Origin of the sequence: Streptomyces sp. NPDC059092 (assembly GCF_042756365.1) — a bacterium.
Classification (GTDB): domain Bacteria; phylum Actinomycetota; class Actinomycetes; order Streptomycetales; family Streptomycetaceae; genus Streptomyces.
Genome location: NZ_JBHZEJ010000033.1, coordinates 1 through 57671, shown reverse-complemented (window position 1 = coordinate 57671; position 57671 = coordinate 1). Strand labels below are relative to the sequence as shown.

General features: G+C 72.2%; 37 protein-coding genes and 1 pseudogene (1 of these 38 running past the window's edge). 10 read left to right on the top strand and 28 right to left on the bottom strand.

The window, feature by feature from the left end:
- Positions 1-15, bottom strand: partial view of a hypothetical protein gene (locus ACFXPL_RS20300; RefSeq protein WP_384921056.1) — the 5' portion only. Its footprint begins 534 nt before the window's first position; 15 of the gene's 549 nt are visible here — the first part of the coding sequence; its start codon is at positions 13-15; its stop codon lies off the left edge, out of view.
- A 156-nt stretch (positions 16-171) separates the two neighbouring features.
- Here ACFXPL_RS20300 and ACFXPL_RS20295 point away from each other — a divergent pair, with 156 nt between their 5' ends.
- Positions 172-327 (top strand): hypothetical protein, encoded by a 156-nt coding sequence (locus tag ACFXPL_RS20295; protein ID WP_384921053.1) that lies wholly within the window; start codon positions 172-174, stop codon positions 325-327.
- Positions 328-457: 130 nt separating this feature from the next.
- On the opposite strand, the gene ACFXPL_RS20290 is transcribed toward ACFXPL_RS20295, so the two are convergent.
- Positions 458-1183 (bottom strand): DUF3159 domain-containing protein, encoded by a 726-nt coding sequence (locus ACFXPL_RS20290; RefSeq protein ID WP_384921050.1) that lies wholly within the window; start codon positions 1181-1183, stop codon positions 458-460.
- 852 nt (positions 1184-2035) lie between these two features.
- Here ACFXPL_RS20290 and ACFXPL_RS20285 point away from each other — a divergent pair.
- The 3 genes from ACFXPL_RS20285 to ACFXPL_RS20275 all read left to right on the top strand — a co-directional run bounded on the left by ACFXPL_RS20285 (position 2036) and on the right by ACFXPL_RS20275 (position 6318).
- A complete protein-coding gene (locus tag ACFXPL_RS20285) occupies positions 2036-2995 on the top strand; it encodes a glycoside hydrolase family 43 protein (RefSeq protein ID WP_384921133.1) in 960 nt (319 codons plus the stop codon).
- A gap of 466 nt (positions 2996-3461) precedes the next feature.
- Positions 3462-4541: a cellulose binding domain-containing protein gene (locus tag ACFXPL_RS20280; protein WP_384921047.1), complete on the top strand. Its 1080-nt coding sequence runs from the start codon at positions 3462-3464 to the stop codon at positions 4539-4541.
- Positions 4542-4662: 121 nt separating this feature from the next.
- Positions 4663-6318: a cellulase family glycosylhydrolase gene (locus ACFXPL_RS20275; RefSeq protein ID WP_384921044.1), complete on the top strand. Its 1656-nt coding sequence runs from the start codon at positions 4663-4665 to the stop codon at positions 6316-6318.
- On the opposite strand, the gene ACFXPL_RS20270 is transcribed toward ACFXPL_RS20275, so the two are convergent.
- Together ACFXPL_RS20270 and ACFXPL_RS20265 are read right to left on the bottom strand one after the other, a co-directional pair.
- Positions 6250-7707, bottom strand: coding sequence for an acyltransferase (locus ACFXPL_RS20270; RefSeq protein WP_384921041.1), 1458 nt, complete (start codon positions 7705-7707; stop codon positions 6250-6252). The genes ACFXPL_RS20275 and ACFXPL_RS20270 overlap by 69 nt on opposite strands.
- A gap of 178 nt (positions 7708-7885) precedes the next feature.
- On the bottom strand, positions 7886-11239 hold the full coding sequence (locus ACFXPL_RS20265) for a S8 family peptidase (RefSeq protein ID WP_384921038.1): 3354 nt from the start codon (positions 11237-11239) through the stop codon (positions 7886-7888).
- 364 nt (positions 11240-11603) lie between these two features.
- On the opposite strand from ACFXPL_RS20265, the gene ACFXPL_RS20260 reads away from it, so the two are divergent.
- Positions 11604-13445 (top strand): hypothetical protein, encoded by a 1842-nt coding sequence (locus ACFXPL_RS20260; RefSeq protein ID WP_384921035.1) that lies wholly within the window; start codon positions 11604-11606, stop codon positions 13443-13445.
- Positions 13446-13556: 111 nt separating this feature from the next.
- On the opposite strand, the gene ACFXPL_RS20255 is transcribed toward ACFXPL_RS20260, so the two are convergent.
- Together ACFXPL_RS20255 and ACFXPL_RS20250 are read right to left on the bottom strand one after the other, a co-directional pair.
- Positions 13557-13955: a RidA family protein gene (locus ACFXPL_RS20255; RefSeq protein ID WP_384921032.1), complete on the bottom strand. Its 399-nt coding sequence runs from the start codon at positions 13953-13955 to the stop codon at positions 13557-13559.
- Entirely contained in the window at positions 13952-15133 is a 1182-nt protein-coding gene (locus ACFXPL_RS20250) for an acyl-CoA dehydrogenase family protein (RefSeq protein WP_384921029.1), read from the bottom strand. The genes ACFXPL_RS20255 and ACFXPL_RS20250 overlap by 4 nt, the downstream gene beginning before the upstream one ends.
- 98 nt (positions 15134-15231) lie before the next feature.
- On the opposite strand from ACFXPL_RS20250, the gene ACFXPL_RS20245 reads away from it, so the two are divergent.
- Entirely contained in the window at positions 15232-16908 is a 1677-nt protein-coding gene (locus ACFXPL_RS20245; protein WP_384921026.1) for an AMP-binding protein, read from the top strand.
- A 4-nt stretch (positions 16909-16912) separates the two neighbouring features.
- On the top strand, positions 16913-17749 hold the full coding sequence (locus tag ACFXPL_RS20240) for a PaaX family transcriptional regulator C-terminal domain-containing protein (protein WP_384921023.1): 837 nt from the start codon (positions 16913-16915) through the stop codon (positions 17747-17749).
- Here ACFXPL_RS20240 and ACFXPL_RS20235 read toward each other — a convergent pair.
- Both ACFXPL_RS20235 and ACFXPL_RS20230 read right to left on the bottom strand, forming a co-directional pair.
- Positions 17736-20006: a bifunctional salicylyl-CoA 5-hydroxylase/oxidoreductase gene (locus ACFXPL_RS20235; protein ID WP_384921021.1), complete on the bottom strand. Its 2271-nt coding sequence runs from the start codon at positions 20004-20006 to the stop codon at positions 17736-17738. The genes ACFXPL_RS20240 and ACFXPL_RS20235 overlap by 14 nt on opposite strands.
- A gap of 318 nt (positions 20007-20324) precedes the next feature.
- Positions 20325-21155: an enoyl-CoA hydratase family protein gene (locus ACFXPL_RS20230; protein WP_384921018.1), complete on the bottom strand. Its 831-nt coding sequence runs from the start codon at positions 21153-21155 to the stop codon at positions 20325-20327.
- Between the two features lie 319 nt (positions 21156-21474).
- Here ACFXPL_RS20230 and ACFXPL_RS20225 point away from each other — a divergent pair, with 319 nt between their 5' ends.
- On the top strand, positions 21475-21885 hold the full coding sequence (locus tag ACFXPL_RS20225; protein ID WP_384921015.1) for an ATP-binding protein: 411 nt from the start codon (positions 21475-21477) through the stop codon (positions 21883-21885).
- Between the two features lie 46 nt (positions 21886-21931).
- On the opposite strand, the gene argF is transcribed toward ACFXPL_RS20225, so the two are convergent.
- The 20 genes and pseudogenes from argF to ACFXPL_RS20125 all read right to left on the bottom strand — a co-directional run bounded on the left by argF (position 21932) and on the right by ACFXPL_RS20125 (position 54767).
- Positions 21932-22942, bottom strand: coding sequence for an ornithine carbamoyltransferase (gene argF, locus ACFXPL_RS20220; RefSeq protein ID WP_384921012.1), 1011 nt, complete (start codon positions 22940-22942; stop codon positions 21932-21934).
- A gap of 152 nt (positions 22943-23094) precedes the next feature.
- A complete protein-coding gene (locus ACFXPL_RS20215; RefSeq protein ID WP_384921009.1) occupies positions 23095-24327 on the bottom strand; it encodes an arginine deiminase in 1233 nt (410 codons plus the stop codon).
- Between the two features lie 18 nt (positions 24328-24345).
- Complete coding sequence (locus tag ACFXPL_RS20210; RefSeq protein WP_384921006.1) at positions 24346-26802, bottom strand: hypothetical protein; 2457 nt, start codon at positions 26800-26802, stop codon at positions 24346-24348.
- Positions 26802-29033 carry a hypothetical protein gene (locus tag ACFXPL_RS20205; protein WP_384921003.1) on the bottom strand — a complete coding sequence of 744 codons (2232 nt, stop codon included), beginning with the start codon at positions 29031-29033 and terminating at the stop codon, positions 26802-26804. Before ACFXPL_RS20205 ends, ACFXPL_RS20210 begins: the two co-directional genes overlap by 1 nt.
- A complete protein-coding gene (locus ACFXPL_RS20200; RefSeq protein WP_384921001.1) occupies positions 29030-31624 on the bottom strand; it encodes a hypothetical protein in 2595 nt (864 codons plus the stop codon). The genes ACFXPL_RS20205 and ACFXPL_RS20200 overlap by 4 nt, the downstream gene beginning before the upstream one ends.
- Entirely contained in the window at positions 31621-35478 is a 3858-nt protein-coding gene (locus ACFXPL_RS20195; protein ID WP_384920998.1) for a tubulin-like doman-containing protein, read from the bottom strand. Before ACFXPL_RS20195 ends, ACFXPL_RS20200 begins: the two co-directional genes overlap by 4 nt.
- Positions 35479-35542: 64 nt before the next feature.
- Positions 35543-38035 carry a VWA domain-containing protein gene (locus ACFXPL_RS20190; protein ID WP_384920995.1) on the bottom strand — a complete coding sequence of 831 codons (2493 nt, stop codon included), beginning with the start codon at positions 38033-38035 and terminating at the stop codon, positions 35543-35545.
- A gap of 12 nt (positions 38036-38047) precedes the next feature.
- On the bottom strand, positions 38048-38554 hold the full coding sequence (locus ACFXPL_RS20185; protein ID WP_384920992.1) for a Pycsar system effector family protein: 507 nt from the start codon (positions 38552-38554) through the stop codon (positions 38048-38050).
- Positions 38551-39939 (bottom strand): hypothetical protein, encoded by a 1389-nt coding sequence (locus tag ACFXPL_RS20180; protein WP_384920989.1) that lies wholly within the window; start codon positions 39937-39939, stop codon positions 38551-38553. Before ACFXPL_RS20180 ends, ACFXPL_RS20185 begins: the two co-directional genes overlap by 4 nt.
- Positions 39936-42281 carry a hypothetical protein gene (locus ACFXPL_RS20175; protein ID WP_384920987.1) on the bottom strand — a complete coding sequence of 782 codons (2346 nt, stop codon included), beginning with the start codon at positions 42279-42281 and terminating at the stop codon, positions 39936-39938. The genes ACFXPL_RS20180 and ACFXPL_RS20175 overlap by 4 nt, the downstream gene beginning before the upstream one ends.
- Positions 42278-43105: a hypothetical protein gene (locus ACFXPL_RS20170; protein WP_384920984.1), complete on the bottom strand. Its 828-nt coding sequence runs from the start codon at positions 43103-43105 to the stop codon at positions 42278-42280. The genes ACFXPL_RS20175 and ACFXPL_RS20170 overlap by 4 nt, the downstream gene beginning before the upstream one ends.
- A gap of 65 nt (positions 43106-43170) precedes the next feature.
- On the bottom strand, positions 43171-43902 hold the full coding sequence (locus tag ACFXPL_RS20165) for a Crp/Fnr family transcriptional regulator (protein ID WP_384920981.1): 732 nt from the start codon (positions 43900-43902) through the stop codon (positions 43171-43173).
- Between the two features lie 343 nt (positions 43903-44245).
- Positions 44246-46792 (bottom strand): polynucleotide kinase-phosphatase, encoded by a 2547-nt coding sequence (locus ACFXPL_RS20160; RefSeq protein ID WP_384921129.1) that lies wholly within the window; start codon positions 46790-46792, stop codon positions 44246-44248.
- An 83-nt stretch (positions 46793-46875) separates the two neighbouring features.
- Positions 46876-48399, bottom strand: coding sequence for a 3' terminal RNA ribose 2'-O-methyltransferase Hen1 (locus ACFXPL_RS20155; RefSeq protein ID WP_384920979.1), 1524 nt, complete (start codon positions 48397-48399; stop codon positions 46876-46878).
- A 144-nt stretch (positions 48400-48543) separates the two neighbouring features.
- Complete coding sequence (gene mmuM / locus ACFXPL_RS20150) at positions 48544-49446, bottom strand: homocysteine S-methyltransferase (RefSeq protein WP_384920976.1); 903 nt, start codon at positions 49444-49446, stop codon at positions 48544-48546.
- Positions 49447-49624: 178 nt separating this feature from the next.
- Positions 49625-50548, bottom strand: coding sequence for an LLM class F420-dependent oxidoreductase (locus tag ACFXPL_RS20145; RefSeq protein ID WP_384920973.1), 924 nt, complete (start codon positions 50546-50548; stop codon positions 49625-49627).
- Between the two features lie 330 nt (positions 50549-50878).
- A pseudogene (locus ACFXPL_RS20140) lies at positions 50879-51376 on the bottom strand (DUF6099 family protein); the annotation flags it as partial.
- Between the two features lie 150 nt (positions 51377-51526).
- A complete protein-coding gene (locus tag ACFXPL_RS20135; protein ID WP_384920969.1) occupies positions 51527-51871 on the bottom strand; it encodes a nucleotide pyrophosphohydrolase in 345 nt (114 codons plus the stop codon).
- A gap of 69 nt (positions 51872-51940) precedes the next feature.
- Entirely contained in the window at positions 51941-52345 is a 405-nt protein-coding gene (locus tag ACFXPL_RS20130) for a cell division protein SepF (protein ID WP_384920966.1), read from the bottom strand.
- Between the two features lie 274 nt (positions 52346-52619).
- Entirely contained in the window at positions 52620-54767 is a 2148-nt protein-coding gene (locus ACFXPL_RS20125; protein ID WP_384920964.1) for a glycogen debranching N-terminal domain-containing protein, read from the bottom strand.
- Between the two features lie 286 nt (positions 54768-55053).
- Between ACFXPL_RS20125 and ACFXPL_RS20120 the strand changes: the two genes are divergently transcribed.
- Together ACFXPL_RS20120 and ACFXPL_RS20115 are read left to right on the top strand one after the other, a co-directional pair.
- Positions 55054-56103 (top strand): LacI family DNA-binding transcriptional regulator, encoded by a 1050-nt coding sequence (locus ACFXPL_RS20120; protein ID WP_384920962.1) that lies wholly within the window; start codon positions 55054-55056, stop codon positions 56101-56103.
- Positions 56104-56301: 198 nt separating this feature from the next.
- The gene (locus ACFXPL_RS20115; protein WP_384920959.1) at positions 56302-57546 is read left to right on the top strand and encodes an extracellular solute-binding protein; all 1245 of its coding nucleotides are present in this window, start codon (positions 56302-56304) and stop codon (positions 57544-57546) included.
- Positions 57547-57671 lie beyond the last annotated feature (125 nt).

Here is a 57671-nt window from a genome sequence, read left to right as displayed (position 1 = left end):
CACACGCTGTCTCATGGGGTACATCATGGGGCGCTTCACGGGCGTGGCCGGTTCACGCCGTGCGATTTCACCAACGCCGCCGAATGTTGTCCTTGACGGCGTCCCGGATCGGGGTGGATCCGGGACGAGCGACGTTCCGGTCCTCAGGCGCGAAGTCCCAGGCGCCCGCGCGTGCCTGTGCGAGTACCGGCAGCCGGTCGTCACAGCGGCCTGACCGACACCCCGGCGCACGGGACGGCTCGGTGGCCCGGCATCAGGTGGAGCGCGGCCTTCCCCGGCCAGGTCATCGCGGGCAGCTTCGTCGTCGACACGAAGCTGCCCGCCTGAGCTCGCGTACGGCGTACGGCCCGCGGCGCACCACTTGAGCGGCGCGTTCGTGGTCCCAGGTGGGTGACATCGGCTCGATGATCCCCTCGGAGTCGATGGGCGAGGTGCTCGACCGGCCGCCGGCCGCCGGTCAGTGCTGGTCGAGCAGTCGCTTGGAGCTGTGCCGGAAGGCCCGGATGATGACCAGCGCGGCCAGCACCGTCAGCGGAGTACCCATCGCGATCTTCGCGAACGCCAGCCAGCCGGTGAAGTCATGCATGTAGAGCCACTGCTTGACGACGAACCGCGCGCCGAACACAATCGCCGCGAAGAACGTGGCGATGTCGTGTGCCCGCAGCACCGATCGGTCCTCCCGCCAGGCGTGCGTACCGTGGTGCATGGCGTTCCACACGACCCCGGTCAGTGGCCGACGCGCAAGGACCGAGCCGAACGTGACGACGAAACAGGCCAGAGCGACCCAGATGCCGAGTACGAAGAAGTCTTTCGCCGACCCGGTCCAGGCGGTGATGCCCGCGGCGATCGCGATGCCGGACAGTCCGCCGACCGCGGACGCGAAGCGTTCCCCGCGCAGCATCCGGAACGCGGTGATCGCCAGCCCGGTGACGACCGCAAGCGTGATGGTCACCGACAGCGACAGGAAGGTGTTGGCCATGACGAAGATCACGACCGGAATGGTCGAGTAGACGAATCCCATCGGACCACCCATGGCGTCGAGCACCGTGGGCTTCGGATCGGCCTTCGGGTCGACGGTCGGCGGTGTCGAGGGCAGCGCCGTGTCCGGGGCCGCGGTCGCGGTGGCGTTTGCGTGGTATTCGTGGGTTCCGTCGCGGTCCCGGTCCTCATTGGCGGCTGTCATTGCGTTCTCCTGAGCAGTTGATCTCATCGGTGGTTTCCCGGTTTTCGTCCGACCGTGCGGTCCACTTCGTACCCGCCGGAGGCTTCATCAGGCAAACGAAGTTGCCGTCACGTCCAGTTGTGCGGGTCGTACGAATCGCTGAGGGCGACAGCGAGGGTGCGTCAAAGGGGTTCGGCGGATTCGGCACCGCCGGGAGCGTCGGGGCAGTCGGTCCTGACCACGCTCCGCCGTGCCCCCGCCGGAGCCCCGGGGCAGCTGACGTGCTCGAACCGCTCCAGGACCTCGCCGACGCCGTGGCCGACCGACCGCTACCCCCTCGTCGTCGACGGCCTGGGGCGCGTGGTGACCGCACTGAGCCTGGACCTTCCCGCCCGTCCGTACCCTGGCCACCGCTCCGGCCCTCGGTATGCCCCACGGCCCCGCTGTCCGCGGCTCCTACGACCGGCCACCCGCGCCGGAGTCCTTCACCGGTGGATGCCGTCGTCCTCGTACCGTCGACCACGCGGGGTGGCGATCGCGTCGAGCGCCGCCAGGCAGGCGGACACGAGGCCCTTCGGCTTCCGCTCCTACGGCGACGGTCCGCTTCACCATGGCGAAACCGCTCACTTCACCGCTGCCGACGGAGAGGGCCGTACCGTTCCCCCTCTTGACAGCCGCTCACCTCGGGGTGATTAGCTGTGAACTCCCTGTCGTGGACATGCTCAGGAGGACCTGATGCGCCCCACCCGTTGGCTCGCAGGCATCGTTCCCCTCGGGCTCCTCGGCACACTGATCCTCGGGCAGGCCGCGACCGCCGCCGAGGGCGTCACCGGGGTGACGGCCGATCAACCGTCCACGCTCGGCCGCCCCCTCATCGGCGGCGCCGACCCCAGCATCATCAAGGTCGGTGACCTCCATGTCTCCGTCAAGTCCGTGGACGGCGGCATCGCGGTGCGGTCGGCGCCCACCCTGGAGGGCGTCGCCACCGCGCCCAAGCACCAGGTGTGGCGGGACACCGGCAACCTCGGCGAGGTCTGGGCCCCGGAGATCGTGCACCACGACGGTCAGTACCACATCTACTTCGGCGCCGGCAGCGGTGCGGCCCACCGGATGTACCACATCAGCTCAGCCGCCCCGGACACCGGCTACTCCGCCGCCACCAAGGTCGCCCTGCCCGCTGACAAGTGGGCCATCGACGGAGCTCCCTTCACCTTCGGCGGCCAGCGCTGGTTCGTGTGGTCCGGCTGGTCCGGCGACACCAACGTCGAGCAGAACCTGTACATCGCCCGGATGAGCAGCCCCACCACGACCACCGGCGGCCGTTACGTCCTGTCGCAGCCGCGCGAGCCATGGGAACGGGTCGTGGGCAACCCCTACATCAACGAGGCACCCCAGCCGATCGTCGACCCCAACGGACAGTTGCACATCACGTACTCCGCGAACGGCAGTTGGAGCAGCCAGTACTGCATCGCCGACCTGCGGCTGCGGGCCGGCGGCGATCCCACGTACATCTGGGACTGGTACAAGAGCAACGGCTGCCTGTTCGGCTCGCACGCCTCGACCATGATGCCGGGCTGGGACCCCACACTGAACGTCGACGGCCCCGGCCACCACACATTCGTCCTGCCGCGCGGCGACGTCAACGCCGGGCCGCCGTCCGGCAACCGGTTCCCGACCATGTTCCACGCGGTCGCCAAAGGCACACCGTATGCGTGGTCCAACCGCTACTGGTACACCGGCACGGCCGTCTGGTGGGGCAACACCACATACCGCCGGGCCAACGTCCCCGGCGCCACCACCAACGTCGGGTACAGCCTCAAGTTCTTCGAGTGAGAACCGTCCCCGAACTCGTCGCGACCGCCACCGCGAGCCGCCGGCACGCCGCCACACAGCCACGCCTCCCGCCGCCTCGCAATTCGACCGGCGACCAACCGCGGTTGACGTGAGACCGAGCCACGGTGGAGGTGAGAAGTCGCCGTGGCGCTCGCCCGGTCGCTCCGTGCCCGTCGCTCCAGAGGTACACGCCCGGAACGCCACACGGGGGTCGCCGCCACCTGGCCAGGCGCACAGGCCGACCCCGGGACAGGCCTCGCGGGCCGGAGTCGACCCGGGCGCCGGAGCCGGGCCCGGTGACGGCCACGCGCGCCCAAACTCTTGACGTGCATCCGACAACGGTGCATTGATGTGGCCAGGCCCCCGGAATCGACGCGCACCAGTCCGGCCACGAATGGGAGCGCTCCCATGATTTTTGGAGGGCCGCCGTCCGCTCGCTCCGCATGCACGGGAAGGGACCTTGGATATGCGGAACAGCACAGCTCTACGGGCGCTCCTCGCCGTTCTCGCACTCACCGCCGCCCTGCTCACCGCGCTGGTCGCGCACCCGGGCACCACCGCGTCCGCGGCGGCCGATCCCGTACGGATCATGCCGCTCGGGGACTCGATCACCGGGTCGCCCGGCTGCTGGCGGTCCGTGCTCTGGAACCGCCTTCAGGATTCCGGTTACTCCTCGATCGACTTCGTCGGCACGCTCGGCCCGCAGGGGTGCGGGCAGCCGTACGACGGGGACAACGAGGGGCACGGCGGCTTCCTCGCGACCAATGTGGCCGCGCAGAACCAGCTTCCCGGCTGGCTCGACGCGACTCACCCGGACGTCGTTGTCATGCACTTCGGCACCAATGACATATGGAGCAACATCGCGCCCGACCGGATCCTGGCGGCGTTCGACACGCTCGTCGGCCAGATGCGGGCGAGCAACCCCGACATGAAGATCCTCGTCGCCCAGCTCATCCCGATGAATCCGAGTTCCTGCGCCGAGTGCGCCCAGCGGGTGGTCGACCTCAACAGCCGTATCCCCGCCTGGGCGGCCGGGCGGACCACCGCGCGGTCGCCGGTGGCCGTCGTGGACCAGTGGACCGGTTTCAGTACCGCCGCCGACACCAATGACGGCGTCCATCCCAACAGCTCCGGCGACGCCAAGATCGCCGCCCGCTGGTATCCGGCGCTGACCCCGCTGCTGACGCCCGGCACCTCGACACCGACGCCCACTCCGACCCCGACCGGTCCGGGTGGAGCCGGGTGCGGCGCGTCGGTCAAGACCGTCTCCGCCTGGCAGGGCGGCTACCAGGCGGAGGTGACCGTGGTGAACAACGGCGCCGCCGCGCTGCGAAGTTGGTCCGTCGGGCTCACGCTGCCGGGCGGCGAGGCCGTCACCCAGATATGGAACGGGGTCCTGACCGCGACCAACGGTGGCGCGACGGTCGGCAATGTGTCCTGGAACGGCGCGCTCGGCTCCGGTGCCTCCACGGCCTTCGGATTCATCGCCAGCCGGCCGGGGACCGCCACCCCTGCCGCGCAGGTCACCGGCTGCACCGCCGGCTGAGGCGCCGCCGTGCGCGGAACGTGCTCGGTTCCGCAGCGGCGTGGCCCCTCAACCCCGGCCTGACGCATCAGCACGCCCGCACCGTCCACGTATCCAGGAGACCCGTATGCGTTCACGATCCATGAATCCGCGACCCCCCACCCGGACTTCCCGGGCCACGCTCCTCGGCCTGCTGCTCTCCGTCCTCCCACTCCTCGCTCTGGGACTGACCGCCCCGCCCGCCCAGGCGGCCGTCCGGGCCACCGGTCTGCACATCAGCGGCGGACGGCTACTGGAGGGCAACGGCAACGACTTCGTCATGCGGGGGGTCAACCACGCCCACACCTGGTATCCGGGCCGGACCACGTCCTCGCTGAGCGACATCAAGGCCCTCGGCGCCAACACCGTCCGGGTGGTGCTGAGCACCGGCGATCAGTGGACCAGGAACGATGCCACCGACGTGGCGAACATCGTCGCGCAGTGCAAGCAGAACAAGCTGATCTGTGTGCTGGAGGCACATGACACCACTGGTTACGGCGAGCAGAGCGCCGCGGTCTCCCTCTCCCGCGCCGCCGACTACTGGATCAGTGTGCAGAGCGCGCTGACCGGCCAGGAGAACTACGTCGTCGTCAACATCGGCAACGAGCCCTACGGCAACACCAACTACGCGGGCTGGACGGCCGACACCAAAGCGGCGATCCAACGGCTGCGGAGCGCCGGTTTCGCTCACACCCTGATGGTCGACGGGCCGAACTGGGGCCAGGACTGGTCCTTCACCATGCGGGACAACGCGGCGTCGGTCTTCGCCGCCGACCCCGACCGCAACACCATGTTCTCGATCCACATGTACGGCGTCTTCGACACGGCGGCCGAGATCTCCTCGTATCTGAACAGTTTCGTCAGCGCCAAACTACCCATTCTGGTGGGTGAGTTCGGCCATCTGCACTCGGACGGCGACCCGGACGAGGACGCCATCATGTCCACCACCCAGTCGCTCGGTCTCGGCTACCTCGGCTGGTCGTGGAGTGGCAACGGTGGTGGTGTGGAGTATCTCGACATGGCCATCGGCTTCGACCCGAACGCGCTGAGCACCTGGGGCCGGCGCATCTTCCGGGGTGCCGACGGGATCGCCGCCACCGCCAAGCAGGCGACCGTGTACGGCGGTTCGTCCGGCGGGGACACCACGGCGCCCACCACCCCGGGGACTCCGGGCGCCTCCGACGTGACCGCCTCCTCGGTCACCCTGTCCTGGGCCGCCTCCAGCGACGCGGTGGGGGTGACGGCGTACGACGTGGTCCGCGTCAGCGGGGCGGCCGAGACGAGCGTGGCGTCCTCGGCCACCGCGTCGGTGACCGTCACCGGGCTGTCGGCCGCCACGGCCTACGACTTCGCCGTCTACGCGCGGGACGCGGCGGGCAACCGGTCGGCGCGGTCGGCGACCGTACGGGTGACCACCGCGCCGGGCGGCGGGTCGACGGCCTCGTGCGCGGTCGCCTACACGGTCAGCGGTCAGTGGAGCGGTGGGTTCCAGGGGGAGATCGTGATCCGCAACACCGGCAGCTCCACCGTCAACGGCTGGACGCTCGGCTGGACCTTCCCGAACGGGCAGCGGATCACCAATCTGTGGGGCGGTACCGCGTCCCAGAGCGGGTCCGCGGTCAGTGTGGCCGCCGCCTCCTACACGGCGGTGATCGCACCGAACGCCACGGTCGCCGTGGGGTTCACCGCCTCATGGACGGGGACCAACGGGAAGCCCGCGGCCTTCACGCTGAACGGCGCTTCCTGCGGCGTCGGTTGACGGGTGTCCGGGTGACGGCTGCCGGCCGGCCGCCTCGACCAGCAGCCAGCCCACGGCCGTCATGGCCACGGTGATCGGAGCGGTGACCGGAACCGCGACCAGTACCGCCGAGTGTCCCTCCAGCAGTCCGGCGAAGCCGACGACCGACAGCCCGAGCACACCGAACAGGGTGAGTGTGACACCGAGGGCCGCGCCAGGGCCGCCCCACCGGACGGTCCGGGCGGGCTCCGCGGTGGTTCGGGCGGAAGCCGCGGCCGTACGGGGGCCCGCCGGGCCCGGCGGGCGTTCCGCCGCGCGGAAGACGGCGACCAGCAGCGCGGTGAGCAGGGCCGCCGCGGCCACCCGGACCGGGGTCTGGGCCCACCAGGCCCCGGTCCCCGGCGCCGGGAAGGGCGCGCCGAGACCGAGGGCGAGCGCGTACACCCCGAGCATCGCCGTGAGATGCCAGAGGAAGGCGGTCATCGCGATGCCGTTGGCGGCGACGACCCCACGCCACACCCGGGGGCGGGCCAGCAGCCGGGCGGCGGGGGCACGGAGCAGTTCGACGGCGCCGACCAGCCAGATGCCGTGGCAGAGCAGGGCGAACGTCGGCGGGGCCATGTTGCTGATCTTCTCCCCCGGCATGCCCACCATGGAGAGCGGATACGGTCCGAGGGCGACCAGTGCGGTGGCGGCGACCAGTCCGGTCGCGGCCAGCGCGGCCGGCAGCCGGGGCGTACGCAGCCGGCCGTCCGCCCTGAGGAAGCCGAGTTGGTGGACGGCGAGCCATACGAACGCGAAGTTCAGGAAGGGGACATAGGGCACGGCGAGCGCGAAGCGCAGCAGGTCGACGGTGGCGGCGGCGAGGGTGAGCGCGCCGAACGCGGCCCATCCGTACCGCTCGTGAAGTCTCAGCAGGGGTGGGGTGAGCGCGACCATCGCCAGATAGATCCCGATGAACCAGAGCGGCTGGGCGACCAGCCGTGCCGCGATGTTCGCCAACTGATTTCGCGGAGCCAGTAGTTGCAGCGTGAAGGCCGTGGCGCCCCAGACGGCGGTGAACAGCATGACCGGCCGGAGCAGTCGGCGGAGCCGGGCCCGCAGAAAGGCCGCGTACACGCCCTGTCCGTCGAGCCGGCGGTGCAGTGAGCGGTAGGAGAGGGCGTGCGAGAAGCCGCCCACGAAGAAGAACACGGGCATGATCTGGAGCAGCCAGGTCAGGAGCTGCAGCGAGGGTTCGACCGCCAGCAGATTGCCGACCCCCGCGCGGCCGTCCGGGTCGACGGTCACGGCCGCCATCAGCCAGTGGCCGAGTACGACGGTGCCCAGTGAGGCCACGCGCAGCAGATCGATGTACCGGTCCCGCCCCGCTGGTGTCGCGGCGGCGAGGGCACGTGTGTTCAACTCCATGGCGTCAGCTTCGCGGCGCGGGCGGCCGGGCGGCACGGCCCCCGTACTCAACTCCGTTACCAGGCAACTGAGTACGCGTACTCAGCTCGGGGCCACGACGCGGGAAACGGGCCGCGCCCGGGGAACGGTGTGCGTTCCCCGGGCGCGGCTCGACGCGTGTTTTTCCTTGCCTGCGTGCCTACTTGAGCAGGTACGCCTTCAGGACGGTCACGTCGTAGGTGTTGCCGTTCTTGTCCGTCAGCTTCGCCTTGAAGGAGACCGAGGTGGCCTTCTTCGGGTGGGTCAGCGACAGGCTCTTCTTGCCGTCCTTCGCGGTGGTGACCGGCGCCTTGGTCCACTTGGCGCCGCCGTCGTAGGAGACCTGAACGGCGAGCGACTTGAAGCCCTTGCCGGCGGCGGGGCCCTGGATCGACAGCGGGACGGTGAGCTTCTTACCGGCGGCCGCGGTGCTCGTCAGGTCCAGCTTCGGGGCGAAGCGGACGGTGGAGAGCGGCAGGTCCACGACCGTGTCGGCGGCGGGCTTCTTCGAGGTGAATCCCCAGGCGGCGGTGAGCCGGCTCGTGACGCCCGCGACCTTGCTGGAGCGCGAGGCGTCCGTGCTGATCACGTAGCGGGAGGACTTCGAGGGCAGCGCGTCGGTGTACTGGCAGAGCGGCTCCTTCACGTCGACGAGCTTCTTGCCGTCGGCGCTGATAACGGTCTGCTGCTTGGTCACCGGCGAGGATCCGGTGTGCCCGGCGCCGTCGGTGAACTCCTCGACACAGACCTGCATCTCGTTGTTGAAACGCTGGGCGAGGTTCAACTCGTCCACCTTGGGGCTGAACACACCGACGTTGTACGTCTTCTCGTACGTCTTCTTCGGGGTGTACGTCCTGGCCGGGTCCGAGCCGAGGAACGCTTCGCCGCCGTCGTCCGTGCGGCCCTCCTGGCTGACGAGGAACTCCCAGGTGATGCCCTTGGGCGCGGTGACATACGTCTTCGCCGTGGTGGGCAGCGCGATCGGGGCGCCGCCCGTGCCGATGCCGTACGTCGAGGTGGACCAGAAGGGGTTGACGACGCCGTAGCGGTTCTTGGCGGAGGCGCCGATCTTCAGGTTGAGCAGGGCCAGTTCACTCATGGCCGTCTTGTGGGTGAAGCCGGTGTACATCGAACCGGCGCGCGTGTAGAGCAGGTTGTAGCTGGTGCTGCCCTTCTGCCATACGCCGCCGATCTGGGCGTCGAACTGCTGCTCGGGCAGCGCCGGGCCGACCTGAGCGCTCCTGATGCCCTTGAAGCTGTCCAGGAAGAAGGTGTAACCGACGCTGGTGTCGGGGGTGTTCAGGGAGTAGTTGACGGAGGCGCCACCGACCTTGGCGGACTCCGGGGCGGTGATGGAGACCGGCTTCGCCTTGCGGGCGTCGAAGGTCACCGTCCCGTTCTTGGTGACGGAGTACTTCGGCTGCGTCATCAGTGCCAGGTCCGGGTCGCCGCCGCCCGCCTTCGGGGTCTCGACCGGGGCGTCGATCAGGTACGTGCCCTTCGGCACCCGGATCTTGGCGGTGCCGACGCCGGGCGCGTCCTTCCAGAAATTGCCGTCGTGGCCGTAGACGGAAGCCGTCGATGCGGCGGGCTTGCCCTTGGTGTCGATGAACTTCAGGGTGAGGTCGTAGGCCTCGACCTCACGGTTCACACCGAAGGAGGTACGGACACTCTGGCCGCCCTCGGTGGCCTTGGCGACGAGGGCGCCGGAGTACATGCCGTCCAGGCTGCCGATCCGGGTGTTCGTGGTGAGGCCGACCTTCGCGGTGCCGCCCGCGGGCACGGTGACACGGTCGGCGCCCGCCGTGAAGAAGCCGGCCGGGGCGGGCTTGCCCTTGGGGCCGACGGTCTCCAGCGCGAGATCGAGGGTGACCGGCGTCTTGCCGCTGTTGCGGTAGGTGATCTGCTTGGTCACGGCCTTGTCGTCGGTGTGCGGCCACTGCTGGACGCCGAAGTTCACCGAGGTCTGCTCGCTGACCACGCTCTGGGTGATCGCCTTGGCCACGTCGGCGCGGCCGGTGCCCTGCTGGAACGCGGTCAGGCCGCTGCCGGGCTTCGCGGAGGCGGTCAGCGTCTGCTTGATCCGCTGCCCGCTCCAGTCCGGGTGCTGCTGCGCGAGGAGCGCGGCGGCGCCGGCCACATGCGGGGTCGCCATCGACGTGCCGGACATCGATACGTAGCCGTCGCCGGCCGGGTCACCGATCCGGCCCTGGGCGGCCTTCGCGGCGACGATGTCCACGCCGGGGGCGGTGATGTCGGGCTTGAGGGAGCCGTCGGCCGTCGGGCCGACGCTGGAGAAGTCCGCGATCGCGTCCTTGCGGTCGACCGCGCCGACGGTGAGCGCGGAGGCCGCGCTGCCGGGCGAGCCGATGGTCTCCGCGTCGGGGCCCTCGTTGCCCGCGGCGATGACGAACAGGATGTTCTTCTCCGCGGAGAGCCGGTCGACGGCCGCCTCCAGCGGGTCGACCTCCGCCGTGTCGCCGCCGCCGAGGCTGAGGTTGGCCACCTGCGCACCCTGGTCGGCGGCCCACTGCATGCCCGCGATGATGCCGGAGTCGTCGCCGAAGCCGCTGTCGTCGAGGACCTTCCCGTCGAGGATCTTCGCGCCGGGCGCGACCCCCTTGTACCTCCCGCCGGACTTGGCACCGGAACCGGCGGCGGTCGACGCGACATGCGTGCCGTGGCCGAAGTGGTCGACGGTGTTGCCCGAGCCGGAGAAGTCCTTCTCCGCGATCTCGACGCCCTTGAGGTCCGGGTGCGTCTGGTCGACGCCGGTGTCCAGGACGGCGATCTTCACGCCCTTGCCGTCGTAGCCGGCCTTCCAGGCGGTGGGCGCGCCGATCTGCGGGACGCTCTTGTCCAGGCTCGCGCGGCGCTTGCCGTCCAGCCACACCCGCTCGATACCGGTCGCCGCCGCACGGTCGGCGCCGCGACGCGCGCCGGGGGCCGTGAGCGCGTGCCACACGTCGCCCGAGTCCGTCTTCGGCGCGGTCACCGCCTCGCCCTTGACGGCGGGCAGGTCGCGGCGGACCGAGACGTCCGCGGCCGCGATCGCCGACTTCGCCCGCGCCTTGTCCTTCGTGTACGAGACGATCAGCGGCAGTGTGGAGCGGTGCGCGTCGTCGTACTTGTTCTTGATGAGCCCCGTGACGTCGAACAGCCGCCGGTCCAGGGTGCCCTGGGCGATCAGCGCGCTCGCGTCGGACGGTATGACGTAGGTGGAACCGTCGACCCGCCTGACGGATGTACGTATGCCCTCGCGCCCCTGCGCGGGCTCGACACGGGTCACCCGGCCCTTGCCGTCCACATGCACGCGGTCCCCGGTGATCAGGGTGACCACGGACGAACCGCCCTGTGCCTGGCGGGCCTTCGCCCCGAATGCCTGGGTGGCGGCGGCGTCCCCCGCGGTGTTCCCCGCCGCGCCCTGGCCGGCCGCGGCCGCCCCCGTCGTGAGTCCCGCGGTGAGCAGTGCGGCGACCATGGCCGCGCCGGCCCTGCGTGTGCTTCTGTGCAACTCTCCCCCAATGGCGAAGTAAAGATTCGACAAACCCCGGATCGGTTCAGAAGACGGGAGTTGGGCCTGCCGGGTTCACTCACCCGGTGCGCGGATCCGAGTTTTTCTCCGGTACCGGCGCGCACCACTGGCCCGCCCCGCCCCGTGCCCCTCCGCACCGGAACGCGCGGTCCCGTACCGTCCCCGTGCCCCTCCGGCACCGCCCCCGGCCCGTCCCCGTGCTGCTCAGGGCCTATGCCACACCCCGTCATAGGTCTGCACCCTGGGCCCTGAAGTGGGCCCTCGGACCCTGCCGTTGGGCCCGTGTTCATCTTTAGGCTACCGGCGCTCGGGGGAACGGCGACCGCATGGGTGAGGAGTACGGATGAGGCGCTCCCAAGGGGTGCGCGAGGGGCACGCGCAGGGCAGGCATCCGAGTTATGCCGCCTGTTCCCCCTGTCGCGACAGCAGAGGCCAGACCGGGATCGAGTATCTCGCCCTGCTCGGTGTGATGGTGCTGCTCATCGGCGGGATCTCGGTGGCGACGCTCTCCAGGGCGGAGAACGCGGGTCTGCAGTACGCCGCCTGCCGCGCCATGAACCCGTGGGGTGGGGCCGAGTCCTGCGCCAAGGTCGATGTCTCGGACGGAAAAGACGGGAAGGACGGCAAGGACGGCAAGGACGGCAAGGACGGGGACGGCGAGGACGGGGACGGTGGTGACGGCAAGGGCGACGATCCGGTCGTCCCCGTGGACGACCCCTTCCAGCCCGCCAAGTGCCTGCTCTCCGCCGACCAGACCAAGACCACGGTCGTGGTGCAGATCCTCTTCATCAAGATCAGCAGCTCGGAGCAGATCAAGGTCAGCCAGTGGTCGGACGGCACCGTCACCCTGGAACGTGTCACCGAGACCGGGGGCGGTGTCACCGCGAGCATCTCGGCGGGCATCCCGGGGCTGAAGGACTGGGGCGGCAGCGCCTCGCTGAGCGGCAGCTACATGAAGAGCAGCGGCGGCGGCGGACAGTGGCTGTTCAACGGGAACAAGAGCGACGACCCGCAGGCGGACCTGGAGGCGAACCTTGAGGACGCCAAGCAGTTCGCCGAGTTCCTCAAGGCGGCGGAGAAGTGCCAGAGCCGTCCCGCCGGGGCCCGTTCCGCCGAGCTGGGGATGATATGCAACGCCGGCGCGCAGAAGAAGAGGCCGGACATCGACCCGGAGAAGGCGCCGGACGTCGACATCACCAAGTCCTCCACTGAGCTGTCCGGCGGGGTGAGCTTCGGCAAGTCGTACGCCAAGGACGACAAGGGGGTCAAGGCGCTCAAGGACACCATCGCCAAGGAGGTCACCAAGAACAACCCGAAGGTCAAGGGTGAGGCGCTGGAGAAGCTCATCAAGGAGTCCCAGGGCAAGAGCGTCATCGGTTCGGCCAAGGACACCAAGGACGTCGGCAATGTCTCCGCCGACGGGCTGGCCGGGGCGATGAGCAACGATGTGGTGGTGATGCGCACCAAGACCGGACCCGACGCCGGGAAGATCACCTTCATCTACACGTTCTCCCTCAACGGTACGGTCGGTGCGGTCGCGCAGGCCAAGGGAAGCCGGATGCAGCAGATAGCCGTCACGTACGACGCCGCCGCCTACGACCAGGAGGAGGAGGACGATCAGCCGCACCACCCGGAGAAGCTGGTCATCACCTCCAGCCAGGAGAGCGGCGACGGCCCCGGCGTCCAGGTCGGCGCCGGCGCCAACGCCGGTCCGGTGACGATCGACGTCGGCGGCGGGGGCGGCACCATCAAGTCGCAGGTCCACACCGAGTCGGCCGAGGTCAAGCTCGACAACGACGGGGACAGCCAGGCCGTGGAGGACTGGCTGCGCGGGCGCGGGGACAACCCGGCCGGCAGGCCCATCCCCTCCCCCAGCTCGGCCGCCGAGCCGCTGACCGACGACGCGGGGCCGATCGACCGGCTGCTGCACGACAAGGGGAAGCTGACCCGGCTGGACTACGAGGCCAACACCGACTGGTGGAACGCCTCGCTCGGCATCGGATTCGGCGTCTCCGCAGGGCAGTTCACCCTCGGATTCAAGCTCTTCGGCATCGACATCACGCACGAGGAGCGCAACCAGAAGATCACCGGGAACCCGACCTACGCGACCGGTCCGCAGAGCGGCGGCGGACGTCCCTGGGTCCCGTTCACCAACTGCACGAAGACCACACCGATCGACTCGTGACGGCCGGTGACACGCCCCGACCGGGACCGAGGCCCGGTCCGGTACGGGGCGTTCGGGGCGGGCGGCGGTCCCGTCGCACGTGAAGGAGCCGGTGCCGGCCGGCGGCGGGTCTCAGGGCAGGACCGCGAGGCCGTCCAACTCCACCAGCGCCTGCTCGTCCCACAGGCGTACGACGCCGATCACCGCCATCGCCGGGTAGTCACGGCCCGCCAGTCCGTGCCAGATCCGGCCGAGTTGGGGCGTGTGCGCGCGGTACTCGGCGACATCGGTGGTATAGACGGTGACCCGGGCCAGGTCGCCCGGCGCGCCGCCGGCCGCCGCGAGCGCGGTCAGCAGGTTGCCGAGGGCGGTGGCGAACTGGGCGGGCAGGTCCGCTCCGACGATCCTCCCGTACGCGTCGAGCGCGGTCTGGCCGGCCAGCAGGACGATCCGGCCGCCGGTGGCGACAACGGCGTGCGAGAAGCCGGTGGCGGGCGCGAGGCCGGCGGGGTTGACGCGTTCCGGGCTCATCCGTACAGCTCCTTGGCGATGATCGTGCGCTGCACCTCGGTCGCACCCTCGTAGATCCGTGGCGCGCGGACCTCGCGGTAGAGGTGTTCCAGGGGGTGGCCGCGCTGGAGGGCGCGGGCGCCGTGGAGCTGGACGGCCGCGTCGACGACGTACTGCGCGGTCTCGGTGGCGTACAGCTTCGCCATGGCCGAGCGCGCGGGCACGTCCGGGGCGCCGGTGTCGTACGCACAGGCAGCCGCGTACACCAGCAGCCGCGCCGCCTCGGTCCTGGTCGCCATCTCCGCGACCTGGTGCGCGACGCTCTGGAGGTCCTTGAGAGGGCCGCCGAACGCGGTACGGGTGGCCGTGTGCTCCAGCGTCGCGTCCAGTGCCGCCTGCGCCATGCCGACGGCGAACGCGCCGACGCTGGGGCGGAACAGGTTCAGGGTGGTCATCGCGGTCCGGAAGCCCCGGCCCACCTCGCCGAGGACGTCCTCACGGGTCACGGGTACGGCGTCGAGGGCGAGGGCGCCGATGGGGTGCGGGGAGAGCATCTCGATGGGCGATCCGGTCAGCCCCTGGCGGTCGGCGGGGACGAGGAACGCGGTCACGCCCCGGGACCCCGGGCGCGGAGCCGGGTCCGTGCCGGGGGCGGAACCCACCGGGTCCGTGCCGGGGCCGGGACCCGCCGGGTCCTTGCCGGGGGCCGTTCGGGCGAAGACCGTGTAGAAGTCCGCCTCGGGCGCGTTGGAGATCCAGCGCTTCTCCCCGGTCAACCGCCATCCCTGGCCGTCCGGTTCGGCCCGCAGCGCGAGCGCCGCCGCGTCCGAGCCCACGCCCGGCTCGCTCAGCGCGAACGCGGCGACCGCGCGCCCCGCGCACACCTCCGGCAGCCACCGGGCGCGCTGCCGTTCCGTACCGGCCAGGACGACGGGGTACGTACCGAGCCCCTGGAGCGCGAGCGCGGTCTCGGCCTCCGCGCACCCCTGGGCGAGGGATTCCCTGAGCAGGCAGAGGTCCAGCGCCGAGGACCTGAACACCCGCTCCAAGAGGCCGAGTCGGCCGAGTTCGCCCACCAGGGGGCGGTTCACCCGGCCCGGTTCGCCCCGGTCCGCGAGCGGGCGCAGCCGCCGCGCGGCCAGGGCGCGCAGCTCCGCACACCACGCGGTCTGTACCGGATCGAGCGAGAAAACAGGCATCCGGACCCACCTCCAGCACGCCTATGACGCGCCGTTGACTGTCGTCAACTTCACGATACGCTCGATGGGCGACCCCACACATCACCAGGGGGCGAACCATGGAGCTGACACCGTCCGCCCACACCGACACCTTCTCCCGCGGCCAACTGCCCCCGGCGGAGCAGTGGCCCAGGATCCTCCCTCTCCCGCAGGGGGCACACGCTCCCGAACGCCTCAACGCCGCAGTCGAGTTGCTGGACCGTACGGCCGACCGGTTCGGCCAGGACCGCCCCGTCTTCCGTACCGGGGCGGGCGAGGTCTGGTCGTACGGCGAACTGCGCGGCCACGTCGACCGGATCGCTCACGTGCTCCACGACGACCTGGGCGTGGTGCCCGGCAACCGGGTGCTGCTGCGCGGTCCGACGACGCCCTGGCTGGCGGCTTGCTGGCTCGCGGTACTGAAGGCGGGCGCGGTGGCCGTGACGGTGCTCGCCCAGCAGCGCGCGCCGGAACTCGCGGCCGTCTGCGAGATCGCCCGGATCGGCCACGCCCTGTGTGACGTGAGGTCGTTGGACGATCTGACCGGCGCGGGGGTGCCGGGCCTGCGGATCACGCCGTACGGCGGGGACGCCCCGGAGGACCTGCTGCGGCGGGCGCGCGCCAAGCCGGGGCGGTACGCGGCGGTGGAGACCGCGGCGGACGATGTGGCGCTGGTCGCGTTCACCTCGGGGACGACGGGACGCCCCAAGGGATGCGCCCACTTCCACCGCGATGTACTGGCGGTGGCGGACACCTTCTCGCGCGAGGTGCTGCGCCCCGAGCCCGGCGATCTCTTCGCGGGCAGCCCACCGCTCGGTTTCACCTTCGGCCTCGGCGGCCTGGTGATCTTCCCCATGCGGGCGGGCGCGTGCGCGCTGCTCCTCGAACAGGCCCAGCCCAAGCCCCTGTTGGCGGCGATCGGGGAGCACCGGGTGTCGGTCCTGTTCACCGCGCCGACCGCCTACCGGGTGATGCTCGACGTACTCGACGCGGCCGGGACGGCGCGGGGGGCCGGTGCGCGGCCGTACGACGTGTCCAGTCTGCGGCGGTGTGTCTCGGCCGGGGAGAATCTGCCCGCCGCGACCTGGCACGCCTGGCACCGGCGCACCGGGGTGCGGATCATCAACGGCATCGGGGCGACCGAACTGCTCCACATCTTCATCTCGGCGGCGGACGAGGCGATCAGACCGGGCACGACGGGGGTGCCGGTGCCCGGATGGCAGGCGCGCGTGGTGGACGGGGCGGGGGCGCCGGTGCCCGACGGGCAGCCGGGGCTGCTGGCCGTGCGGGGCCCGGTGGGGTGCCGGTATCTCGCCGATCCGCGCCAGTCGGAGTACGTACGGGACGGCTGGAATCTGACCGGCGACACGTATGTGCGCGAGGCCGACGGCTACTTCCGCTATGTCGCCCGCGCCGACGACATGATCATCTCGGCGGGGTACAACATCCCGGGACCTGAGGTCGAGGACGCTCTGCTGGCCCATCCCGAGGTGCTGGAGGCGGCGGTCGTCGGCCGCCCGGACGACCTGCGCGGCCAGATCGTCGCCGCGTACGTGGTGCTGCGGGACGGTGCGGCGCGCGACGAGGGGACGGCGGCGGCGCTGCGGGAGTTCGTCACGGCGCGGCTCGTGCCGTACAAGTGCCCGCGCGCCTTCGTCTTCCTGGACGCGCTCCCCCGTACCGCCACCGGCAAACTCCAGCGTTACCTGTTGCGCACCCCGGGGCCGGTCGCGCCGCCGGCCCCTGGCCTAAAGTGATCACGTGGCCGAACAGCACACCCCCCGATCCCTGATCGTCACCCTGTACGGCGCGTACGGCCGGGCGCCGGACGACACGCCGCTCCCCGTCGCGGAGCTGATCCGGCTGCTGGACGCGGTCGGGGTGGACGCGCCCTCGGCGCGCTCGGCGGTCTCCCGGCTCAAGCGGCGCGGTCTGCTGGTCCCGGAGCGTACGGCGGCGGGTGCGGCCGGCTATGTCCTGTCCGGCGAGGCGCGCCAGCTCCTCGACGACGGGGACCGCAGGATCTACGCACATCCCGCGCCGCGGCTCGCCGACGGCTGGGTGCTCGCCGTCTTCACCGTCCCGGAGGCCGAGCGCCACAAGCGTCATCTGCTCCGCTCCCGGCTGGGCAGGCTCGGTTTCGGGACGGCCGCGCCCGGGGTCTGGATCGCCCCCGGGCGGCTCCACGAGGAGACGCGCCACACTCTCGAACGACTCCAACTCGATCCGTACGTCGCCCTGTTCAGCGGCCGGCATCTGGGCTTCGAGGCGACGGCCGAGGCCGTGGCGCGCTGGTGGGACCTGAGGGCGATCGCCGCACTGCACGAGGAGTTCCTCGCGGCGCACGAGCCGGTGCTGCGCCGCTGGGAGAGCGGGGGCCCCTGGCCGGCCGAGAACGCGTCCCGGGACGCCTACCGGGACTATCTGATGGCCCTGGACTCCTGGCGGCGCCTGCCGTACGCGGACCCGGGCCTGCCGGCCGAACTCCTGCCGGAGGACTGGCCGGGGGAGCGTTCCGCCGAGGTCTTCACCCGGCTGCACGCACGGCTGCGGGACGCGGGGCTCGCGTTCGTACGGCCCCCGGTCAGCGCGGGGTGAGACGCGGCTTCGGAGTGTCGGTGCGGCCGGCCGGGGGCGGACGGCTGCCCGCCAGGTACGGGAGCGGCCAGGGCGCGCCGGGGCCTGTGTACCCCTGGGCCGCCGCCGCGTGCAGGGTCCACTGCGGGTCGTGGAGATGGGGCCGGCCGAGGGCGCACAGGTCCGTACGGCCCGCCAGGAGAAGGGAGTTGACATCGTCCCAGGAGGAGATCGCGCCGACTGCGACCACCGGGACGTTCAGGGTGTTTCGGATCAGGTCGGCGTACGGCGTCTGGTAGGAGCGGCCGAACTCCGGGCGTTCGTCCGCGACGACCTGGCCGGTCGAGACGTCGATCGCGTCGGCGCCGTGCGTGGCGAAGGCGCGGGCGATCTCGACGGCCTCCTCGGCGGTGGTGCCGCCCGGCGCCCAGTCAGTGGCGGAGATGCGTACGGTCATGGGCAGTTCGTCGGGCCAGTCCGCGCGGATCGCGTCGAAGACTTCGAGGGGGAAGCGCAGCCGGCCCGCCAGCGAACCACCGTACGCGTCGGTCCGCCGGTTGGTCAGCGGGGAGAGGAACTCTGACAGCAAGTAGCCGTGCGCACAGTGGAGTTCGAGGAGGTCGAAGCCACTGCGCCGGGCCCGGCGGGCGGCGGAGGCGAACTGCTCGCGCACGGTGTCGAGTTGGCGGATGCTCAACTCCTTGGGGAGCTGGCTGACTCCGGGGCGGTACGGCAGCGGTGAGGGGGCCCACACCTGCCAGTTACCCGTCGCCAGCGGCTCGTCCATGCCGTCCCACATCGGCCGGGTGGAACCCTTGCGGCCCGCGTGGCCGAGCTGGATACCGATGGCGGTGCCCGGGGAGGATTCGTGGACGAAGTCGGTGACGCGGCGCCAGCCGTCGCCCTGTTCCCGGGTGTAGATCCCGGTACAGCCCGGGGTGATCCGGCCCACGGGGCTGACGCACACCATCTCGGTCATGACGAGGCCCGCGCCGCCGAGCGCGCGGGCGCCGAGGTGGACGAGGTGGAAGTCGCCGGGCATGCCGTCGCATGCCGCGTACATGTCCATGGGCGAGACGACGATCCGGTTGCGCAGGGTCAGTCCGCGCAGCCGGAAGGGCGTGAACATGGGCGGGGTGCCGGGCGGGCAGCCGAAGTCCTCCTCCACGTCACGGGTGAAGCCGGGATCGCGCAGCCGCAGATTGTCGTGGGTGACGCGGCGGCTGCGGGTGAGCAGCCCGAAGGCGAACCGGCGGGGCGGCTGGCCGGTGTAGGTGGCCAGCTCCTCGAACCAGCGCAGGCTGGCCGCCGCCGCACGCTGGGTGGACTCCACGACGGGACGGCGTCGGCTCTCGTACGCGGCGAGCGCGGCCGGGAGGTCGGGCCGCTCCTCGATGGCGGCGGCGAGCGCCAGGGCGTCCTCGACGGCCAGCTTGGTGCCGGAGCCGATGGAGAAGTGGGCGGTGTGCGCGGCGTCACCGATCAGGACCGTACGACCGTTGCTCCAGCGGGCGTTGGCCACCGTACGGAACGCGGTCCAGGCGGAGGCGTGGGAGCGCAGCGGGCGTCCGCCGAGGGCCTCGGCGAAGATTTCGCCGCACCGTTCGGTGGACTGCCGCTCGTCGAGTCCGGCGAAGCCGGCGGCCCGCCAGACCTCCTCGCGCATCTCGACGATGACGGTGCTGTGGTGCGGGGAGTACGGGTAGCCGTGGAGCTGCATCACCCCGTGCGCGGTCTCGGCGATCTCGAAGCGGAACGCGTCGAAGGCGAAGTCGGCGGCGAGCCAGATGTAGCGGCAGCGATGGGTGGTGACGGTGGGGGCGAAGACCTCGGCGTGGGTCTCACGGGTGCGGCTGTGCACCCCGTCCGCGGCGATCACCAGATCGTGGGTCGCGGCCAGTTGGCCGGCGGGCGGGGCCTCCTCACGGAAGCGGAGCCGTACGCCGAGCGATGTGCACCGCTCGTGCAGGATCTCCAGCAGCCGGCGCCGGCCGAGGGCCGCGAAGCCGTGGCCGTGGGAGGTGAGCGTACGGCCGCGGTGCACGATGTCGATGGTGTCCCAGCGGACGAACTCGGCCTGGAGCGCCCGGTGGACGACGGGGTCGGCGTCCTCGATACCGCCCAGGGTCTCGTCGGAGAGGACCACTCCGAAGCCGAAGGTGTCGTCGGGGGCGCTCCGTTCCCAGACGGTGATCTCGCGGGCGGGGTCGAGCCGTTTGAGCAGGGCCGCCGCGTAGAGGCCGCCGGGCCCGCCGCCTATGACGGCGACACTCGTCACGCTTCGGGCGCCGGCCCGTGGGTCGGCGTTCCGGGTGCCGCAGGTCTCTGCGTTCGGCGTATCGGCATTCGTCGTGTCGCCGATCCCGCTGTCAGCGCTCGGTGTGTCGCCGTGCCGTGGGTCGTCGGCCCGCGTGTCGCCGTGCCGTGGGTCGCCAGCCCGTGTGTCGCCGTGCCGTGGGTCGCCAGCCCGTGTGTCGCCGTGCCGTGGGTCGCCAGCCCGTGTGTCGCCGACCCGCGTGTCGCCGTTCCGTCCTGGTGCCGGACGCGGCCCTCCGGAGCCCGTGCTCCCCTCCATGGCCAGCTCTCCCCTCCCTGGTCAGCGCCCCTGCCACCGCGGGGGCCGCTTCTCGGTGAACGCGGCGTGGAATTCGGCGTAGTCCTCGCCGTGCATCAGCAACGCCTGGGTGACGGCGTCGAGTTCGACGGCCGCGGCGAGCGGCATGTCCAGTTCGGCGGTGAGCAGCGCCTTGGTCTGCGCGTACGCCAGCGCCGGGCCCGAGGCGAGCCGTCCCGCCAGTTCGGCGGCGCGTGTGCCGGCCTGCCCCTCTTCGGTCAACTCGCCGATCAGGCCGATGCGTTCGGCCTCGGAGGCGCCGACGGGTTCGCCGAGCATCAGCAGCCGGGTCGCGTGGCCGAGGCCGACGACGCGGGGCAGCAGATAGGCCGCGCCCATGTCGCCGCCGGAGAGCCCGACCCGGGTGAAGAGGAAGGCGAAGCGGGCCGAGGGGTCCGCGATCCGGAAGTCGGCGGCGAGCGCGAGGACGGCGCCCGCACCGGCCGCCACCCCGTGCACGGCGGCGATCACCGGGAAGGGGCACGTGCGGATCGCCTGGACGACCTGCCCGGTCATCCGGTTGAAGTCGAGGAGCCGGGCGGTGTCCATGCCGAGCGTCGCGCCGATGATCTCGTCGACGTCGCCGCCCGAGCAGAAGCCGCGCCCTTCGCCGGCCAGCACCAGGGCCCGTACCGAACGCTCCCGGGCCAGCTCGGCCAGCAGGTCGCGCAGATCCGCGTAGGCGCCGAAGGTCAGCGCGTTCAGCTTGGCCGGGCGGGCGAGGGTGACGGTGGCGACCCCGCCGTCACCGCGCGTGAGCCGTATGTGGCGCCAGTCCTGGGTGCGGGGCGCGGAACCGGAGAACGGGCTCATGGAGCGGCCTCCCTCGGCGAGCGCTGTGGGCGCGCGCGGCGGCGGGACACCACCGGTGTACGGCCCCTGTCACAGCCTCGCCACGGAACGGTATCACTCGTACGTGACTGCCGTCACGAGTACGCGATAGACCTGTGACGTGATCGCGACATGCCTCACGTAGGCTGCCAAAGGTCCCGGGCGACACAGGACATAGGTCCCCAAGTCCGGCAGGCCGCCGCCCCTTGTTAACCTGCTCACGCTCCGTATGGTTGAACGCGATAGCACATACCCTCATCCCCACCCCGGCCCCCGCCGTGCCCCGATCGGACCGCCCCCCATGCCAGAAGCCGCCGGCTCCTCCCCCTGGAGAGTCACGCTGCCGCACAGCGTCGAAGCTGTGCCGCTCGCGCGCGCCCTGGTCCGTTCCGCGCTGGCGCATCTGGCCGAGCCCACCCACAGCGACACGGCGGAGCTGCTCACGGCGGAGCTGGTCGCCAACGCCATCCAGCACACCGACGGCAACGAGCCCATCGAGCTGGTCGTGGAGCTGCTGCCGACCGGCTGCCAGGTCGAGGTGCACGACTGCGACCCGGCGCCGCCGGGCAATCTGACGCGCCCCGGATCCATGCCGGACCCCTGGCAGGAGGACGGCCGCGGCCTGCTGCTGATCAGTACGCTCAGCGCGGCCTGCGGCCACCGCGCCACGGACCAGGGCAAGGCGGTCTGGTTCACGCTGCCCGCCGTCTGAGCCGGCGGGCGGCGCCCGGGGCGCCGCGTCCCCGGCCGATGTCCCTCTAGCCCTCGGCCTCGGCCAGCGTCGCGACCAGGACCGCCTTGATCGTGTGCATCCGGTTCTCGGCCTCGTCGAAGACGACCGAGTGCGGCGACTCGAAGACCTCGTCGGTGACCTCCAGCTCCGTCAAGCCGTGCCGCGCGTGGATCTCGCGGCCGACCGTCGTGCCCAGGTCGTGGAAGGCCGGCAGGCAGTGCAGGAACTTCACGTCCGGGTTGCCGGTCGCGCGCAGCACGTCCATGGTCACGGCGTACGGGCCGAGCGCGGCGATCCGCTCGTCCCAGACCTCCTTGGCCTCACCCATCGACACCCACACGTCCGTGACCACGAAGTCCGCGCCGGCCACGCCCTCCGTGACGTTCTCGGTGAGGGTGAGCCGCGCGCCGCTGGCCTCGGCGGCCTCACGGGCCAGGGTCAGGATGTCGTCCGCGGGCCAGTAGGCGCGCGGCGCGACGATCCGTACGTCCATGCCGAGGAGGGCGCCGGTGACGAGATACGAGTTGCCCATGTTGAAACGGGCGTCGCCCAGATAGGCGAAGGCGATCTCCGGCAGCGGCTTGGCGCTGTGCTCCGTCATCGTGAGCACATCGGCCAGCATCTGCGTGGGATGCCAGTCGTCCGTCAGACCGTTGAAGACAGGGACGCCCGCGTACGCGGCCAGCTCCTCGACCGTCGCCTGCTCGGCCCCGCGGAACTCGATGCCGTCGAACATCCGGCCGAGGACGCGGGCCGTGTCCTTCGCGGACTCCTTCGAGCCGATGTGCGAGCCCGCCGGGTCGAGGTACGTGGTCGACGCGCCCTGATCGGCCGCCGCCACCTCGAAGGAGCAGCGCGTACGCGTCGACGCCTTCTCGAAGATCAGCGCGATGTTCCGGCCACGGAGCCGCTGCACCTCGGTGCCCGCCTTCTTCGCGGCCTTCAGCTCGGCGGCCAGGTCGATGAGGCCGCGGAACTCCTCGGCCGTGAAGTCCAGCTCCTTGAGGAAGTGGCGGCCTTCGAGGTGTATGGCCATGGTGGCTGCTCCTGGGCGCGAGTCGTGAGTGGCGTATGCGTGGACAACGAGGGGGAACGCCGGGAACGCCCCCTGCCGGACATTCCGGAGACTGGAACTCTATACGATGACCCGTATTGCTATACAGGCTGCCGTGCGGGCAACCCGCTCCGCTACACCGCGTCACGCTCGACCGGGCAACTCATGCAGCGGGGACCGCCCCGGCCCCGGCCCAGCTCACTGCCGGGGATCTCGATCACCTCGATGCCCTGTTCGCGGAGATGGGTGTTGGTCGTGACGTTGCGCTCGTAGGCCACGACGACACCGGGCTCGACGGCCAGCACGTTGCAGCCGTCGTCCCACTGCTCCCGGGCCGCCGAGTGCACGTCCTGGGTCGCGGCCAGCACCCGGATCTCCGGCAGCCCCAGCGCCGCCGCGATCGCCCGGTGCATGTGCTCCGGCGGATGGTCGGTGACCTTCAGCTCCGTACCGTCACCGCCCGGTTCGATGGTGTACGAGCGGAGCATGCCGAGCCCCGCGTACTGGGTGAAGGTCTCTCCGTCGACCATCGTCATCACCGTGTCGAGATGCATGAACGCCCGCCGCTTGGGCATGTCCAGCGCCACGATCGTGGTGGCGGAACCGGCCGCGAACAGCCCGCGGGCCAGCATCTCGACCGCCTGTGGGGTGGTGCGCTCACTCATCCCGATCAGTACGGCGCCCGCGCCGAGGACCAGGACATCGCCGCCCTCGATGGTGGAGGGGTAGTCGTCCTGCCCTTCCGACCAGTGGTGGAAGGATCCGGCGGACGGCGCGGCGAAGAGCGGGTGGTGCCGGTAGATCGCCTCGAAGTGCACGGTCTCGCGCTGCCGGGCCGGCCAGCGCATCGCGTTGATGGAGACGCCGTCGTAGATCCAGGCGGAGGTGTCACGGGTGAAGAGGTGGTTGGGCAGCGGGTCGAGCAGGAAGTCGTCCAGCGCCATCACATGGAACCGGACCGAGGTCGGCTCCTCGTGCCGCTCCAGGAACTCCCGCTTCGTCACCCCGCCGACCAGCGCCTCCACCAGCTCGGCCGTCGGCAGCCCCTCGAAGATCTCCCGCAGGTGGTCGGTGGCGAGCGGACCGTACTCCTTCTCGTCGAAGACCCGGTCCAGTACGAGGCCGCGCGCCTCGGGCAGGTCGAGACAGTCGCCGAGGAGATCCCCGAAGAGATGGACCTGAACCCCCCGGTCCCGCAGGACCGCGGCGAACGCGTCGTGCTCCTCCTGGGCGCGGCGCACCCAGAGCACGTCGTCGAAGAGCAGCGTGTCCTTGTTTCCGGGGGTGAGGCGCTTCAGCTCCAGATCGGGGCGGTGCAGGATGACGCGGCGCAGCCGCCCGGTCTCGGAGTCGACATGGAATCCCATGGCTCCATCGTCGCCCGGTCAGTGGAACAGCGCTATCAGCAGAATCACCACAACCGCAACAAAGAGGACGACCATGCCGGCGAAGATGTTCCGGCCGTCCGGCGGTCGCCGCTCCGGCTCGCGCCGCTCCTCGCGCCCGCTCCCGCGCTCGCCCTCGGTACCGGCGGTGTGGTCGGCCCCGAAGTAGCCGGCGAGGCGGCGGAGGGGAGAGCCGGACGGCCGGCCCGGGGGCCGGCCGGGACGGGGCGGCTCGTACGGCGGCCGGGGCGCGCCGGGGCCGGCGGTGGCACCCGGGTAGGTCTCCTGCCGGGGCGGAAGCGGGGGGAGTGACGGCGGCGGTGGCGATGACGGTGGTGGCGGTGGCGGTGGTGCGTACGACGGAGCCGAGAGGACCGGATCGGGTGCGGTTTCCGCGGCTTCCTCGGCTTCGACCACGTGCCCGTACGACGGCGCCCGGGGCCCGGACAACGCGGGCCTGCCGGGTGTAGTGGATGTGCCGAGCCGCGTGGGCGGTAAGGGCGCGGCAGGAGTGGCACCGCTGTCGCGCCATCCGGCCCTGACGATCGCCAGCCAGACCTCCTTGCCCAGCCCCGGGGCCTTCTCCCCCTCCAGGATCTGTTCGACCGCGGCCCGGCCCGCGCCGATCGCGTCGCGGCTCAGCCTCGGCAGCAGTTCGAGCAGCCGGGCCTTGACCGGCTCGGCGCCGGCCAGTGGTCGCACCGTCCAGCCGTACAGCGCGGCGGCGTTGGCGGCGCGGGTCTCGCGGGACGGCAGTCCCACGGAGGCCGGCCATGGCCGGTCCCCCACGAACAGCTCCCTCTTGAGGACGGCCTCGCACAGCTCCTGGCGACGGCCCCGGGGCCACTCGGCGTACCGCGTGGCGATCTCCCCCACCAGGGCCGTGACCGCCGCGTAGTGCAGCCCGTCCTCCCCCACCGCCGCGACCAGACTCCTGCCGCTGCTCCCGCGCAGTGCGTCCTTGACGTTGCGTGACGAGGCGTTCGGCTCCTGGAAGGTGTGCAGCACGGCCAGGAGGTGGTCGAGTTCGACGGTGACCTTGCGGCGGGTCCCCAAGAACCTGGCCGACTCCGGCGAGACCGGCCACTCCGGCGGAACCGGCCGGAACATCCGGCGTCCCTGCCGTCGCGGTTCGGACACCTGCTGTACGGGCGGTGCCTTGGTGTACGAGGGCGTGGGCGGCGAGGAGGTACGGGACGGGCTCAGCGGCTGGTGGGCGGGGCGCGCCGCGTACCGGTCGTCGTGGCCGGGCGCCGCGTAGCGATCGTCAGGCCGGTCGCCGTACGAGTCGCCGTACCGGTCGTCGTACGAGTTGTCGTACCGGTCGTCGTGGCCGTACGACGGATCGCGGCGGTCGCGTTCGTACACGTCGCCCGGACCGTACGGGGTCCCCGGCTCCTCCGGGCGGTCGCGGTCGTACGGCACCCGTTGCGGGGACGGCGGGCGCTCCTGGTACGCGTCCCGTTCCCTCGGATCCCGTTCCCTGGGATCGCGCTCCCGCAGGTCCCGCTCCCGCGGGTCCCGTTCGCGTCGGCGCGGCTGCCACTCGGTCAGGCGTTCGAGCGCTTCCTCCGCCGTGTCCAGGAGTGTGCCGCCGGCGCCGGGCGGCCAGGGGCCCGAGATCCCCGCCAGGGCCCCGGCCACCTCGTACTCGCTGCCCTCACCGCGCCCGATCCGGCGCAGATAGTGCCCGACCAGTCCGGCCGCCAGCGCCTGGGCCCGGTCGTCGGTCCGTTCCTCGGGGTCCGTCCGCACCCGCTCCGTGGACTGCGGGGCCGGGCCCGGCCAGCGCCGTACGAAGACGAAGCGGGTCGCCGGGGTCTCGACCGTGTCGTGCGTCGCGAACGTCCACCCCTCGGGGAACAGCCCGCTGAAAACGCCGTACAGCCCCCACAGCATCCGGCAGGGGCCGTCGCCGCCGTGCCGGTCGAGCACCGTGAACCCCTGGCCCGGGTGGCGCAGCAGCTCCGCGGCCATCGTGGTCAGGGGCTCGGCCAGCTCGGGCAGCCCGGCGAGCAGGGCGCGCTGTCCTTGCTCGGCGGACGCCAGCAGCCCCGCCACGCGCACCTGTTCCAGCGCTCCCCTGACCCTGCCCAGCGGCAGTCCGCCGCCCTCCCACTCCCAGTCGTGCAGCCCGAGGCAGGTCTCGGGGTCGAGGGTCTTGGCCGGGCCGAACAGCGCGTGGCACACCGCCCCCGAGCGCCCGTCGAGGTCGAGCACGGGGGCGCGGCGCACGAGCAGCACCCGTCCCCGGCTCTCCAGTTTGACCAGGGCCGGGACCGTATCGGAGGCCGTGGTGCGCAGCAGCGGCGCGGCGCTGTTGAACAGGCTCTCGGCGGTGTCCCGGTCACAGGACCAGGCCACCGGGCCGAATCCGGTCGTACCGAGGCTGTTCTCGGTGTCCCAGCGGAAGACGATCTGGTCCACCAGCTCTTCCTGACGGGCGATCGGAGCCATCAGGTCCCCACCTCTCTCAGTTCCGCTCCGGGGAGGAGCCCGCACATGGCGAAGATCGACAACAGCGGTGCCAGGACCCGTCGTGGTCTGACGCCGTGGGGGTAGACGTCGCCGCGCTCCTGCGCCCCCGTCGCCGCCACGAAGTGGAGCGTGCAGCGCGCGCAGTCGTCGAACGGCTTCAGCCAGGCGGGGCTGCCGTGGTGCGCGACGAACGCGTAGGCGTCACGGCTCTCCGCGCGCAGGGTCTCCTCGTCCAGCTCCACGGGCAGGGCGCGGCTCAGCCAGCGGTCGGCGGACGGGTCGAAGCGGATCAGGTCGCTCTTGTTGAGGGCGACGGCGGCGGGCGCCTCGATGTGGGCGCCGAGCCGCGGGATCCGGTTGAGGACGGTGGTGAACGCCTCGTCGCCCAGGTCGCGCTGCTGGAGCCCGGCCCTCGCACGCACCGGATCGAGCGACGGCAACCGCAGGGCACGCAGCGGGTCGAGGACGAAGATGAAGGCGCCCACGCCCATGAGGAAGCTGGTCACCTCGCCGTTCTGCGCGAGGTCTTCACCCGCGAGGTCGAAGAAGACGACGGGCCGGGTGCCGGCGGCTCCCGTGACCAGCAGCCCGTCCGCGAAGTGCGCGAAGGATGCCTGCCCCGTGGATTCGAGCTTCTTCCCGCGGTGCAGCCGCTGGACCCGTTCCTGGAGGAACTCGCGGTGGGTGTCGGGGTTGAGGGGCAGGCACTTCAGTCCGTACGGTTCGAGGCCGCCCTGTTCGATCTCGCCGAGCATCGCGGCGAGCAGATGGGTCTTGCCGGCCGCCGAGCTGCCCACGAGGGCGATGGTGAGCGGTTCGCCGCTGTTGAGATAGGGGACGGGCAGATAGTGCGGCGCCCCCGCCGGGGCGTGCGGGCAGGCCTGGTACGCCTGGCGCAGCGCGTCCTGATAGTGCATGGGGCGCCGTTCCGCGCTGAGGTCCAGCGGTTTGGCCACCTTCTTGGAGTCGAGGGTGACCAGCCCGCTCTGGTCGAAGGAGACCGGGAGCAGGCAGTGCGGGCAGAGCGTGGGGCGGCGCAGCGGCTGCGCGGGGCGCGGGGCGTTCTCGACGGGCCGGGGCGGCGGGGCCGGGGCCGTGCCGGTCAGCCAGGAGCGCAGGGAGCGGCGCGGGGGCGGGGACTCGTAGTACGTCAGGTCCTCGGCCGTCTCCTCCGGTGGGTCGTCCCGCCCCGTCTCCTGGCGTTTCTTGGCGCGCTGGACGTCGAACTCGGCGCGCGCCCTGCTGAGTACGTCCGCGCCGCCGAGCGCCTGCGCGAGCGGGTCGGGGACGTTCAGGAGCCGCATCAGCTCACCGGCGGTGGGGCGCTGGTCGGCGCGCGGGGCGAAGGCGCCGCCTTCGTGGAGCGCCGCGAGCCGGCGGAACTCCCCGAGGTCGGCGGGTGGTCCGGAACCGGGCCCCGGGCGCCCCGCCAGCAGGAAGTAGACGAGCTGGGCGACGGACCACAGGTCGTCCCTGTGATCGGCCCTGCCGGTGCCCTCGCGCTGTTCCGGGGAGGCCCAGGGCGCGGCGCCGTACGCTTCCCGGGGCTCGTCGGCGCGCAGCGCGCCGTACGGCTCGGCGAGCCGGACATGGGTGCCGTCCCAGCGGACGGTGTGCGGGGTGATCGCCCGGTGGACCAGCCCCACCTCTTCCAGCAGGCGTACGGCGAGGACGAGTTGGGCGATCACCTTGCCCTGTTCCTCGACCGTGAGCGTGCCCTGGCGGCGGGCGATCGGCTCACCCTCCGGGACGCGGTAGAGCACGAAGGGCTCCAGCGCCTCCAGGTCGAAGCCGACCATGCGGGTGAAGACCTCGCCGTACCGCTCGGAGCCGTACCGCCGCTCCATCGCGACCCCGGCGCTCACCTGCCGCTCCAGTGCGCTGTACGCGGCGGGGTCGCTCTGAGCGCTGAACGGCAGCCGGTACTGGAGGACGCGCCAGCCCTCGCCGAGGGTGACGGGACGGGCCAGCAGCGGGGCGGATTCGGGCATCCGGAGGTCGGTGTGCAGCCGGGCGGCGAAGCGGACGGCCTCGCCGCCGTGGGTGAAGAACTCCAGCTCCAGGGAGTCGTCGTGCGCCCACGTACCGCCACCGCCCGCGCCCGCGCTTGCGCTTGCCGCGGGGGTGTCCCCGTTGTCGCGGGGGACCCGGCCCGGCTCCCTGGCGGTGGGGTCGTCGCCCTTCCTCGTACCGTCGTTGCCCGTGATCATGGCGCGTCCCTCTGCTCGGCCCGGACGGTCCTGACGATCTCTCCGCGCAGCGGAACCAGCCGCAGCACCCCCGCGTGCCGGCCGCCGGGGGTCCACACCACGTCCTCGCCCGCCCCGGCCCCGCTGTCGTGCGCGGAATCCTGTTCGGTGCCCCGGCGCATCGCCTCGGGGGCGAATCTGACCCGCCGTATCCCCATCGGATCCCTGGACAGCATCCTGCGGTCCTCGGCGGCGCACAACGGCACCGCCTCGTCCGTCTCGTCGGCGGTGGAGACCAGTCGTGCCGCGTGGTCGGCCGCCACGCCCAGCAGTTCGGCGGCCCCCGGGCGCAGTTCCGCGTCGCCGGCGAAGTGCGGCGCCGAGGTGGCGCCGTCGCGCAGCAGGACGGAGTGCTCCTCGTCGAGCACGTCGAGCAGCGGACGGCGCAGGGAGATCCGGCCCGCCTCGGCCGGGTCGCGCTCGACGACCGCCCACCGTCCGGCGAGGATTCCCCGGACGCCGTGGGCGAGATCGGCGAGGAGTGTGTCGACGAGGGCGGGGCCGCCGTCGCCCCACTCGCGCTCCAGCCAGGGCGGATCGGCCGGTGCGGCGGGGTGCCAGGGGTCCTCGGGGAGGTCGTACTCCAGCGGCGCCGCCGGTTCCGTACCCGCCACGCTGCCCGACCAGCCGTCGTCGGCGGAGCTGTCACCCCAACTGTCCCAGTTCCAGGCGTCGGCCGGCTGCTGAGCCGGACCGCCCCGGGCGAAGGCGTCCTCGGCGGTGGGGGGCGCGGAGTACGTGGCCCGGCCCGCCGTGGGTGCGGCTCTGCCCTGGGCGGCGGAGGGCGCGGCGGCGGTCATCAGCCGTTCCTCGACCGTCTCGGCGAGGCTCCGAACCATCAAGGAGACCGCGCGCGCCCCGTCCGAGCAGTGGTAGCGGGCGTCGGCGAAGAGCCAGTCGTGCAGCACGGTCTCGGTCAGCAGCCCGTCGATGGCGGAGAGGGCGTCCGCCGCGAACTCCGTCTCCGTGTCCCGCCACCACAGGTCGACGGCGGCCGTCCAGTCCCGCGCCACGAGCAGGCCGAGAGCGACGAGCGCCACGCCCAGCCCGGTCGCCCCCGCCCAGAGCGGCGGATCGAGCAGCTGCCCGGTCAGTGCGCCGCCCGCACCGCCCGTCAGGCCCGCGATCAACCGGAGTCCGGAACGGGTGCTGCCGCCTCCGTCGAGGCGGCCGTCGTAGGAGCGGCTGGGCCTGCGCCGCACCATGAGCAGGGTCAGGGCCGCCGCGGCGAACCCCACCGGCGGGCCCAGCACCCAGCCGAGCACCGGCCACAGGCCGGCGACGAAGGCCAGCAGGAAGACGGGCGCCGCATGGACGAAGGGCGAGCCCCGCACCGTGAAGGGCGGCGGCACGGCCAGCTCCGCCACGCGGCGGGCGGGGCAGATCTCGTCGAGCCTGGCCAGCCGCGCCGCACTGCCCGCCGGGGCGGACAGGTCCGAGAGCGCGCCGAGCCGGGCGGCGACGGAGCGCAGCGGCAGTCCGTACGCCAGCAGCCGTTCGGTGTACGTACGCAGGCCGGGGCCGACGTCGGCGCGGGGCGCCTCGGGGAGTTCCGGCAGTTGGACGCCCCGCTTGAGGAGCCGGCCACGCTGCTCAGGACGCAGCCGGTCGCCGCCCCCGTCGCTGAGGGCTCCCGCGATGGTGTCGCGGTACGTGCCGAGCGCCTCGGAGAGCGCTTCCAGCCGTTCGGGCAGGTCCACGGCGCGGTGGCGCGGGGTGAACAGGGAGGCGGGGCGCCGTACCTGTTCGTACCCGTCCTCGGCGTCCCGCAGCGCCCGGTCGCCGGCCAGCCGCGCCGCTTCGGCGGGTCCGCCGGGCACCAGGCAGGAGCCGTCGGCCAGGGTCCCCGACGGCACGTCGCCGAGGAAGCGGGCCAGTCCTGCGGGGACGGAGTCGCCCGCGCCGGCGCCCGGCGCCGTCGAGGCGGTCCACGCACGCGTGTCCGCACGCGCTCCGGGGGAACCTTCGGTGACGAGGACGGGCGCCGGAATGTCCTGGCCCGCCAGGTTCTCCAGCGTCCGCCGCCAGGCACGGGTCCTGGCCTCCTCGGTCAGATCGTGCTCAAGGACCTGGGCGGCGGGCACCGCGACGGCGTGCAGTACTTCGCCCAGCTCGCCGAGGACGGTGTCGAAGAGGGCGGTGCCGGCGAGCAGTTCGACCAGCGGGCGCAGCGCCTCGTCCGCCTCCTCGGCGTGCGGTACGGGTCCGCCGTCCCGGCCGCCGGCCCCGGCGAACACGTCGGGGATCCAGAGCACTCCGGCGGACGGCGGGCTCAGCGCGTGCGGACGGCGCAGGGCCCGGTCGCCCCCGCCCCCCTGGGCCAGACAGAGCACCTGGGCAGGTCCGTACGCGTAGAGCCGTTCGTAGAGGAGCTGGTGCGCGACGAGTTCGGCGGCGTCGTCGAGGACGAGGAAGCGCCGTACGTCCGACTGCCGCGTACGCGCGAGGGCGTCGTCCACCTCGCCGTGGAGGGCGGCGGGGGCGTCGGCCGGGTCACCGCGGTGGCGCAGGTCGAGGCAGACCACCCCGGCCTGGAGTCGGTCCGTGATCACAGCCGGGTCCCCTCCTGTCCGTCGTCGCGCCGCCGCGGCGCGCCCCGTCCTGCGTCGCCCCGCCCCGTATCGCCCCGCCCCAGGTCCCGCCGTCCTGCGTCGCGCCGTCCTGCGTCGCCGTGGTCGGCCTCGCTGCCGTCGGCGTCATCGCGTTCGCCGTCGCCCCACTCGTCGTCGTCCCACGGCTCGGCCCCGCGTGCCGGGACCGTCGTGTCCCCGCGCTCGTCGGGCTTCGGCTCCCGGGACCGGGCCGGCTTCTCGTACGGCGATCCCTCGTACCGCGATCCCTCGTACCGCGATTCCTCGTGACGGGACTCCGCGCGCCGGGGCTCCTCGTACCGCGGTTCCCCGTACGGCGGGTCCTCATACCGCCGTGGCTCGCTCCGCGTGTCCTCGTACCGGGGGTCGTCGTACCGCGACGTCTCGTGGCGCGCGTCGTCGTACGGCGGGTCCTCGTGGCGCGGCGGTTCATGGCGCGTGCCGTCGTGCCGAGGTTCCTCGTGGCGCGGCTCCTCCCCGTACCGCGGGTCTCCGTCGTACCGGGGCCGCCGCTCCTCCCGGCGGGTCCGCTCCTCCCGGCGGGTCCGCTCCTCGGGGCGCGGTGGCTCCTCGTGGCGCGGTCCGACGATCCTCGGCTCCTCCTCGCGATACTCCGTGGACGGCGCCGCACGGCGGTGGCCGTTGGCCCCGACGGTGGCGGTGGCGGTGGGCCCCCTTCCCGCCCCCGAGCCCTCGGTGTGACGCTGGTGGAGCGCACGCAGCGTGGGCCGGGTGGGCCGTTGCGCGCCCGGGAAGCGCAGGTCGAGCGCCCCGGCGAAAGTCCGCTCCCAGAAGTGCCGCAGCGGTACGAGCCATTCCTCGTCCTCGGCGGTGAACTGCCCCGACAGCTCGTTCAGCAGGCGCAGTTGGCGGGGCGCCACCTCGTGCACCAGCCTGCGGAAGAGGCGGGACGGCGGGACGGGCGTGTTCGAGAGGCCGGTGGGCTGGGTGCGCATCAGCCGGTCACAGAAGTCCTCGATGATCTGCCCCTCGTCCAGCAGGGCCCACTGCTCGTACGCGCGCAGCAGTCCCGCCCAGCTCGACACGTTTCCGTCGAACGAGTCCAGTCGCAGCGTCATCGTCGCGGAGTCGCCCTCCTGGAGCCGGATACGGATCAGCTCGGGTGAGGCGGGGTCCCCCTCGATGTCGACCCTGCCGTTCCACATCGCGCACAGCAGCCGGTGCAGGATGCGCCTGCGGTCCTCCTCCGTACTGGCGAGCCAGTCGTCGCGGTGGCCGAGGCGCTGTCTCCAGTGCAGGAAGTCGTCCCCGCCGGACGCCTCGCGCGCCTCCGCCCACAGCCGCAGCGCGTGCCGGACCTCGGAGACGTCGGTGAGGCTCATGCCGCTGCGGAAGAGCACGACCGTGATGGACTCCGCCTCCACGGCCCGGAACTCCGGGGCGATGCCCGGGTCCCTGGGCAGGTTCAGCTCCTGCTGGAGGTAGCGGGCGGCGCGCCCGTCGGCCTCGCTCTGCGGGTGCACGATGAGCACCTTCAGCGGGCCGCTGCCGTCCGGGGTGAAGCCCACCGGCAGCAGTCCGGCGAGCTGCGAGCGGAACTGCTCCAGCCAGCGGCTGTCGACGGTGGCCTCCGCGTCCTCGTCCCCGGCCGCGGCCCGCAGCAGCACCCCGAGGGAGGGCAGCAGGGGACGGTCGTCGAGCACGCTCGCCTCGCCGAACAGCGCCTTGACGCGCCGCTCCACGACCTGCTTGATCTCCTTCACCGCGGCACGCGGGGAGCGGCGTACCGCGTCCAGGGCGCGCTGCCAGTCCTCCGGCTGGACCAGCCTGTTCAGCAGCCCGGCGGCGTCGGCGTTCTCCGGCAGGCTCTCGTGCTGGGCCAGCCGGTCGAAGACGTCGTCGTAGAAGGCCCGGAGGTTGTTCTGCGGGGGCAGCAGGTACGACACGCCCGTACGGTCGTCGCGGTACAGCTCCTTGCGGCGCTCGGCGAACAGCTTGCGCTCGTCCTCCTCGTGCGCGCGCAGCGCCCTGACCAGTTCGGCGACCTCCTTCATGGAGCGCATCAGCGGCGGGCGCCAGCGGGACTCAAGCTCCTTCCAGCCGCGGTGCCACTGCCGGTTGGCCCGCCAGCGGTACCAGGCGTCCTGCTCGTCCACCGCGTCCTGGACGTCGGGGTCGCCCCAGCGGGCCGGGACCATGCCGCCCACCGAGCCCTTGATCCGGGGGATCGGCGGCGCGGAGGGCTCGACGCCCTCGGGGCGCTCCGGATCGTTCTTCCGGTTGTCCAACATCCCGGCGAAACCCGCCTCGGCGGGGCGCTGCGGGTGGCCCGGCAGCCCGGCGATCACCCGTTCGAGCCGGAACGGGCCGAGCAGGCCGAGCAGTTCGCGTGCGCCGGTGCCCGGCTTGAAGTCCTCCACCAGCCGGGGGATCTCCCGGTCCAGCTCCCGGTCGAGCCGGCCGAGCCCGTCCTCCATGTCGCCGATCCGGTCGCGCAGCGCCTGGCTGATCGCCCGGCTGCCCTTGGGCAGCGGGTCGGGCGCGGGCGCCTCGGGTGCCTCGCGCGTCCACAGGCGTCCGACGCCCGACCGGTCGAAGAGGTCCCTGACGAGCTGGGTGCCGTCCTCGTCATGCCGCCGGGCGTCCTCGGCCATGCCGCGTACGGCCTGGGCCAGCAGCCGTCCCGCGACGATCTCCGCGAGGTCGTCGACGGGGACGGTGAGGGAGGCCGCCAGGCTCGTGGACATGCCGCGGTAGCCGATTCCGGAGCGGGACGGGGTGGAGCGCTCCACGCTCTTGTTGACGAACCCGGCGGCGAACGACTGGTGGTCACCCTCCGCACGCCCCTGGGCGGTCTCGTCGCCGAGCTCCGTGCCGATCAGTGACAGCACCATGGCGGTGATGGAGCGGCGCAGGTCTTCGGGACGGATACCGGAGGGCCTGCTGAAGAGGAACGCGGTCTGTACCGTCGAGGGGCGCAGCGCGACGTAGCCGTCCCCGGGGTAGCGGACGCCGAGCGTGCCGCGCTGTCCGACGTCGCCGAAGTCGGCCTGCGCGTCGGGCACGTTCTGGTCGTCGACCAGCCGGGAGAGGTCCACCAGCGCGCGGGCCGAGTTCAGCTCCGCCTCCCGGCCGCCGCCCGCCTCCGGCGGGAACGCCGACGGCATGACGACCAGCGGATAGATCTTCACCCCGGGCACCTTGGACTTGCGGAACTCGTGCCCGATGAGGTGGAGGAAGTCGTAGAAGATGCCCGCGCCGGTGCCGCCCGCCACGGAGAACGCCACGAACACGTCGCAGCCGCGGATCTGCCGGCCGCCCATCTCGCGCAGATCGCCCGCCGAGTTGGCGATGGTGCCGATGGCGGCGCGGAGCTGGCGCAGGACCGGCTCCAGGCCGCTGCGCAGGGTCGCGAAGAGCGCGGCACGGCCCACCGTGGGGAGCTGTCCCGCGCCGGTGTGCAGCGGCGCCACGCGCGGCTGCCGTTCCTGGGACGGCAGCCAGTCGTGGGTCTCGTCGTGCAGGGCGACCCGGAGCATGCGGGTCACCTCGGGCGAACTGTCGTAGTTGGCCGGCAGCAGGTCGTGGATCACGCGCGCGGTACGGGCGTACGCCGCCGCCTCGGTGCCCTTGGCGCTGAGATGCGGCAACCGGTTCAGCTCGGACTCGCTGAAGTCGGCATACACGAACTGGAGGCAGTCCGGAAGCTGGAAGGGCGCGCGCCGGCCGTCCGACACCAGTTTCGTGCCGTCGGGGCCGCACAGCTCCCGGCGCAGACCGCGTTCCAGTTCGGCGCCGATTCTGCCTCCGGTGCCGCCCAGACCGACGAACAGCATGGGCTGGTAGATCTTCATGTCGTCTCCCGTAGGGCCGTCGCCGTCTCGCGACGACGGCCCGTCGTCACTCAGAACTCAGAACTCAGAAATTCGGGTCGAACCGGCTCGCGCCCGCCCGCCGCTCCCCCTCCCCTGAAGGAGCGCCACCGCCGCCCGGCGGTCTGCTGTCTCCCCCGGCGGGCGTACGGGGCGGCCTGACCCGGGCGCCGTCCCGGCCTCCGGTACGGTCCCTGTTCCCGCCCCGGAACCAGGTGCGGTCCCTGTCCCTGTCCCTGTCCCTGCCGCCGGTATGGGTACGGGTACGGGTTCCCCTGCCGTCCCCGGGCCGGCCACGGCCTCCGCGTCCCCGGCCGCCGGCGGCACGCCGGTCGTGGACCACGAGCTCCAGCCCGTCGCCCAGCGCCACGGGCTCCTCAGGCCGCAGCGCGCGCTCCCGGCCCTGCGGCGGCTTGAGCAGGAACTCCCCGGCCGCGGTGCGTCGCAGCCGATGGGAGGCGGCCCCGCTCGGTCCGCCGCGCTGGAGCGAGGGCGCCGCGCCCCTGGCCCGGTCGATCACGAAGTGGAACTCGCCGCCGGGGCTCTGTCCCGCCCGTACCGTCAGTTCGTCGGGCCGGACCCCCTCGCCCCGCAACTCCAGCTTCACACCGGCGAGATCGCGGCGGCGGCGCCGTGCCTCGTACCGCACCGCCGCGAACACGGCGAGGGCCAGCAGCACGCCGCCCGCCACAGCGACGGCCCACCACCACAGGTCCCACCAGGTGGGCACGGGGTCGACGTCGACCTCAAGGAACGCGTTGTCCAGGACGCGTCCCCCGTCGTCGGTGTCGGCGGCCGTGACCCGGGCGCCGATCTCGCCGGGTGCGGTGCCGGAGCCGATCCTGACCCGGAAGGGGACACTCCTGCCGGCGCCGGCCGCGACCTCCACCTCGGCGGGGCTGACCGTCAGCTCTGTGCCGGGCGGCTGATCGGCGAGGGCGAGCCGCACCGTACGCGTCTCCGCGCTCTTGTTGTCCACCTTCAGGAGGCCCGTGACCGTCCCGCCCGGGTGCACGGTGTCCCGCTCGACGGTGAGCGCCGCGGTGACCGGCGGAGGCCCCGAGGTGATGCGGGCGTTGAACGGCCGGTGGTCGCCCGTGACACCGGGCGCCGACATCTCGGCGGTCAGGGCGAGATCGCCGTCGGCGGTGGACGGCACGGTCAGCGTCCCGGTGAACCGGACGTCGCCCGCGTGGGCGTCCGGCGCCTTGCCGTCGTCCATGAGGGGCACGGACACCGGTGCGAAGCCGCTGCCCGCGAGCCGGGCCTCGACCGTGATGCCCTTCAGTTCGTCCGGGTCGTCGATGACGACGCCGCGCCGGGTCTGCATCCGTACCTCGACGGAGGTCTTCTCGCCGGGACGCGGGGACGCGGGGTCGAGGATGACGGAGGAGCGCAGCCGGCCCTGCCAGATGGCGCGCACGGCGACGACGCGCTCCCGGTGCCCCTCCGGCGCTTCGAGATGGACCCGCCAGCGTCCGGGGCGCGGATTCTTCACCCGCAGCGCCTCGACCGGCCCGCTCCGACCGGTGATCTCGAAGGTCGAGCCGTCGAAGGACCCGTCGGTGACGACCTTCCGGCCGTGCGGGTCGTAGTAGGTCGCGCTCACTTTCGGATCGTGTTTGCTGACCGTGATCGAACCGTCGGTGGCGATCTTGGGGATGGTCACGTACAGATCGGCGGGCGGCTTGCCCTCCGTGCCCTGGACGACCTGGGCGCAGCGGGCGGCGGCGAAGGTCTCCTGGAGGGCCTTGTCGATCCCGGCGGCGCTGTCGACCACCCGCAGCCGCGGGGTGGCCGAGGGCAGTTCGGCGCAGCCGTTGCGGTAGCCGCCCTCTGCCATCTTCTTGAGCGCGTCCCGGTCGATGGCGTCGCCGAAGCCGAGCGGCCAGATCTGTACGGACTTCTCGCGGGCGCGGGCGAGCTGTTCGGTGAGCTGGCGGGCGGCGTCGGACTGGCGGCCGGCCGCGTCGGCACCGTACTCCGGGCTGTCCCGGACGTCGAGCTTGCCGTCGGTGAGCAGGAAGATCACCTTCGGCGCGTCGGGCGCGTCCTCCTGGGTGAGCCGGGTCAGTGCCTGGCGCAGGGCCGCCGGGAAGTCGGTGCCCGGGCCCATTTCGGCGTCGCGGCGGGAGAGCTTCTTGACGCAGCCGTTCAGGTACGAGCGCCCTGAGGAGTCGACGACGGTGGGCGGGCACACCTCGGCGACCGGCGTCTGGCCGGGCTTCTCGGAGCTGCCGAAGCCGATGACGGTGGCGCGTGAGCGGTCCGAGATCTCCCCCTGGGCGATCAGCGCCGCGGCCTCCACCTCACGGTTCAGGTCCTCCTCGGAGAGGCTGTCCGACTGGTCGACGACCACGGCGAAGTCGATCGGGTCAGCCCCTTCGGCCACTGCCCCGATCCGGCCGGGCACGCCGGTGGCCTGGCCCGGGGCCGCCCCGGTGACGGCGATCAGACCGGCCAGGGCGAGCAGCACCCCGGCCAGACGTCTCGCTCCGGCCGGATGTGCCGGATGTGCCGCACGCGTTGTGTTTCTCATGTGCACCGTCTCTCACCACAGCTCACTCAGTAGGACCAGCACCGCGCCGAGCATCAGGGAGCAGCCCCCCATGCGCAGCCAGCGGTACTTGGCGGCCAGCACCGCGGCGTGCACGGTCGCCTGGCTCAGCAGCCAGCCCACGACGTCCTCGCCTGTCGTGTTCAGCCGGACCAGCAGTTCGTCGGACGGGGTACCGACGAGGAGGTCGTGCAGGAAGGTGTCCTCCGCCCCTATCCGGGTGCGGGGCAGGACGACCGCTATGAGCATCAGCAGTCCGGCGACGCAGAGGACTCCCCCGGCGGAGAGGAGGAAGATCCTCACCGGGGCGAGGGGCTGGTGCAGTCCGTCCTTGGTGAACGCGACGGCGCAGAAGGCGATGGCCCCGGAGAGCAGTATCGCGGCCTTCGTGTCGGCCCTGCCGATGTCCTCGCGGACCGAGACGACCAGGCGCTCGGCCAGATACCTGACGTCGGCGCTCGGTGATCCGTCCGGCCTCAGGGCCGGGACTCCGCCGCTCATTCGTCCCCCCAGTCGTCGAAGTCGGCGCTGGGCCTGGAGCCGCGCCGCGTGCTGCCGTGCTCGTCGTCCCGGTCGGCGCGCTCGCGGCGCGCGTCCCGGTCGCGTTCCGCGGACGACTCCACCCTGGTCGGCCGGTAGACCCGCGGTTCGTCGTCCCACGGGGGGCGGTCCGGTTCGCCGCGGTCGTCCCCGTAGCGGTTCTCCCGGTCGTCCCGGTAGCCGCCGCGCCTGTCGTCGGGGAAGTCCTCCCTGTCGTCCGCCCGGTCGGTTCCGTAGGGCTCCTCGCGTCGGCGGCGGGCGGTGGGGCCCTCCTCCAGCTCGCGCCTCGGCCGCTGTCCGAGCAGCACCTGGTCCGCGACGCCGCCGATCACCGCTCCTCCGCTCTCACGGAGCAGCCGCAGCGTTTCGAACATCTGCTCGCCGATGTCGTGGCGTTCGAGGTGTCCGGTGTCGAGCAGCCGGTTGAAGAGGTTGATGAGGTCGGTCTGTCCCTCGCGCTTCTGCTCCCTGATGGCCTCGCGGATCTCCCACTCCTTGGCGGGGTTGCGCGCCATGAGGTGGATGATCTCGGCCTCCTGGCCGCGGCGGAGCACCGCTTCGAGTTCGGCGGCACGCTCCCTGACGAGCCTGCGCTCCATCGCTTCCTTGCGGCGGTCGGCCTCGGCCCGTGCCTCGTCCCTGGACATGTCGAAGTCGATGTCGTCGCGCTCGCTCTTGCGCTGCCGGACGAGGTCGCTCAGGTCGATGAACACGTGGATACGCAGCCGCAGTCCGAGATCGCGGCCCAGGTCGAAACGGCCCTTGGCCAGTTCCTCCTGCACCGCCTCGTCGGCGCGCTGCGCGTCCGTGAGCCGGAAGCGGCGGGAGAGCTGGCGCAGTGTGAGGAGGAGTTCGCCGTGGAGCAGTTCGCGTACGTCCCAGACGCGCTTCATGACGACTGTGTGCGGCTCCTCGACCTCCCACTGCACCTCGGCCCTGGCGTCGAAGAACTGGGCGTCGCCCGCGGCGGGCAGGGCCAGTTCGAACGAGGTCACGTTCCGGCCGAGCAGCACCTCGAACACGGTGTACGGGGCCCGGAGTCTGGGTCTGTCGTGGTCGTCCCGGCGGTTGGGCCACACCACGCTGTGCCCGCCGTTCTGGTACAGGAGTACGGCGGCGATCTGGCCGCTCTCGCGCCGGTAGGGCGGCCTGCGTTCGCGTACCAGCGGGCCCACGGGGCTGTCCCGGTACTGCTCCACCTCGTCCTCGGTCACCGGCTGCTCCGTCATCCCCGGGCCTCGCCGGTCCGGTGTCCCGTTCTCGGGGCGGCGCTCCGCGTACCGCTGTTCGCCACGTCGGTCACGGTTCTCCTCCGCGGCTCGCTCTTCGTCAGGTGACGGGCTCATGCCCCGGCCCCCTCTCCCACCGCGTCCCACATCGTGCGGGCGGCGGTCTTGTCCAACGGTTCGTCGGGGTCCTTGACCAGTCGCGCCAGCAGGTGACGCAGCCGGTCGCGATCCCTGCGGCCCTCGGCCAGCCGGACCAGGAAGTGGCAGACGAGATCCAACTGGTGGCTGTCCGCGGCGGCCTGGCGCAGCAGGAGGGCGAGGGCGTCCTGGGTCGCGGCGCCGGCGCGTGCGGCGGCCAGCGCGCGCCGCACCAGGGACGCCAGCCGTCCGGTCAGTTCGGGATGGGTCTCCAGCAGGGCGGAGACCAGCATCCGCTTGCCGTGCGCTTCGAGTGCGGTCATGTCCTGGAGGCCCCACAGGAAGGTCGTACGGGTGCGCAGCGCGTGGATCACCGTCAGCAGGGCGAGGTTGGCGGGGCCCCGCCTGGTGTCGCGCAGCCATGCGTCGAGACGGTGGACGACGGTCTCCGGCTCCGGTCCCGCCAGCAGCCGGGTGACGCTGAACGACGCGTCGGACAGGATGTCCGTGTCGTGGGCGGAGTCGGTGTCGTCGTTCGCGCGGACGGCCACCTTGGCCAGGGCGTCGAGCGACGCGGCGACGGAACCGGCCGCCATCCCGTAGCCGTGGGCCAGGACCGCGGTGGTCAGCAGCTCCTCGTGACCGCTCTTCGTCCAGTCCTTGAGCAGGGCGGCGACCGCCGGCTGTACGGACGGCTCACGCGCCGCCTCGGCCAGCGCGGTCGCCGCCGACATCCGCTGTACGGGGCTGTCGGCGGCGGCCATGGGCACGACCAGCTCGCCCGACACGTAGGGCAGGTCCCAGGAGCACAGCACCCCGGCTGCGATGGACGCCCGTACCCACAGGACGGGCCGCGGATCGTCGCACAGGGTCCGCAGCCAGCGGACGAGGGGGCCGCGCACATTGTGGTAGCCGTGCCAGACCTCCCGCAGCACGGCGGTCGCGAGGGCCTCGCCCTGGAAGCGGACGACCCGCACCGGCACCTGGGCGTCGCCGAGGTCCAGCTCGCCGTCCTGGAGCACGGATCTGGCCGCGACCGGCCTGACCGCCGCGTGGGTGCCGAACAGCCTGCGGCCCGTGGGGGTGCCGGGGTCGAGCGTGACCGCCAGCTCCCAGGCGAGCTGTTCGCCCGCCTCCGCGGTGAGGCTGTACGGCGAACCGTTGAAGACGGCGACGGCGATACGGAACGCGGCGGCGCTCAGGGTGGGCAGGGCCTCGGGCAGGGTGCCGGGGCGGTCCGCGCCCGCGAACCAGGTCCTGGCCTGCGCGTCGACGAAGGTCGAGCAGTCGGCGAGAAGCTGACGGTGGGACAGCTCCGCCTTCTGCCGCCGGGCGAGATGGTCGGCGAGCCGCGCGGCCTCGCCGGGCCGCAGCGCGTCCAGGCCGAGCGCGTCGATGACGTCTCGCCCCGCGGCCAACTCCAGGGCCTCGTCCAGTGCGCCGTCGGGTGCGTCCTCCAGAAGCACTTTGAGGTGCTGGAGGAGGACCTTCTCGGCGGGCGGCGAGGAGCAGGCCACTCCGTACCGGCCGCGCAGCAGCCGGTCGGCCACCTCTCCGTTCTCCACGACGAGCACGCCGAAGGCCTCTGCCTTGACGAGCTTGCTCCGCAGGCCGTCGAGGTGCAGTTCGGTCGGTCCGGCCCGCCGGACGCGGGTCCTGCCGCGGCCGTCCGCCTGCTCCGTCTCCTGCCATCCGGTGTCGTCGGACTCGACCGCCAGGAGATGGCCGTGGCCCGGCTGGATCTCCTCGATCTCGTGGACCTTGACGCCGGGGTCGAGCCGGGTCACCTTCTCCCCCGCCACGCCCGCGAGCAGGGAGAGCGCGGTCGCCGTGCGGCCGCTGTTCCGCTCCCCGCAGAGCACCAGCAGTCCGTGCTTGTGCAGCCGCTGCTCCATCTCCTCGTAGTCCGGGGCCTCGCAGTACACACCGGCGAGGCGGGTCAGCTCCTCGGCGGGGACGGGGCCCTGGACCATGGCGTGTCCGCCGCCGATGCCGAGCCGGCCGATGAAGGTGTTGCCTTCGTAGTACTGGCCGTCGGCACCGAAGCCGATGGCGCGGCCCGTCTTGCCGGCGGCGAAGGTCTGGAGGGCCGTGTGCGCCGTACCGGAGCCGCCCGTACCGCCCGCGCCGCCCAGGGGGTTGCGGCCCGCCTGGTCGAAGGGGTTGGGCTCGGGGGGCTCTGGGCCGTCGCCCGGCGCCCGCCGGTCGGCGCCCTTCTCGGGCTTGTCGGCCTTCTTGTCGCCCGCGTTCCGTTCGGGCGACCGGTCCTCGGACTCGTCCTGCGGGTCCGGTACGTCCGGCGCCTCGTCCTGGTCACTCACGCGGGCTCACCCGGCTCCGGGGAGGCGGGGCCCCGGCTCTTGCGGATGCCGGTGAATCCGTGGATCACGTTGTTCTCGAAGTACTGGAGGTCACCCTGGGCGGTGATGACCCTCCCCGTGGAAGGTGGCGGTGGGCCGTCCCCCGGTGTCGGCCCACCGCCGGTCTGTTGCCGCGCCGCGCCGCCGCCGTCCGGAGGCGCGCCCTCGTCGGGCGCCCCGGACACCCCGGCCAGGCCGGAGAGCGCGGACGCGGGTAACCGCGGGATGTGTAACCAGGCGGTCTCGTCCGTCTCCTTGAACCGGACCCGTGTCCTCACGTAGTGCTCGGGCTCCACCTGGCGCCCGCCTTCCGCCACCACGTTCACGTACAGCCAGTCGGAGACGACCAGCAGCAGGTCGGCGCCGGCGGCGCCGGCCATGGTCCGCTTGGCCGTCGGGCTGTCGCAGAGCCGGCAGGCGAGGTCCACCGCCCGGCCCACCAGCCCCCGGCCGTCGTCGAACACGGGGCCCGCGTTCATCCCGATCCGCAGCCGCAGCCGCCGCGCGCTGCCCGCGTTGTGCTCGCGCAGGTACTGGTACAGCGCTTCGAGCCAGCCCCCGACCATCAGGGACGACGGTGTGCCCGGGTCGAGCGCGGTGAGGACGCCGTCCCCGCGGTCCTCCTGGTGACGGCCGCGCGGATCGATGTCCACCGCGGCGAACGCCTCGTCGAACGCGCCGTACAGGGCGTTCCGCATCCGCTTCTTGGCTTCCATCCCCAGCGTGCCCGAACCACTGACATCGCCGAAGACCACCAGTCTGCTGACCGCTCCCACACTGCTCACTGTTCCCCCTGTGCCGTGGTGACAGATCAAGCCTGGCCGCGAAAGGCGGCGGGCGGTGTAGCCGTTTACACAGCCGGAGGAGTTTTCTCCGGCCGTTGCGCACGAGGCCGCTGCGACCGCCGCCCGTCGGCGAGCAGCCGCAGCACCTGTATGTCCGTGACCGTGAGCCGCCGGTTGCCCGTCCGTACGACGTCCTGCTCCCGCAGCAGGCGCAGCGCCTTGGCGACGGCCTCCCGGGTGGCGCCGATCGCCGCCGCCAGGTCGTGCTGGGGCAGCGGCAGTTCGACCACGGTGCCGTCGCCGCCCGTGCGGCCCACCCGTTCCGTCAGCTCCACCAGCCGGGCGGCGAGACGTTGCAGCACGGAGCCGGAGGCCAGCGAGCGGCGCTCGACATCGGCGCTGCGCAGCCGGGCGCTGAGCTGGCGCATGATCAGTGAGGTGGCGTGCGGGCGTGCGGCGAGGAAGCTGCGGAACCGCTCGCCGGAGACAGCCGTGGCCTCGACCCGGCCGAGCGCGGTCACGGTCGCGCTGCGCGGACCCTGGTCGAACGCGGCGAGGTCGCCGACCACTTCACCCGCGCCGCGCAGCGCGAGGATGAGCCGGGCGCCCCGGTCGGTGTCGACGGAGACGACAGACCAGCCCGAGCGCAGAGCGAGGACGAAGGTGGTCGTGTCCCGCTCCCTGAGCATCACCTCGCCCGGGGCGTAGACCCGGCGTGAGCCGAGGGCCAGCAGCGCTCCACGGTCCTGAGGGGTGAGGGCATCAAGGAAGGAACGATTACGCTCGAACAGACTCATACTCACCCCCGTGAGAATTACCTTTTCCGGACAGCCGCCACACTGGCAACAGCCGCCACATGGTGTTGCTTGTTATGCGCCAAGTCTCCTGCGCTGGAAGATTTTTGACTGCCCATCAACTGACAGGGACCGAAACGTTAGGACCTCGTCACAGCCTCGTCAACTCGACCATGATGCTCCTCAAAACCTCCTGTTACCGGTGAAATGGCAGGATCGATTTCAAGACGGTGGCAAACGTGGTAAGCGTGTTGGTCCCGCGTTCGTCTCCGTGCCTGGAAAACACCGTAGGGGGAGGCACTGACAGTGCCTCCCCCTACCTGTGGACAACTCGCGTCGGCGCAGCTCAGAGTCTTGGGTCCACCGGTTCCGACTCCAGGGCCAGCACCGCGAAGACCGCTTCGTGGATCCGCCACAGCGGTTCACCGTCGGCCAGCCGGTCCAGGGCCTCAAGGCCGAGGGCGTACTCCCTCAGCGCCAGGGAACGCTTGTGTCCGAGGAACCGGCCGCGCAGCCGCGTCAGGTTCTCCGGCCGGGTGTACTCGGGACCGTAGATGATCCGCAAATACTCGCGGCCCCGGACCTTGATCCCCGGCTGGACCAGCCGCCCCTTGGCGTCCTTGACCAGCGCCTGGAGCGGCTTGACGACCATGCCCTCGCCGCCGCGCTCCGTCATCTCCCGCCACCAGTCCACACCGCCGCGCACCGAGTCCGGGTCGCCCGTGTCGACCAGCAGCCGCCGGGTGACCTGGAGCAGCCCGGCCGGGTCGTGCTCGACCAGCCGGTCCAGCCAGGCCAACTGGGCGTCGTGCGGCACACCGGCGAGGTTGCGGCCCCGCGCCGCCAGAAGCTGGAACGGCGCCAGCCGCACCCCGTCCAGACCGTCCGTGGTCCAGCAGTACCGCCGGTACGCCTCGGTGAACGCGGTGGCGTCGGCCGCCCGTTCGCGCTGCTCCGCCAGCAGCCCGGCCACCGGTACGCCCCGGGCCACGGCGGCTTCGAGGGCGCCGGTGACCGCGGGGAACGCCGCGCCCGCCGCGGCGCCCACCGCCGCGTACTGGGTGCGCAGCAGGCCGGTCGCCTTCAGGGACCAGGGCATCAGCTCGGCGTCCAGAAGCAGCCAGTCCGTGTCCAGTTCTCGCCAGAGATCGGCGGCGGTCACGGCGGTCCGCAGCCGGCCGAGGATCTCCTCGGTGACCGCGGGGTCGTCGAAGAACGGCCGTCCGGTCCGGGTGTGCAGCGCGCCCGTGACTCCCCGCACACCGAACCGTGCCTCGGCCACGGCCGCGTTCTCGCAGACCAGCACCACCGCGCGGGAGCCCATGTGCTTCTCCTCGCACACGACCCGCGCGACGCCGTCCGCCGCGTACTGCGCGAACGCCTCGGCCGGGTGCTCCAGAAAGCCCTCCTCGTCCGACACGGCCGTCGGCGCCATGGTGGGCGGCAGATAGGCGAGCAGCCGCGGGTCGATCGCGAAACGGCTCATGACCTCCAGGGCCGCCGCCGCGTTCTCCTCGCGCACCGCCAGGCGGCCCATGTGACGCGTCTCCACGATCCGCCGGCCCTGAACATCGGCGAGGTCGAGCGGCCGGCCCTCCCGGCCGCCGGGCGCCTCGGTGGTCAGCGGCTTGGCCGGCTCGTACCAGACCCGCTCGGCCGGTACGTCGACCAGCTCGCGCTCGGGCCAGCGCAGCGCGGTCATCCTGCCGCCGAAGACCGCTCCGGTGTCCAGGCAGATCGTGTTGTTGAGCCACGAGGTGCTCGGTACGGGGGTGTGGCCGTAGACGACGGCAGCCCGGCCCCGGTAGTCCTCCGCCCACGGGTAGCGCACGGGCAGGCCGAACTCGTCGGTCTCGCCCGTGGTGTCGCCGTACAGGGCGTGCGAGCGGACCCGGCCCGAGGTGCGGCCGTGGTACTTCTCGGGCAGCCCGGCGTGGCAGACCACCAGCCGGCCGCCGTCCAGTACGTAGTGGCTGACGAGCCCGTCGATGAACTCCCCGACCCGCGCGCGGAACGCGTCGTCCTCCTTTCCCAACTGCTCGACGGTCTCGGCGAGTCCGTGTGTGAGCTGGACCTTTCTGCCCTTGAGCCAGCGTCCGAGCTTGTTCTCGTGGTTTCCCGGTACGCACAGGGCGCTGCCGGCCTCGACCATGCCCATCACCCGGCGCAGCACCCCGGGGCTGTCGGGGCCCCGGTCGACCAGGTCGCCGACGAAGACGGCCGTACGCCCGTCCGGGTGCGCTCCGTCGACGTAACCGAGCCGGCCGAGCAGGGTCTCCAGCTCCGAGCGGCAGCCGTGGATGTCACCGATGATGTCGAAGGGTCCTGTGAGGTGGCGGAGGTCGTTGTAACGGCGTTCGAGGACGATCCCGGCGCCCTCCACCTCCCGCTCGCCGCGCAGGACGTGCACCTTGCGGAAGCCCTCCCGCTCCAGTCCGCGCAGCGAGCGGCGCAGCTCGCCGCGGTGACGCCTGATCACCCGGCGGGGCATCCCGGCACGCTCGGGGCGGGCCGCGTTGCGTGCGGCGCACACCTCTTCCGGCAGGTCGAGCACGATCGCGACGGGCAGCACATCGTGCTCGCGGGCGAGCCGTACGAGCTGTCTGCGGCTGTCGGCCTGCACGTTCGTGGCGTCGACGACGGTGAGCCGGCCGGCCGCGAGGCGCTTGCCGACGATGTAGTGGAGTACGTCGAAGGCGTCGCCGCTCGCGCTCTGGTCGTTCTCGTCGTCGGCGACCAGGCCGCGGCAGAAGTCCGAGGAGACGACCTCGGTGGGCTTGAACCGGGTGCGGGCGAAGGTGGACTTGCCGGATCCGGTGGCCCCGATCAGCACCACGAGGGAGAGGTCGGGTACGGGGAGGAGGCGGGGCGCGCGGGTGCCGTCGGTGGTCATCGTCCCGCCTCCGTTCCCGTTCCCGTTCTCACAGTCGCTCATGTTCCCGCTCTCGTTCTCGACGGGCCTGTCGTTCTCGCCGGTCATCCGGTCTTCCCCTCCTTCTCGTCCGCCTCGCTCGTCGCGCTCGTCGCGTCGGTCCCGCTCGCGACGAAGACGGCCATCTGCGTGGGCGGCCCCACCTCCGGGTCGTCGTCCCCGACGGGGACATGGGTCACCCCGTAGCCGTGGCGCCGTCCCACCTCCTCGGCCCAGGCCCGGAACTCCGCCCGGGTCCACTCGAAGCGGTGGTCGCTGTGGCGCACGTGACCGGCGGGAAGGGTCTCCCAGCGCACGTTGTACTCGGCGTTCGGTGTGGTGACGAGGACCGTGCGCGGCCGGGCCACGGCGAACACCGCGTACTCCAGCGCGGGCAGTCGCGGCGGGTCGACATGCTCGACGACCTCGCTCAGCACGGCCGCGTCGTACCCCTCGATCCGCTTGTCGGTGTACGTGAGCGCGCCCTGGACGAGCGAGACGCGGTCGGCCTGGCGCTCCCCCATGCGGTCCAGCTTGAGCCGGCGCGCGGCGATGGCCAGCGCCCGTACGGACACGTCCACGCCGACCACACGGGTGAACCGCGCGTCCTTCAGCAGCGCCTGGACGAGCTGCCCCTGGCCGCACCCCAGGTCGAGCACCGTGCTCGCGCCCGCGTCGCGGAGCGCGGCCAGGATCGCGCCGCGTCGCAGCTCGGCGAGCGTGGGCGTCTTCGCCTGCGCGACATCGCCACCGGCTTCGGCTTCGGCGGGTGCCTCCACCTCGACCGCGTTGTCGATGGCCTCGACCTCGATGTCGTCGGTCTCGGCGAGCCTGACCAGTTCGAGCCGGTTCATGGCCTCCCGGGTCAGCCCCCAACGGCGGGCGAGATAGCGGCTGGTGATCAGCTTCTGCTCCGGGTGGCCGGCCAGCCAGCCCTCGCCCGCCCGCAGCAGCTTGTCGACCTCGTCGGGCGCGACCCAGTAGTGCTTTGCGTCGTCGAGCACCGGCAGCAGTACGTAGAGCTGGCGCAGCGCGTCGGCGAGCCGCAGTTCGCCCGCCAGGACGAGCTGTACGTAACGGGAGTCGCCCCACTGCGGGAACCGCTCGTCCAGCACCACCGGGCGCGCCTCCACCGAGGCCCAGCCCAGCGGTCCGAAGAGCTTGCCGACCAGCTCGGCGCCGCCGCGCGCGGGCACCGCGGGGATCTCGATCCGCAGCGGCAGCGGGCTCGCGGCCCGCTCGGGCCGCGCGGCGCAGACGCCGCGCGACGCGCTCTTGAACACCGTGGCCAGTGCGACCGCGAGCAGGGAAGAGGCCGCGTAGGGGCGGTCGTTGACGTACTGCGCGAGCGCCGCGTCGGGGGCGCCGCCCCGCCCCTTCCCCTTGCCCCGCCGGATCAGGGCCACCGGATCGATCTCCAGCAGCAGCGCCGCCGTGCAGCGCTCGGCGGATGCCTCGGGATAGAGCACATGGGCGGTGCCATGTGACGTGGAGAACGTCTGCGTCCGGTCGGGATGCTTGTGCAGCAGAAATCCGAGGTCCGTCGCAGGACGTTCTGGAGTGCCGGTGGTACTGATCGTCAGGAACACCTGATCGAGTATTGCCCGGTCGGCCCGCCACCACGAGGGGTTTTCACCGCGGGCGCCGCCGTCCCCACCGCCGTCCCCACCGCCGGCGCCGGCGCCGTGGCAGTGGCAGTGGCAGTGGCAGTGGCAGTGGCAGTGGCAGTGGCGTCAGCGTCCGGTGGCGCCGGCGAGTTCGGTGATCTCCGCCGGGCCGACCCGGCAGCACCCGCCCACCAGCCGCGCGCCCGCCGCCTGCCAGGAGCGCACCCGGGAGGGGTCGAACGCCGGGGTTCCACGCCAGTCCCGCGCGACGGCGTCCCACTCCTCTCCGCTGTTCGGATAGACGACGACGGGCTTGCCCGTCACCTCGGCGGCGATCTCCACGGCGCGGTCCGTGTCCCCCGGCTCGCAGCAGTTGACGCCCACCGCGATCACCGACGCGTTCCCGGCGGCCAGGGCGAAGGCGTCGGCGAGCGGCTGACCGGCCCGGGTGCGCTCCCCCGCGATGGAGTACGAGAGCCACACCGGCACCCCGCACCCCTCGACCGCGCGCAGCAGCGCCTCCGCCTCTTCGGAGTCCGGCACCGTCTCCAACGCCAGTACATCGGCGCCGGCCGCCGCGAGGGTTTCGATCCTCGGCCGGTGGAAGCGCTCCAGCTCCGCCACCGACAGCCCGTACCGCCCGCGGTACTCGCTGCCGTCCGCGAGCATCGCGCCGTACGGGCCGACCGAGGCGGCCACCCACACCTCACGCGGCTCCACCTCGGCCGCGTGGCGCGCCAACTCCACGCTGCGGCTCAGCAGCGCGCTCGCCTCGTCCCGGCCCACACCGCGCCGCGCGAACCCCTCGTACGTCGCCTGATAGCTGGCGGTGATGAGCACCTGCGCGCCCGCGCGCACATACGCCGCGTGGGCGGCCTCGATCTGTTCGGGGCTGTCGACGAGGAGCCTCGCCGACCACAGCCCGTCGGACAGGTCGCAGTCCTGCGCCCCGAGCTGGTTGGAGAGACCACCGTCGAGGACGACGGTCCCCTCGGCGAGGGCGGCGGCGAGGGTGCGGGCGGGCTTCACGGTGGCTCCAGAGCTCAGGGGCGTCGGACGCTCAGCGGTATCGGGCGGGCCGGCCGGGCCCCGGCCGGGTGACCTCAGGACAGGTGCCCCTGGCCGGGTGGTACCCGACCCGGTGCCCCCGGCCGGGTGGTACCCGTCGGGGCGGCCCCGGGCGGGCGCACCGGCGCGTGCGGGTGGTTCAGCTCAACTGCGACTGGACCTGTGAGGAGATCAGTTCCAGATGGTCGAGATCGTCCAGATCCATCACCTGGAGGTAGATCCGCGAGGAACCGACGGCGGCGTACCGTCCGATCTTGTCGACCACCTCAGCGGGCGAGCCCGCCAGTCCGTTCGCCTTGAGCTCCTCCACCTCCCTGCCGAGAGCGGCGGCCCGGCGGGCCACCTCCGCGTCGTCCTTGCCCACGCACACGACCAGCGCGTTCGAATACACCAGGTCGTCCGCGGCGCGCCCCTCCTTCTCAGCCGCTGCCCGCACCCGGCCGAACTGCCGCTCGGTGTCCTCGACCGAGGCGAACGGGATGTTGAACTCGTCGGCGTACTGCGCGGTGAGCCGCGGGGTGCGCGTCGCGCCGTGTCCGCCGATCAGCACCGGCACCTTGCGCTGCGCGGGCTTGGGCAACGCGGGGGAGTCGGTGAGCTGGTAATACGTGCCGTCGTACGAGAAGGTCTTGCCGACCTCGGTGGCCCACAGCCCCGTCACGATGGCGAGCTGCTCCTCCAGCCGGGCGAACTTCTCCTTGGGGAAGGGGATCCCGTACGCCTTGTGCTCCTCCTCGAACCAGCCGGCGCCCAGGCCCAGTTCGACCCGGCCGCCGGACATCTGGTCGACCTGGGCGACCTGGATGGCCAGGACGCCCGGGAGCCGGAACGTCCCGGCCGTCATCAACGTGCCCAGCCGGATCCGCTTGGTCTCCCGGGCCAGCCCGGCCAGGGTGATCCAGGCGTCCGTCGGCCCGGGAAGACCGTCCGCGGAACCCATCCGCAGATAGTGGTCGGACCGGAAGAAGGCGTCGAAGCCCAGATCCTCGGTGGCCTTGGCCACGGTCAGCAGTGTGTCGTAGCTCGCCCCTTGCTGGGGCTCGGTGAAGATGCGCAGATCCATGGCTCCATCCTGCACCTTCGCGCGCGGTGCCCTCCCCGGTGTCCCCTGTCAGAGGGGCCCCACCGGCGAGTCGGCCGCCTCCTCCCTGCCGCGCCCTCTGCCGCGCCCCCGCCCGTGGTCGCCGCTGTGGTCCGCGCCCCGGTCCCCGACGCGGTCCGGCACACAGTCCGGGACGCGGTCCGGGACGCGGTCCGGGACGCGGTCCGGGATGTGATCCGGCACACGGTCCGGGATGTGGTCCCCGGTACGTCCCCGGTCACGGCCGCCGGCCGGCAGGCCGTCCCACCCCCGCTCGCGCCGCCACTCGCTCGGCCACACCCGTTCCTCCTCCCGGTCCCGCTCCCGCTCCTTCACCCGTTCCCTCTCACGCTCCTGCGTGAGGAGCCGCCGCAGCATCCCACCCACCCGGTCGTTCGACTCGTCCGCCGCGTCGATCGCTTCGATGCACTGCCAGTACAGAGCCTCCTCCTCCGTCGCACACGCCACCGCGACCAGCGCGATGCCCACCTCACCCAGTAACGCGCCGAGCCCGGTCAGCGCCGCCCGCACGTCCCGTACCCCCGAGAGCTGAAGCGCCCGTATCGCTCCGACGCCGAGCCCCGGTATCTCCGGCGGGACGCCGCCGCCCCCGTCCGCCCCGTACAACTCCCGCAGATCGCGCAGATCCCGCGCCTCGCCTCTCAGTTCCTTCGGGCCCCTCAACACCAGCTGATGGCCGACCGCCTGGGCGAGGGCCTGTGCCTGCCACGCCTCCGCGATGACGTCCACTTCCTGCGCGCTCGCCGCCAGGGCATGCCGGCTCACGCCGATGAGCCGTTCCGCATCCATCCGCAGTCCCCATTCCCGCGAGAATCCTGCCCATGAACTCCACTACCCAGAGTGAGCGCATCGGAGCAGAAAAGCTAGAGCATTGCGGAAATCTGTGGACAGCAGGCTCGTTGTGCATAACCTGGCCACTCCGGAGAGTGACAATCGCCCTCAATCGTCATGATCGACAGGTCTCTTGGGCGGGAAGCGGACCTCATTCCGCTCCACCTTCGCGGCGAGCGCCGCGAGGGGGTCGACACCCAGCACTCCGCAGAACTGGAGGAGATACGCGAGCACGTCCGCGACCTCGTCCCTCACCCGGTGGGCCGTCTCCGGGTCCGCCATCACCCGCGCCGACTCCTCGGGCGTCAGCCACTGGAAGATCTCCAGCAGTTCCGACGCCTCGACGCTCAGCGCCGCCGCCAGGTTCTTGGGGGTGTGGTACGGCTCCCAGTCCCGCGCCGCCGCGAACGCGGCCAGCCTCCGCTGCAGTTCCGCCACGTCGAGTTCGGTCACGGCTCCAGGTCTACCACCGTCACACCCGCGCCGGGCCGGGCCGACGACTCCGTACGCCGTGGGACCTTCCTACGATCGCGGGACGGTGTCCGCCGCGATCCCCTCGACCTCCGTGCCGATCGGGGCCAGCAGGAAGACGTTCTTGTCGACCCGGTGCATCCCGCTGCCCAGGCCGAAGACCACCCCGCTGCTGAAGTCGAGGATGCGCTTGGCCACATCGGCCTCGGCGCTGGTCAGGTCCAGCAGCACCGGGATCCGGGCGATGAGATGGTCGGCCACCTCCCGCGCGTCCGCGAACACCTGCACCCGCAGCACGATGAAACGCCGGTGCTGCTCGACGGGTTCGCGGGGGACGGTCGTGTGGTCCACCCGTGAGGGCCACTCGTTGCGGCCCCGCAACGGGACGACCTGGGCGAGGCCCTCCCACTGTTCGTCGGTGGCGTCATACCCGTCGTAACGGCCGTACCTGCTCACCGGACCACCCTGCCCGCACGCTCTGTCTGCATCAGGTCATCCTCCCGCGTATCACCCGTTCGGCCCATCAACGACACGGCTGTGTACGGCTATGTGACGATCGGCTCCCCCCGGACATGACCGAGCGGACGTCGACCGGGCGGACGTCGACCGGGCGGACGTCGACCGGACGGACATGGCCGAGCGGAAACGACCGTAGCGGACATGGCCGACGGGATGGACCCCGCCCCCGTACCCTCCGGGGCCCCATCCTCACATCGAGCGCGCCCTCGTCTCAACGGGACGGCAGCTGCTCCCTCCTGACCTCAAGGCCGGCGGGCGCCTCGATGTGCGCCGTACCGTCCGCGTCGACGGCGATATCGAGCCGGCCGCCCGCGACGTCGAACCCCTCGACCTTCAGCGGCCGGTACGCCTCCGTGAACGTGGGCGCCACGGTCAGGGTGCCGTTCGGGACATCGGCGGCGAGCCCCAGCGCGGACTGGAGGACGAGTACGGACGAGGCCGCCGCCCAGGCCTGCGGACGGCAGGACGCCGGATACGGCGACGGGACCGGGTCGATCGCCGCGCCGTGCCCGGCGAACAGCTCGGGCAGCCGCGCGTCGAAGCCCGCCGACGCGGTCAGCAGCCCGGCCGCGAGCGGCGCCGCGGCGTCCGGGAATCCGGCCCTGACCAGCCCGTGGACCGCGATGGCGGTGTCGTGCGGCCAGATCGAACCGATGTGGTAGCCGTACGGGTTGTACCCCACGGAGTCGCTGCTCAGCGTGCGCAGCCCGTGCCCGGAGTCCAGGCCGGGCCCGCTGATGCGGGCCGCGAGCAGCGCGCTCTCCTCGTGGTCGAGCAGCCCCGTGCCGAGCAGGTGGCCGAAGCCGGAGGTGACGGAGTCCACCGGCCGGCCGTCCCGGTCGAGCGCGACGGCCGGGTACGGGCCGCGCTCGTCCTCCACCCAGAAGCGGCTGCGGAACCGGTCGCGCAGCCGCTCCGCCCACTCCTCCCAGCGGTCGGCGCCCGGCCGGCCGAAGGCGCGCAGCAGGGCGGCGCCGCCGCGGGCCGCCTCGTACGCGTACGCCTGCACCTCGCAGAGCGCGATCGGGGAGGTGGCGAGGCGTCCGTCACGGTGCCGGATCGCGTCGCCGGAGTCCTTCCAGCCCTGGTTGGCGAGGCCCCGGCCGGTGCTGTCGACGTACTTCAGGAAGCCGTCGCCGCCGGCGTCGCTCTGGTCGCCGATCCAGCCGAGGGCCGCCTCGGCGTGCGGCAGCAGCTCCTCGACCTCCTCGGGGGCGAGCCCCCAGCGCCAGGAGTCGTGCAGCAGTGTGATCCAGAGGGGGGTGGCGTCGACGGTGCCGTAGTAGCTGGGCGGCAGGGCGAAGCTGTCGTGGAACGACTGGGCGGCGCGGCGCACTTCGTGCAGGATCTTGCCGGGCTGCTCCTCGGTCTCCTGGTCGGTGCGCACGCCCTGGCGGCGGGCGAGCGTACGGAGCGTTCCCGCGGCGAGTCCGGTGCCCAGCGGCAGCAGCATCCGGGCCGCCCACAGGGAGTCGCGGCCGAAGAGCGTGAGGAACCAGGGGGCTCCTGCGGCCAGGAACTGGTCGGCGGGGCGGCCAGGGGCCGTGAGCCGCCCGAAGTCGGCGGTCGTCGCGCCCTCGTCCGCCGGTACCGGGTCGGTGAGCCGCAGCCGGTCGAGGTCCGCCGCCGACTGGTCGATCCACTGGTCGAAGCGGCGGTCGGCGCTGCGCAGCACCGGCGTGCGCCACGGCACGCTCCGCGCCGTCGGCGCCGGGAACTGGTCGCCGTCCTCGTGGGCCGCGTCGCAGCCCAGTACTGCGGTCCATTCGGCGCCGGGCGCCAGCTCCACGTCGTACGTCAGCCGTCCGGTCGCCGCGTCGACGGCGGCCGGCCGCGGGGCGCTGGTCAGGGTTACGGAGAAGGTGTCCCTGGCCCAGTCGAGCCCGGCGTCCGTGGCGGTGGCGGCGAGGGTGGGCTGCGTGTCGCCCTGCTTGACGCGCTCCATGAGGGCGAGGTCGGTGGCCGCCGTGACGATCAGTGTGACGCGGACGTGCTGCCGCCCCGCGTTGGTGAGTTCGAGGGTCTCCTCCAGGCGGCCGGGGGTGACACGGCGGCGCCGTCGCAGGGTGACCGCGGGGTCCGCGGTCTCCTCGCCCAGGCCGCGCAGCACCCCGCGGAAGGAGGCGCGGTCCGCTCCTTCGAGGGCGCCCCGTACGGGCGCGATCCCGATGCCGTCGGCCTCGACGGTCAGCCGGGCGAGGGCTCTGCTGTCGCCGTGGTAGAAGCCGTCGGCACCGCTGTGGAACTGCCCGTCCGCGTGGGATATCGCGAAGCTCGGCGCGTACAGCGTGACACAGGCGTCGTGCAGGAACGGCTGCAGTCCCTCGGCCGCCGGAATGGCCTCTGCGACGGAGTTCATAGTGTCGTGGGTCTTGACAGTGGTGGACAACAGAGCAGAACCTCTCAGTCATTGGAGCGTTCCAAGAACCCTAACGACGACTTCAGCTCGTTGACAATGGCATTGGAACGCTCCAATCAACTCGTACAGTCATCAGAAGATCCTCAGACCCACCGAAGAAGATCCGCAGACCCACCGCTCCACAGCCCCACCGCTCAGCAGACCCACCGATCACCAGAGCACCAGGTCCACAGATCCACCCGCCAGATTCACCCGTCGATGCGTGAGAACGGTTCCGGAGACAGCCATGCCCCGCTCCACCCAGCCCCCTTCGTCCAAGCCGGGTCCCGTGACCCTGGCCATGGTGGCGCGGCGGGCCGGGGTCTCCCCGCAGACCGTCTCGAACGCCCTCAACGCACCGGGACTGCTCAGGACCGAGACCCTGCAACGGGTCCGCGCCACCGTCGACGCGATGGGCTACCGCCCGCACCGGGCCGCGCAGACACTGCGCACCCGCTCCAGCAAGCTCATCGGGTACGGCATCCGCCCCACCGCCCCCGGTATCACCGCCCCGGTCATGGACCGCTTCCTGCACGCCCTGTCGCAGGCCGCGGACGAGGCCGGCTACCGGATCCTGCTCTTCGCCTCACCGCCCGGCAGCCCGGGACTCGACGGTCACGAGGAACTGCTCGACCTGCACAGCGTCGACGGTTTCGTGCTGAGCGGCACCGACCGCGGCGACCCGCGCCAGGCGTGGCTGGCCAAGCGCGGTGTGCCGTTCGTGGGGTTCGGCCGGATGTGGTCGGGCCGGCAGATCGGTGACTGGGCGGACGTCGACGGCGCGTCGGGCACCGACGCCGCGGTCGAGCACCTGGTGGCCCAGGGCCACCGGAAGATCGGGTTCCTCGGCTGGCCGCGCGGCTCGGGCGTCGGCGACGACCGCGCCGAGGGGTGGCAGCGCGCCATGCGCCGGCACCGGCTGCCCGTACGCGGCCGGCGCGCGCAGAGCGTCGACGACCTGGACTCCGCGCACACCGCCGTACAGCCGCTGCTCGACGCGGGCGTGACCGCCGTGATCGCCGCCAGCGACATGCTCGCGCTCGGCTGCTACCGGGCGCTGCGCGAACGGGACACCGCGCCAGGCCGGGACGTGGCCGTCGTCGGCTTCGACGACTCGCCGACCGCCGCGCTCCTCTCCCCCGGACTCTCCACGATCGCCCAGCCCCTGGAGGCCGTCGGGCGCGAGTGCGTCCGGCTGCTGCTGGCCCGGCTGGCGGCTCCCGACGCGCCGCCCGAGCGCGTCCTGCTCGAACCGTCCCTCGTCATCCGGGACAGCACGCCCCCACCGGGCGGCTGAGCCCGGCCCCGAACCCCCGGGGCGGGCCCGCCCCGTTACCGCCCCGGGCCTTTTCCCCCACGCCCGTACACCCCGTACGCCCGTATGTCCGCGCACGCCCGCACACGCCCGTACGGCCTCGGTCCGCCCGCTCCGCCGGGCGGCCCCGGGCCCGTATCCGAACGTGTGCCGCACATTTCATCTTTTCTGGAGGAATACATGGTCACCCGCACGGCCGTCGCCGCCCTCGTCACCTGCGCGGCGCTGCTGACCGCCACCGGCTGCTCGTCCAGTTTCGACAAGGACAAGGAACCGGCCCAGGCCACCACCGCCAAGCAGAACCTGACCGTACTGATCGCCACGTCCGGGGACGCCGAGACCCAGGCCGTCAAGAAGGCCGCCGCGGCGTACGCCAAGAAGTCCGGCAACACGGTCGACGTCCAGGTCGCCAAGGACATGAACCAGCAGCTCGCCCAGTCGTTCGCCGGGCACAAGCCGCCGGACGTCTTCTACGTCAACTCCGACCAGTTCGCGAACTACGCCAAGGGCGGCTCGCTGTACCCCTACGGGGATCAGATATCCGACGCGGACGACTTCTCGGAGCAGCTCCGCACGTCCTTCTCGTACGACGACAAGCTCGTCTGCCTGCCCAAGGACACCTCCACGCTCGGGCTCGCCATCAACACCGACCTGTGGAAGAAGGCCGGGCTGACGGAGAAGGACTACCCGAAGAGCTGGGCGGAGCTGAAGACCGTCGCCGACAAGCTCACCGGCGACGGCGTCACCGGCCTGGTCACCAGCGACGAGTTCCAGCGCCTCGGCGTCTTCATGAAGCAGGCGGGCGGCTGGATCACCGACTCCGGGCAGACGAAGATGACGGCCGACTCCAAGGAGAACGCCGAAGGCCTCACCTACGTGCAGTCCCTCCTCAAGTCGGGCTCGATGAAGTTCGCCAAGCAGGTCGACACGAGCTGGGGCGGCGAGGCCCTCGGCAAGGGCAAGGCCGCCATGACCATCGAGGGCAACTGGCTCGACGGCGGGATGAAGCTCGACTACCCGGACGTGAAGTACGCCATCGCCCCGCTCCCCACCGGACCGGCCGGCCAGGGCACGCTCGCCTTCAGCAACTGCTGGGGCGTCGCCGCCGACAGCGCGCACCGCGACGCCGGGGTCGACCTGGTGAAGTACCTCACCTCCGCCGACCAGCAGATGGCCTTCGCCGACGCGTTCGGTGTCATGCCCTCGCGCACCAGCGCGCTGAAGACGTACGCCGCGCAGGAGCCCCAGGCCAAGGCGTGGGTGGACGGCAGCGCCTACGCGCAGGGCCCGGTGACCATCGCCGGGTTCGACAAGGTCCTCAGCCAGTTCAACACCGAGCTCCAGTCGCTGCGCACCGCGGACCCGGAGAAGATCCTCGCCGACCTCCAGCGCAACGGCGAACAGGCGATCGCGAAGGGCAACTGAGCCACCATGCCCCTCCGCACCACGCCACGCCGTACGGTGCGCGCCGACCGCGCACCCCGAGCCGCCGGCGCGCCGGGCGAACCTGCCCCGCCCGGCGCGGCCGGTACGACCGCGAAGGGCCGCGC

Coding starts and splice junctions, on each gene's coding strand:
- ACFXPL_RS20290 (WP_384921050.1), bottom strand. CDS start 1,183: ATGACAGCCGCCAATGAGGACCGGGACCGCGACGGAACCCACGAATAC.
- ACFXPL_RS20280 (WP_384921047.1), top strand. CDS start 3,462: ATGCGGAACAGCACAGCTCTACGGGCGCTCCTCGCCGTTCTCGCACTC.
- ACFXPL_RS20275 (WP_384921044.1), top strand. CDS start 4,663: ATGAATCCGCGACCCCCCACCCGGACTTCCCGGGCCACGCTCCTCGGC.
- ACFXPL_RS20270 (WP_384921041.1), bottom strand. CDS start 7,707: ATGGAGTTGAACACACGTGCCCTCGCCGCCGCGACACCAGCGGGGCGG.
- ACFXPL_RS20260 (WP_384921035.1), top strand. CDS start 11,604: ATGAGGCGCTCCCAAGGGGTGCGCGAGGGGCACGCGCAGGGCAGGCAT.
- ACFXPL_RS20255 (WP_384921032.1), bottom strand. CDS start 13,955: ATGAGCCCGGAACGCGTCAACCCCGCCGGCCTCGCGCCCGCCACCGGC.
- ACFXPL_RS20250 (WP_384921029.1), bottom strand. CDS start 15,133: ATGCCTGTTTTCTCGCTCGATCCGGTACAGACCGCGTGGTGTGCGGAG.
- ACFXPL_RS20245 (WP_384921026.1), top strand. CDS start 15,232: ATGGAGCTGACACCGTCCGCCCACACCGACACCTTCTCCCGCGGCCAA.
- ACFXPL_RS20230 (WP_384921018.1), bottom strand. CDS start 21,155: ATGAGCCCGTTCTCCGGTTCCGCGCCCCGCACCCAGGACTGGCGCCAC.
- ACFXPL_RS20225 (WP_384921015.1), top strand. CDS start 21,475: ATGCCAGAAGCCGCCGGCTCCTCCCCCTGGAGAGTCACGCTGCCGCAC.
- argF (WP_384921012.1), bottom strand. CDS start 22,942: ATGGCCATACACCTCGAAGGCCGCCACTTCCTCAAGGAGCTGGACTTC.
- ACFXPL_RS20215 (WP_384921009.1), bottom strand. CDS start 24,327: ATGGGATTCCATGTCGACTCCGAGACCGGGCGGCTGCGCCGCGTCATC.
- ACFXPL_RS20210 (WP_384921006.1), bottom strand. CDS start 26,802: ATGGCTCCGATCGCCCGTCAGGAAGAGCTGGTGGACCAGATCGTCTTC.
- ACFXPL_RS20205 (WP_384921003.1), bottom strand. CDS start 29,033: ATGATCACGGGCAACGACGGTACGAGGAAGGGCGACGACCCCACCGCC.
- ACFXPL_RS20195 (WP_384920998.1), bottom strand. CDS start 35,478: ATGAAGATCTACCAGCCCATGCTGTTCGTCGGTCTGGGCGGCACCGGA.
- ACFXPL_RS20190 (WP_384920995.1), bottom strand. CDS start 38,035: ATGAGAAACACAACGCGTGCGGCACATCCGGCACATCCGGCCGGAGCG.
- ACFXPL_RS20185 (WP_384920992.1), bottom strand. CDS start 38,554: ATGAGCGGCGGAGTCCCGGCCCTGAGGCCGGACGGATCACCGAGCGCC.
- ACFXPL_RS20180 (WP_384920989.1), bottom strand. CDS start 39,939: ATGAGCCCGTCACCTGACGAAGAGCGAGCCGCGGAGGAGAACCGTGAC.
- ACFXPL_RS20165 (WP_384920981.1), bottom strand. CDS start 43,902: ATGAGTCTGTTCGAGCGTAATCGTTCCTTCCTTGATGCCCTCACCCCT.
- ACFXPL_RS20160 (WP_384921129.1), bottom strand. CDS start 46,792: ATGACCACCGACGGCACCCGCGCGCCCCGCCTCCTCCCCGTACCCGAC.
- ACFXPL_RS20145 (WP_384920973.1), bottom strand. CDS start 50,548: ATGGATCTGCGCATCTTCACCGAGCCCCAGCAAGGGGCGAGCTACGAC.
- ACFXPL_RS20125 (WP_384920964.1), bottom strand. CDS start 54,767: ATGAACTCCGTCGCAGAGGCCATTCCGGCGGCCGAGGGACTGCAGCCG.
- ACFXPL_RS20120 (WP_384920962.1), top strand. CDS start 55,054: ATGCCCCGCTCCACCCAGCCCCCTTCGTCCAAGCCGGGTCCCGTGACC.
- ACFXPL_RS20115 (WP_384920959.1), top strand. CDS start 56,302: ATGGTCACCCGCACGGCCGTCGCCGCCCTCGTCACCTGCGCGGCGCTG.